General features: G+C 56.1%; 53 protein-coding genes and 3 pseudogenes (2 of these 56 cut by a window edge). 22 read left to right on the forward strand and 34 right to left on the reverse strand.

Features of this window, described 5'->3' with window-relative positions:
• The 6 genes from HB631_RS11855 to HB631_RS11880 form a co-directional block, all read left to right on the forward strand.
• Positions 1 to 863, forward strand: partial view of an ABC transporter substrate-binding protein gene (locus tag HB631_RS11855; RefSeq protein ID WP_213991359.1) — the 3' portion only. 739 nt of this gene lie to the left of the window's left edge; the window shows 863 of its 1,602 coding nt (coding positions 740–1,602); its start codon lies off the left edge, out of view; it ends in the stop codon at positions 861 to 863.
• 130 nt (positions 864 to 993) lie between these two features.
• Positions 994 to 2,268 carry an acyl-CoA dehydrogenase family protein gene (locus tag HB631_RS11860; protein WP_213991360.1) on the forward strand — a complete coding sequence of 425 codons (1,275 nt, stop codon included), beginning with the start codon at positions 994 to 996 and terminating at the stop codon, positions 2,266 to 2,268.
• 45 nt (positions 2,269 to 2,313) lie between these two features.
• Complete coding sequence (locus HB631_RS11865; protein ID WP_213991361.1) at positions 2,314 to 3,672, forward strand: LLM class flavin-dependent oxidoreductase; 1,359 nt, start codon at positions 2,314 to 2,316, stop codon at positions 3,670 to 3,672.
• The gene (locus HB631_RS11870) at positions 3,669 to 5,006 is read left to right on the forward strand and encodes an LLM class flavin-dependent oxidoreductase (RefSeq protein WP_213991362.1); all 1,338 of its coding nucleotides are present in this window, start codon (positions 3,669 to 3,671) and stop codon (positions 5,004 to 5,006) included. Before HB631_RS11865 ends, HB631_RS11870 begins: the two co-directional genes overlap by 4 nt.
• 107 nt (positions 5,007 to 5,113) lie before the next feature.
• Complete coding sequence (locus tag HB631_RS11875; protein ID WP_213991363.1) at positions 5,114 to 6,403, forward strand: acyl-CoA dehydrogenase family protein; 1,290 nt, start codon at positions 5,114 to 5,116, stop codon at positions 6,401 to 6,403.
• Positions 6,404 to 6,414: 11 nt separating this feature from the next.
• Positions 6,415 to 7,245, forward strand: a complete 831-nt coding sequence (locus tag HB631_RS11880) for an SDR family oxidoreductase (protein WP_213991364.1) — start codon at positions 6,415 to 6,417, stop codon at positions 7,243 to 7,245.
• A gap of 68 nt (positions 7,246 to 7,313) precedes the next feature.
• Here HB631_RS11880 and HB631_RS11885 read toward each other — a convergent pair whose 3' ends face one another.
• The 7 genes from HB631_RS11885 to HB631_RS11915 form a co-directional block, all read right to left on the reverse strand.
• On the reverse strand, positions 7,314 to 8,912 hold the full coding sequence (locus HB631_RS11885; protein WP_213991365.1) for a dipeptide ABC transporter ATP-binding protein: 1,599 nt from the start codon (positions 8,910 to 8,912) through the stop codon (positions 7,314 to 7,316).
• Positions 8,899 to 9,792, reverse strand: coding sequence for an ABC transporter permease (locus HB631_RS11890; protein WP_213991366.1), 894 nt, complete (start codon positions 9,790 to 9,792; stop codon positions 8,899 to 8,901). Before HB631_RS11890 ends, HB631_RS11885 begins: the two co-directional genes overlap by 14 nt.
• On the reverse strand, positions 9,789 to 10,775 hold the full coding sequence (locus HB631_RS11895; RefSeq protein ID WP_213991367.1) for an ABC transporter permease: 987 nt from the start codon (positions 10,773 to 10,775) through the stop codon (positions 9,789 to 9,791). The genes HB631_RS11890 and HB631_RS11895 overlap by 4 nt, the downstream gene beginning before the upstream one ends.
• A gap of 157 nt (positions 10,776 to 10,932) precedes the next feature.
• On the reverse strand, positions 10,933 to 11,487 hold the full coding sequence (ssuE, locus tag HB631_RS11900) for an NADPH-dependent FMN reductase (protein ID WP_213991368.1): 555 nt from the start codon (positions 11,485 to 11,487) through the stop codon (positions 10,933 to 10,935).
• A gap of 874 nt (positions 11,488 to 12,361) precedes the next feature.
• Positions 12,362 to 12,652, reverse strand: coding sequence for a hypothetical protein (locus tag HB631_RS11905; RefSeq protein WP_213991369.1), 291 nt, complete (start codon positions 12,650 to 12,652; stop codon positions 12,362 to 12,364).
• 368 nt (positions 12,653 to 13,020) lie between these two features.
• The gene (gene yddG, locus HB631_RS11910) at positions 13,021 to 13,923 is read right to left on the reverse strand and encodes an aromatic amino acid DMT transporter YddG (protein ID WP_213991370.1); all 903 of its coding nucleotides are present in this window, start codon (positions 13,921 to 13,923) and stop codon (positions 13,021 to 13,023) included.
• 203 nt (positions 13,924 to 14,126) lie between these two features.
• Positions 14,127 to 14,549: a DoxX family protein gene (locus HB631_RS11915; RefSeq protein WP_213991371.1), complete on the reverse strand. Its 423-nt coding sequence runs from the start codon at positions 14,547 to 14,549 to the stop codon at positions 14,127 to 14,129.
• Positions 14,550 to 14,703: 154 nt separating this feature from the next.
• Here HB631_RS11915 and prlC point away from each other — a divergent pair, with 154 nt between their 5' ends.
• Entirely contained in the window at positions 14,704 to 16,746 is a 2,043-nt protein-coding gene (prlC, locus tag HB631_RS11920; RefSeq protein WP_213991372.1) for an oligopeptidase A, read from the forward strand.
• Positions 16,747 to 16,845: 99 nt separating this feature from the next.
• On the forward strand, positions 16,846 to 17,613 hold the full coding sequence (gene rsmJ / locus HB631_RS11925) for a 16S rRNA (guanine(1516)-N(2))-methyltransferase RsmJ (RefSeq protein ID WP_213991373.1): 768 nt from the start codon (positions 16,846 to 16,848) through the stop codon (positions 17,611 to 17,613).
• An 80-nt stretch (positions 17,614 to 17,693) separates the two neighbouring features.
• On the opposite strand, the gene uspA is transcribed toward rsmJ, so the two are convergent.
• Positions 17,694 to 18,137 (reverse strand): universal stress protein UspA, encoded by a 444-nt coding sequence (gene uspA / locus HB631_RS11930; protein ID WP_213991374.1) that lies wholly within the window; start codon positions 18,135 to 18,137, stop codon positions 17,694 to 17,696.
• 659 nt (positions 18,138 to 18,796) lie between these two features.
• On the opposite strand from uspA, the gene uspB reads away from it, so the two are divergent.
• Complete coding sequence (gene uspB, locus HB631_RS11935; protein ID WP_213991375.1) at positions 18,797 to 19,132, forward strand: universal stress protein UspB; 336 nt, start codon at positions 18,797 to 18,799, stop codon at positions 19,130 to 19,132.
• Between the two features lie 197 nt (positions 19,133 to 19,329).
• On the opposite strand, the gene pitA is transcribed toward uspB, so the two are convergent.
• The gene (pitA, locus tag HB631_RS11940) at positions 19,330 to 20,835 is read right to left on the reverse strand and encodes an inorganic phosphate transporter PitA (RefSeq protein ID WP_213991376.1); all 1,506 of its coding nucleotides are present in this window, start codon (positions 20,833 to 20,835) and stop codon (positions 19,330 to 19,332) included.
• Positions 20,836 to 21,185: 350 nt separating this feature from the next.
• Here pitA and HB631_RS11945 point away from each other — a divergent pair, with 350 nt between their 5' ends.
• Positions 21,186 to 22,403, forward strand: coding sequence for an aminoacetone oxidase family FAD-binding enzyme (locus HB631_RS11945; RefSeq protein ID WP_213991377.1), 1,218 nt, complete (start codon positions 21,186 to 21,188; stop codon positions 22,401 to 22,403).
• A 200-nt stretch (positions 22,404 to 22,603) separates the two neighbouring features.
• Here HB631_RS11945 and HB631_RS11950 read toward each other — a convergent pair whose 3' ends face one another.
• On the reverse strand, positions 22,604 to 23,722 hold the full coding sequence (locus HB631_RS11950) for an MFS transporter (RefSeq protein WP_213991378.1): 1,119 nt from the start codon (positions 23,720 to 23,722) through the stop codon (positions 22,604 to 22,606).
• Between the two features lie 132 nt (positions 23,723 to 23,854).
• On the opposite strand from HB631_RS11950, the pseudogene HB631_RS27010 reads away from it, so the two are divergent.
• Both HB631_RS27010 and HB631_RS11960 read left to right on the forward strand, forming a co-directional pair.
• Positions 23,855 to 24,091 (forward strand): annotated as a pseudogene (locus HB631_RS27010) (NAD(P)/FAD-dependent oxidoreductase); the annotation flags it as partial.
• Positions 24,092 to 24,595: 504 nt separating this feature from the next.
• Positions 24,596 to 25,027 (forward strand): DUF29 domain-containing protein, encoded by a 432-nt coding sequence (locus tag HB631_RS11960; RefSeq protein WP_213991379.1) that lies wholly within the window; start codon positions 24,596 to 24,598, stop codon positions 25,025 to 25,027.
• Between the two features lie 113 nt (positions 25,028 to 25,140).
• Here the strand turns inward: HB631_RS11960 and HB631_RS11965 are convergent.
• From HB631_RS11965 to HB631_RS11995, 7 genes and pseudogenes are all read right to left on the reverse strand, one after another.
• A pseudogene (locus tag HB631_RS11965) lies at positions 25,141 to 25,305 on the reverse strand (SDR family oxidoreductase); the annotation flags it as partial.
• Positions 25,306 to 25,519: 214 nt separating this feature from the next.
• Positions 25,520 to 25,633, reverse strand: coding sequence for a type II toxin-antitoxin system HicB family antitoxin (locus HB631_RS11970; protein WP_218626992.1), 114 nt, complete (start codon positions 25,631 to 25,633; stop codon positions 25,520 to 25,522).
• A gap of 154 nt (positions 25,634 to 25,787) precedes the next feature.
• Entirely contained in the window at positions 25,788 to 26,012 is a 225-nt protein-coding gene (locus HB631_RS11975) for a SymE family type I addiction module toxin (RefSeq protein WP_213991380.1), read from the reverse strand.
• A 681-nt stretch (positions 26,013 to 26,693) separates the two neighbouring features.
• The gene (locus HB631_RS11980; protein ID WP_213991381.1) at positions 26,694 to 27,866 is read right to left on the reverse strand and encodes an alpha/beta fold hydrolase; all 1,173 of its coding nucleotides are present in this window, start codon (positions 27,864 to 27,866) and stop codon (positions 26,694 to 26,696) included.
• A 167-nt stretch (positions 27,867 to 28,033) separates the two neighbouring features.
• The gene (locus tag HB631_RS11985; RefSeq protein WP_213991382.1) at positions 28,034 to 28,417 is read right to left on the reverse strand and encodes a tautomerase family protein; all 384 of its coding nucleotides are present in this window, start codon (positions 28,415 to 28,417) and stop codon (positions 28,034 to 28,036) included.
• A gap of 31 nt (positions 28,418 to 28,448) precedes the next feature.
• A complete protein-coding gene (locus tag HB631_RS11990; RefSeq protein WP_213991383.1) occupies positions 28,449 to 29,990 on the reverse strand; it encodes an MFS transporter in 1,542 nt (513 codons plus the stop codon).
• Positions 29,991 to 30,170: 180 nt separating this feature from the next.
• Positions 30,171 to 30,554, reverse strand: coding sequence for a helix-turn-helix domain-containing protein (locus HB631_RS11995; protein WP_213991467.1), 384 nt, complete (start codon positions 30,552 to 30,554; stop codon positions 30,171 to 30,173).
• 171 nt (positions 30,555 to 30,725) lie between these two features.
• Here HB631_RS11995 and HB631_RS12000 point away from each other — a divergent pair, with 171 nt between their 5' ends.
• A complete protein-coding gene (locus HB631_RS12000; protein ID WP_213991384.1) occupies positions 30,726 to 31,457 on the forward strand; it encodes a glucose 1-dehydrogenase in 732 nt (243 codons plus the stop codon).
• 123 nt (positions 31,458 to 31,580) lie between these two features.
• Here HB631_RS12000 and HB631_RS12005 read toward each other — a convergent pair whose 3' ends face one another.
• Positions 31,581 to 32,498: a nucleoside hydrolase gene (locus HB631_RS12005; RefSeq protein ID WP_213991385.1), complete on the reverse strand. Its 918-nt coding sequence runs from the start codon at positions 32,496 to 32,498 to the stop codon at positions 31,581 to 31,583.
• A 274-nt stretch (positions 32,499 to 32,772) separates the two neighbouring features.
• Here HB631_RS12005 and HB631_RS12010 point away from each other — a divergent pair, with 274 nt between their 5' ends.
• The gene (locus HB631_RS12010) at positions 32,773 to 33,102 is read left to right on the forward strand and encodes a helix-turn-helix transcriptional regulator (RefSeq protein ID WP_213991386.1); all 330 of its coding nucleotides are present in this window, start codon (positions 32,773 to 32,775) and stop codon (positions 33,100 to 33,102) included.
• A 61-nt stretch (positions 33,103 to 33,163) separates the two neighbouring features.
• Positions 33,164 to 34,444 (forward strand): type II toxin-antitoxin system HipA family toxin, encoded by a 1,281-nt coding sequence (locus HB631_RS12015; RefSeq protein ID WP_213991387.1) that lies wholly within the window; start codon positions 33,164 to 33,166, stop codon positions 34,442 to 34,444.
• A gap of 53 nt (positions 34,445 to 34,497) precedes the next feature.
• Here HB631_RS12015 and dhaM read toward each other — a convergent pair whose 3' ends face one another.
• The 10 genes and pseudogenes from dhaM to aegA form a co-directional block, all read right to left on the reverse strand.
• Positions 34,498 to 35,964 carry a dihydroxyacetone kinase phosphoryl donor subunit DhaM gene (dhaM, locus tag HB631_RS12020; RefSeq protein ID WP_213991388.1) on the reverse strand — a complete coding sequence of 489 codons (1,467 nt, stop codon included), beginning with the start codon at positions 35,962 to 35,964 and terminating at the stop codon, positions 34,498 to 34,500.
• A gap of 72 nt (positions 35,965 to 36,036) precedes the next feature.
• On the reverse strand, positions 36,037 to 36,681 hold the full coding sequence (dhaL, locus tag HB631_RS12025) for a dihydroxyacetone kinase subunit DhaL (protein ID WP_213991389.1): 645 nt from the start codon (positions 36,679 to 36,681) through the stop codon (positions 36,037 to 36,039).
• A gap of 12 nt (positions 36,682 to 36,693) precedes the next feature.
• Complete coding sequence (gene dhaK / locus HB631_RS12030; protein WP_213991390.1) at positions 36,694 to 37,764, reverse strand: dihydroxyacetone kinase subunit DhaK; 1,071 nt, start codon at positions 37,762 to 37,764, stop codon at positions 36,694 to 36,696.
• A gap of 234 nt (positions 37,765 to 37,998) precedes the next feature.
• Complete coding sequence (locus tag HB631_RS12035) at positions 37,999 to 39,711, reverse strand: GNAT family N-acyltransferase (RefSeq protein ID WP_213991391.1); 1,713 nt, start codon at positions 39,709 to 39,711, stop codon at positions 37,999 to 38,001.
• A gap of 223 nt (positions 39,712 to 39,934) precedes the next feature.
• On the reverse strand, positions 39,935 to 41,164 hold the full coding sequence (locus HB631_RS12040; protein ID WP_213991392.1) for a hypothetical protein: 1,230 nt from the start codon (positions 41,162 to 41,164) through the stop codon (positions 39,935 to 39,937).
• A 391-nt stretch (positions 41,165 to 41,555) separates the two neighbouring features.
• A complete protein-coding gene (locus HB631_RS12045) occupies positions 41,556 to 42,734 on the reverse strand; it encodes an MFS transporter (protein WP_213991393.1) in 1,179 nt (392 codons plus the stop codon).
• A gap of 101 nt (positions 42,735 to 42,835) precedes the next feature.
• Complete coding sequence (locus tag HB631_RS12050; RefSeq protein ID WP_213991394.1) at positions 42,836 to 43,765, reverse strand: LysR family transcriptional regulator; 930 nt, start codon at positions 43,763 to 43,765, stop codon at positions 42,836 to 42,838.
• 124 nt (positions 43,766 to 43,889) lie between these two features.
• Complete coding sequence (locus tag HB631_RS12055; protein WP_213991395.1) at positions 43,890 to 45,170, reverse strand: phosphatase PAP2 family protein; 1,281 nt, start codon at positions 45,168 to 45,170, stop codon at positions 43,890 to 43,892.
• 236 nt (positions 45,171 to 45,406) lie between these two features.
• Positions 45,407 to 45,490 (reverse strand): annotated as a pseudogene (locus HB631_RS12060) (electron transport protein HydN); the annotation flags it as partial.
• An 18-nt stretch (positions 45,491 to 45,508) separates the two neighbouring features.
• Positions 45,509 to 47,521 carry a formate-dependent uric acid utilization protein AegA gene (aegA, locus tag HB631_RS12065; RefSeq protein ID WP_213991396.1) on the reverse strand — a complete coding sequence of 671 codons (2,013 nt, stop codon included), beginning with the start codon at positions 47,519 to 47,521 and terminating at the stop codon, positions 45,509 to 45,511.
• Positions 47,522 to 47,897: 376 nt separating this feature from the next.
• Here aegA and HB631_RS27015 point away from each other — a divergent pair, with 376 nt between their 5' ends.
• Together HB631_RS27015 and HB631_RS12070 are read left to right on the forward strand one after the other, a co-directional pair.
• Positions 47,898 to 48,023, forward strand: coding sequence for a hypothetical protein (locus HB631_RS27015; protein WP_255556951.1), 126 nt, complete (start codon positions 47,898 to 47,900; stop codon positions 48,021 to 48,023).
• A 252-nt stretch (positions 48,024 to 48,275) separates the two neighbouring features.
• Complete coding sequence (locus tag HB631_RS12070; RefSeq protein ID WP_255556960.1) at positions 48,276 to 49,499, forward strand: MFS transporter; 1,224 nt, start codon at positions 48,276 to 48,278, stop codon at positions 49,497 to 49,499.
• A 176-nt stretch (positions 49,500 to 49,675) separates the two neighbouring features.
• On the opposite strand, the gene HB631_RS12075 is transcribed toward HB631_RS12070, so the two are convergent.
• The 3 genes from HB631_RS12075 to HB631_RS12085 all read right to left on the reverse strand — a co-directional run bounded on the left by HB631_RS12075 (position 49,676) and on the right by HB631_RS12085 (position 51,528).
• Positions 49,676 to 50,233: a DcrB family lipoprotein gene (locus HB631_RS12075; protein ID WP_213991397.1), complete on the reverse strand. Its 558-nt coding sequence runs from the start codon at positions 50,231 to 50,233 to the stop codon at positions 49,676 to 49,678.
• A 147-nt stretch (positions 50,234 to 50,380) separates the two neighbouring features.
• On the reverse strand, positions 50,381 to 50,815 hold the full coding sequence (locus tag HB631_RS12080) for a GNAT family N-acetyltransferase (RefSeq protein ID WP_213991398.1): 435 nt from the start codon (positions 50,813 to 50,815) through the stop codon (positions 50,381 to 50,383).
• Positions 50,816 to 50,862: 47 nt separating this feature from the next.
• Complete coding sequence (locus tag HB631_RS12085; RefSeq protein WP_213991399.1) at positions 50,863 to 51,528, reverse strand: 7-cyano-7-deazaguanine/7-aminomethyl-7-deazaguanine transporter; 666 nt, start codon at positions 51,526 to 51,528, stop codon at positions 50,863 to 50,865.
• A 766-nt stretch (positions 51,529 to 52,294) separates the two neighbouring features.
• Here HB631_RS12085 and tusA point away from each other — a divergent pair.
• A complete protein-coding gene (tusA, locus tag HB631_RS12090) occupies positions 52,295 to 52,537 on the forward strand; it encodes a sulfurtransferase TusA (protein ID WP_213991400.1) in 243 nt (80 codons plus the stop codon).
• A 2-nt stretch (positions 52,538 to 52,539) separates the two neighbouring features.
• Here the strand turns inward: tusA and HB631_RS12095 are convergent, their stop codons facing one another.
• Positions 52,540 to 53,166: a lysoplasmalogenase gene (locus HB631_RS12095; protein ID WP_213991401.1), complete on the reverse strand. Its 627-nt coding sequence runs from the start codon at positions 53,164 to 53,166 to the stop codon at positions 52,540 to 52,542.
• A gap of 248 nt (positions 53,167 to 53,414) precedes the next feature.
• On the opposite strand from HB631_RS12095, the gene HB631_RS12100 reads away from it, so the two are divergent.
• On the forward strand, positions 53,415 to 53,735 hold the full coding sequence (locus HB631_RS12100; RefSeq protein WP_213991402.1) for a DUF1820 family protein: 321 nt from the start codon (positions 53,415 to 53,417) through the stop codon (positions 53,733 to 53,735).
• 72 nt (positions 53,736 to 53,807) lie between these two features.
• On the opposite strand, the gene HB631_RS12105 is transcribed toward HB631_RS12100, so the two are convergent.
• Positions 53,808 to 54,074 carry a DUF1145 family protein gene (locus HB631_RS12105; RefSeq protein WP_213991403.1) on the reverse strand — a complete coding sequence of 89 codons (267 nt, stop codon included), beginning with the start codon at positions 54,072 to 54,074 and terminating at the stop codon, positions 53,808 to 53,810.
• Positions 54,064 to 54,669, reverse strand: a complete 606-nt coding sequence (gene rsmD / locus HB631_RS12110; RefSeq protein WP_213991404.1) for a 16S rRNA (guanine(966)-N(2))-methyltransferase — start codon at positions 54,667 to 54,669, stop codon at positions 54,064 to 54,066. Before rsmD ends, HB631_RS12105 begins: the two co-directional genes overlap by 11 nt.
• Before the next feature lie 225 nt (positions 54,670 to 54,894).
• Between rsmD and ftsY the strand changes: the two genes are divergently transcribed.
• The 3 genes in view from ftsY to ftsX are tightly spaced (at most 5 nt apart) and all read left to right on the forward strand, a layout consistent with a single transcriptional unit that may run on beyond the window.
• Positions 54,895 to 56,418 (forward strand): signal recognition particle-docking protein FtsY, encoded by a 1,524-nt coding sequence (gene ftsY / locus HB631_RS12115; RefSeq protein ID WP_213991405.1) that lies wholly within the window; start codon positions 54,895 to 54,897, stop codon positions 56,416 to 56,418.
• A gap of 5 nt (positions 56,419 to 56,423) precedes the next feature.
• Positions 56,424 to 57,092 (forward strand): cell division ATP-binding protein FtsE, encoded by a 669-nt coding sequence (ftsE, locus tag HB631_RS12120; protein ID WP_213991406.1) that lies wholly within the window; start codon positions 56,424 to 56,426, stop codon positions 57,090 to 57,092.
• Positions 57,082 to 57,369 carry the start of a permease-like cell division protein FtsX gene (ftsX, locus tag HB631_RS12125; protein ID WP_213991407.1) on the forward strand. The gene runs 693 nt beyond the window's last position, so 288 of the gene's 981 nt are visible here — the first part of the coding sequence; the start codon lies at positions 57,082 to 57,084; its stop codon lies off the right edge, out of view. Before ftsE ends, ftsX begins: the two co-directional genes overlap by 11 nt.

Genomic DNA, 57,369 nt, shown 5'->3' on the forward strand with positions numbered 1-57,369 from the left:
TGTCCTATATCCCTTATGCCGGGGTGCCATTTTCGGATATCGCCCGCCTGAAACAAAATCCGGAGCTTAAATTTGATTCCCGCGGGTATTCTTACGCGGCGCAAACCTATTTTCTCGGCTTTAACCTGCGCTCGGTCCCATTGTCCAATCTGAAGGTCAGGCAGGCCATTGCCCATATCATCGATCGTCAACGGATTATCGATACCGTCTGGTACGGTCAAAGCAAGCCTGAATACAGCGTGGTGCCCCAATCATTAACCCAATTTTTCACGCCGGATATCCCCCGTTACGATTACAGCGTGGATGCGGCCCGTAAGCTACTGGATGACGCCGGTTATCCTGTCAAGGCGGGCGGCAAACGATTCACCCTGCGTCTTTATACCGACCCGAGTTCCAGCCAGTTTCTGCTGGCGGGGGAGTTTCTGCGCCAGGAGTTTAATAAAATCGGCATCGCTATCGACTTTACGCCGCTGGACAACGCCACCTTCCTCAAGAAGGTTTATACCGATTATGACTTCGATATCATTTTCCAAGGCTTCGGGGTGATGCTGGATCCGCAAATGGGATTAACGCGTGTCTTTTATTCCAAAGCCCAATCGCCGGGGGTGCCCTATGCCAATGCTTTCGCTTACGTCAGTCCGGCAACGGACCGGTTGATTGAAGCCTACCAGAATGAAGTGGACCCCAAAAAACGCATTGCGGTGATTGCGGATTTCCAGCGGCAAACCCTCACCGATCTGCCGCTGTTGCCGGTAATGTCGGCGCCCTTTTTCACCGTTTACAACCGCAAATTGCACGGTCTGGATTTCTCGCCGGCGGGAGCGCATTCCGGCTTTCGAGACGCCTGGATAGCGGCAAAATAGATGAAGCGCAACCCTGGTTTGCGACCCCTGGGAAGTCACGCAATTGCCGAAGCGCAGTCGGGATTTTATTTCTTGTATGTCGGGGCCATGGTTCTGCCCGGCAAGGTTCACTGATAATTGGAGCGGCGTTATGTCCTTGAATATTAATCCCCTCAACCCCGCCAAAGCACCGGAGGATCGTAACGGCAGGTTTGAAGAACCGGTGGCCGGCCGGGATAGCCGGGACCCTTTGCTCGCCGCCGCGCGGGATATCGGTATCAGGCTGGCGGTTGACGCCTCGACGCGGGACAAAGAGCGTATTTTGCCCCACGACGAACTGAACTGGGTGTTGCAGGCGGGCATCGCCGCGGCCAGGGTGCCCAAAGCCTACGGTGGTCCTGAACTGAGTTACACCGATCTGGCGCGAATATCCATCCTGCTGGCGAAGGGCGATCCCAACGTCGCCCAGATATTGATCCCGCATTTTACCTCGGTTGAGCGCATTCGCCTCACCGGCACCCCCGATCAGCAGGCACGCTATTTTCACGGGCTGCTGCGGGGGGATTTGATAAGCGGCGCCACCGGGGAGCTGGGAGGCAGATTCGTTTCGGACATGACTACCCGGCTCGTTAATACCCCGCAGGGTTTGCGATTGCGAGGCCAAAAATTCTACAGCACCGGCGGATTGATGGCGGACCGGCTGCGAGTGACGGCGAAGGATGATAGCGGCGATACGGTATCGGTTTTTGTGTCGCGGGGGTGTGCGGGAATAGTGCAGCACGATAATTGGGACGGTATGGGGCAGCGTTTAACCGCCAGCGGCACCACGGAATTCCTTGATGTCGCGGTGGCGGAAGATGAGGTGATGTTCTACAGCGGCGAAGAGCGAAAGAAACGCAATTATCAGCCGGCCGCCACCCAAATGCTGCACTCCACCATTGAAGTGGGTATCGCCCTGGCGGTGCTGGACGACGCGGTGGCCTGGGCGCACCACGGGGCGCGTCCCCGGGCCGACTCCGGCGTGCAGCGTTCGGTGGATGACTGGTTTGTGCAGCATACCGTCGGCAATATCATCGCTCACGCCCATGCGGCCGAAGCGGCGCTGCTGCGCGCCGCGGGGCTGGTGGATACGGCGGTGGCGGCCTGGTACGGCAAGGCGCCGGCGGATGAGTTGGAGCAACGGCTGATTGAAGGCTCCATCGCTGTCGCCGAAGCCAAGATAGTCTGCAACGGCGCCGCACTGCGGGCGGCGGAGCTGATTTATGAGGTGGGCGGCTCATCCGCCACCCTGCGCGAGCATAATTTTGACCGTCATTGGCGCAACGCTCGCACCCATACCACTCACGATCCCATTAATCATCGCTATCGGGTGGTGGGTAATTATTATCTCAATCAGACGCCGCCCCCCATCACCATGTATGACTGATAGCGCTGTAGTCCGGGTCGGATAACCGTTTTGCCATGGGTAAAAATGATGACAGCACAGAAAAAACAAATGCATTTGGGGGCTTTTTTGCAGGATGTCGGCCACCATATCGGGGCCTGGCGCCACCCGGACGCTCCGCTGAACGCCGGCATGAATCTTGAGCATTTCAAGCTGCTGGCGCGGCGGGCCGAAGCCGCCAAGTTCGATATGATTTTCCTCGGCGACCAGATGACCTTTCAATACGAGGAAGACGAGCATATCGGTCGCACCACCCGGACCGTCAATTACGAGCCGCTCACCTTGTTGTCCGCCCTGGCGATGATAACCGAGCGCATCGGGCTGGTGGCGACGGCATCCACCAGCTACAACGAGCCGTTTAACGTGGCGCGCAAATTCGCCTCGCTGGATCATATCAGCGGCGGGCGATCCGGCTGGAATGTGGTCACCTCCTGGACGCTGGGGGAGGCGCTGAATTTCAATCGCGACGAGGTTATGGATCACGGCATGCGCTACCAGCGCGCCCAGGAGTTTGTGGATGTGGTGCAAGGACTGTGGGACAGCTGGGAAGACGACGCGCTGCTCAACGACAAAAAGACCGGGCTTTTTTTCGACCCGGACAAGCTGCATGTATTGGATCACCAGGGCCGGTTTTTTAAGGTGAGGGGGCCATTAAATATTTCCCGCGCTATCCAAGGCCAGCCGGTGCTGGTGCAGGCCGGTTCCTCCTCCGACGGCCAGGATCTGGCGGCCCGCAAAGCCGAGGTGATTTTCACCGCCCAGCGGTCCCTGACGGAGGCGCAGGGATTTTATCGCAACGTCAAGGAGAAGATGCAGGCCTATGGCCGTCGACCTCATCAGTTGAAGATCATGCCGGGGGTGTTTCCCATCGTCGGCGCGTCTCAGGCCCATGCCAGGGAAAAATTCGAGCAGTTGCAAGAGCTGGTGGATCCGAAAATCGGCTGGCCGGTGCTGGCCCGGCATTTGGGCGGCTTTGATTTGTCTTCCTATCCTATCGATGGTCCGGTGCCTGAATTTCCTCTGACCCAGGGCAATCAGAGCCGGCAGCGGCTGTTGGCGGATTTTGCCCGGCGGGAAAACCTGACGATACGTCAATTGTACTGGCATGTCACCGGGACCCGCGGCCATTGGGCGATTTTCGGCACGGCGTCGGAGATTGCCGACCAGCTTGAAGAGCGCTTTACCGGCGGCGGCGCGGACGGCTTCAACATCATGGCCCCCTGGCTGCCGGGGGGATTGCTGGAATTCATCGATCAGGTGGTGCCGGAGCTGCGGCGCCGGGGGTTGTTCCGTACGGAGTACAGCGGGTCGACGCTGCGTGAGCATTTGGGTTTATCCATACCACCGAACCGTTATACCCATCCATCAGCGGAAGTCGCATCATGAGCGGGGCGCAGCGTCAGATGAACCTGGGGGTGTTTGTGGAAACCACCGGCCGGCACTTGGCCGGCTGGCGCCACGAAGCGGTGAATCCCCTGGCCCCCCTTGATGTCGGGCATTACCGGCGGGTGATTGAGATTGCCGAGCGCGGCCTGTTTGATTTGTTTTTCCTGGCGGACGGGCTGGCTATTCGCGATCGTTCAGCCGAACGCCTGGGCCGCGGGCCGAAAGCGCATTTTGAACCCCTGACCCTGCTGTCGGCCCTGAGCATGGTCTCCCGCCATATCGGGCTGGTGGCCACGGCGTCCACCACCTTTAATGAACCCTTTCATCTCGCCCGGAAATTTGCCTCGCTGGATTTTCTCAGCGGCGGGCGGGCCGGTTGGAATATTGTCACCTCTTCAAGCCACGCCGAAGCGGAAAACTTCGGCAACCGCCCATTGCCGCCGGCGGAGGACCGCTACCGGCGTGCCGGCGAGTTTGTGGAGGCGGTGCGCGGGTTATGGGATAGCTGGGATGACGACGCCATCGTCGCCGATCGTGAATCGGGCCTCTATTTTCGCCCCGACGGACTGCATGCCCTTCATCATCACGGTGAGTTTTTCGACATTCGGGGACCGCTGAACATCGCCCGTCCGCCGCAGGGGCACCCGCTGCTGGTACAGGCCGGGTCATCCCCCGCCGGCATCGCGCTGGGGGCCAGGGTCGGGGAGATCATCTATACCGCCCAGACCACCCTGGAGGATGCAAAATCTTTTTATTCGCTGCTTAAGGGATTGGCGCAGAAGGCTGAACGCCGTCCTGATTCGCTGCGCATTCTGCCGGGGCTGTTCCCCATCGTCGGCCGCTCCCGCGACGAGGCGCGGGAAAAATTCGATTATCTGCAATCCCTGATTCATCCCGAGGTGGGATTGGCGCAGCTCGAACATCATCTCGGCGGGGTGGATTTGTCCGGTTATCCCGTTGACGGACCTTTGCCGGAAGACATTTTGCCCGGGGAAGGCAGCGACAGCCGGAGCAGGTTGCTCAGGCATATTGCCCGACGCGATAACCTGAGCATCCGGCAGCTGTATTTGCAGGTGTCCATCGCCCGCGGCCATCCGGTATTAATGGGTACCGCGATGGATATCGCCGATTATATGGCCGCCTGGTTTCAGGAGGGCGGCGCGGACGGGTTTAATATCATGCCCGGCTGGCTGCCCGGCGGCCTGGGGGATTTTGTCGAGCTGGTGGTGCCCGAACTGCAGCGACGGGGGCTGTTTCGCACCGAATACCGGGGTTCCACCACCCGGCAAATCATGGGGCTGGCGCGGCCGGTCAGTCGGTACAGGGCTGCTTAAACCGAATGCCGGGATGCATTAACCGGGAAATTATGGGACTGGTGTGGCCGGTGAGCCGCTGTGGGTGCCTTAAATGAATAATCAGAGTTAACCGAGGGGAATCTGGCGTGTCTGCATATTGTAAAGAAGAAGGCCGGGTGGACCCCGCCGGACCGGGTGCTGAGAAGATAACGGCATTATTGGCGCTGGCGGAGGAGTTCAGGCTGCGTTTTGCCGCCGGGGCGCCGCAGCGCGACCGTCAGCGGCTATTGCCCCATGAAGAGATGCTGGCGCTGCGTCGCAGCGGTCTGTTGGCCATGCGCGTACCGCGAGAGTTCGGCGGCCCGGAGATCGATATGGTGAATTTTTCCCGGATCATAAGAATGCTGGCCGCCGGCGATCCCAATATCGCCCAGGGGATAGCGCCGCATTTCACCAACCTGGAAAAACTTCGCATCTACGGAACGCCGGCTCAGCAGAGACACTACTTTGACCTGGTGCTGGAAGGCTGTTTGATGAGTAATGCCGCCGCCGAAAGGGAAGGCGCTTTTATCGGCGATGTCGCAACGCTGCTTTTCAGGGAGAATGGGGTCTGGCGCCTGCGGGGCAATAAGTATTACAGTACCGGCAGCCTGTTTTCCAGCATTATCCTGGTGACGGCGGCCCATGAAGAGGGGGGCCGGGCGGCGGTTTTTGTCCCGGTGGACCGCCATGGCGTCACGGTGGTGGATGACTGGGACGGCATGGGGCAACGGACCACCTCCAGCGGCACCAGCCAATTCGCCGACGTCGAGATTGCCGAGGAGGAGATTTTGCGTATTCCCGCCTATGGCGATCGCCGTACTCATGAGGGCGGCTTCGCCCAACTGATACACGCCTCCATTGATGCCGGTATCGCCCGGGCTGCGCTGGAGGATGCCTGCGAGTACGGCCGCACATCCGCGCGGGTATTGCGGGAAAGCGGCGTTCGCGGCGCCATAGAGGATCCCTATGTGCTCCATACCGTGGGGGAAATGGCCATCATCACCCACAGCGCGGAAAGCCTGCTGGAACGGGGGGCGGCATTGCTGGAAAACGCGGTTCAGGCCGCCTTCGCCGGCGGGGCCGATGCCGACAGGCTACCGAGTGCCGACGGGCTACCGAGTGCCGGCAGGCTACCGAGTGCCGACAGGCTACTGGGAGAGGCTTCGGTGGCCGTGGCCGAGGCCAAATACGCCACCACCGAGGCGGCTATCAAGGTGAGCGAGATGATATTCCGCATCGGCGGGGCATCGGCCACCTCCGGCCGGCTCAATCTTGACCGGCACTGGCGCAATGCGCGCACGCATACCACCCACGATCCGGTGGCCTATAAGGCGCGGGCGGTGGGTGATTTTTATCTGAACGGCGCACTGCCGCCCATCAACACCAAAATCTAAGGGGTAGGATCATGGAACTCGGTTTAGCGGGAAAAACGGTACTGGTGACCGGCGGCAGTAAAGGCATAGGTTTGGCGGTGGCCCGCGCGTTTGTTCGTGAAGGGGCGCGGGTGGGCATTGTATCCCGCGATGCGGTGAACCTGGAACAGGCGCGCAAGACCCTGGCGGAAGAAGGGGCGGTTATTGCCGTGGCCCAGGCGGATCTGAGTCAAAGCGATCGGGCGGATGCGGCCGTGGCGGCGATTACGCAGCAGTTGGGTTCCATAGATATCCTGGTGAACAGCGCCGGCGCCGCCCGCCGCACTCCGCCGGAATCCCTTGACAGCGCCGCCTGGCATGCCGCCCTGGATGCCAAATATTTCACCTACATCCATACCCAGGACGCGGTGTTAAAACGCTGGGTGGAACAGGCTCGTGCAGCGGGGACGGACCGGGCAGGGGGCGCGCCGACGCGACAGCTCGGCGCCATCGTGAATATCGTCGGTACCGGCGGACGGGTGCCACACCCCTCCCATGTGGCGGGGGGCGCGGCCAATGCGGCGCTGCTGCTCTCCACCCTGGGTCTGGCAAGCCATTATGCGCGTTACGGCATTCGGCTGAACGTGGTGAATCCGGGTTATACGCTGACCGAACGCATGGACCAGACCGTGGCGCAGGAGGCGCTGCGCCTGGGGGTTTCCCGTGAAGAGGCGTTAAACCGGCTCAGCGCCGAATTACCGCTGCGTCGCTTCGGCGAACCGGATGAAATCGCCAATGTCGTACTGTTCCTTGCCAGCGAACGCGCCAGCTATGTGGTGGGGGCCTTGATCTCGGTGGACGGCGGCCAGCATCCCATTATCTAGATCTCGCCGGCGGCCGGTCTCAAGCCGCTCCGCTATACCGGGGCGGCTTTTCCCCGACAGCTGACATTTCACGCCGCCGCCAGAATCAGATTGCGGGTATAGGCATGCACCGGGGCGGCCAGGATTGACATGGCGTCCCCCGCTTCGATGACGTTGCCGTCTTTCATCACGATAATCTGATGTGCCATGGCGGCCACCACCGAGACGTCATGAGTGATGATCAGGTAGCTCAACCCGTGTTCCCGCTGCTGGCGCTGCAGCAGGGTGATGATCTGCCGTTGGATGGTGACATCCAGGGCGCTGGTGGGCTCGTCCAGCACCAGGATATCGGGATTGATAATCAACGCCCGCGCGATGGCGATACGCTGGCGCTGCCCGCCGGAAAACTCATGGGGATAGCGTTGCAGCAGCCCGGGGAACTGCGCTTGGGTCAGCCCCACCTCGGCTAGCATGTCCACGATGCGTTGTTCCCGCGCGCTGACCGACAGCTCGGGATGGTGAAAATGCAGGTTTTCCCCGACGATTTGCGCAATGGACATGCGCGGCGACAGAGAAGAAAAGGGATCCTGGAACACCGCCTGGATTTTGCGGCGCTGGGACTTTCGCCCCTGCTTATGGCCGGCATTGGCCTGCTTCCACGATACTCCCTCCACCAGCAGCGATCCTTCATGACCCATCAATCCCAGCACGGCGGCGGCCAGGGTGCTTTTGCCCGAACCGGATTCGCCGATGACCCCCAGCGTCCGACCGGGTTGCAATATAAAATCGGCATTCTTCACCGCATTAAAACGGTGGCGCCGGAACCAGTTGCTGATGCCCGGCTGGGAAATGGGATAGCTTATTTTCAAGGATTTGCCTTCCAGCCGCGGCAGCGTTCCCGCCGCAACGGCCGGGCTGTCGATATCGCGTTCGGGACGGCTGTTGATTAACCGGCGGGTATAGGGATGCCGGGGCGCCAGGAATAACTGCTCCGTGGGGGCGACTTCAACGATTTTACCCGCCTCCATGACAATCACCCGGTCGGCGAAGCGGCGCACCAGGTGCAGATCGTGGGTGATCAGCAGAATGGACAGACCGTTCTTGCGCTGCAAGGCGGCCAACAGCTCCAGGATTTGCAACCGCAGGGTGACATCCAGCGCCGTGGTGGGCTCATCCGCCAGCAGCAGCCGGGGTTCCCCCGCCAGGGCCATGGCTATCATGGCGCGCTGGCGCTGGCCGCCGGAAAGCTGGTGCGGATAGGCATGGGCACGGCGTTCCGGCTCGGGTATCCCGGTTTCAGCCAGCCTGGCGACGGCGTGGTCCCAGGCCTGCTTCGTATTCAATCCGGATTTCAGCCGGTAGACTTCGGCGATCTGGTCGCCGACGGTATGCAGGGGATTGAGCGCGGTCATGGGATCCTGAAAAATCATGGCGATATCTTTGCCGCTGATGTCGCGTATCTCCCGCTCCCCCAGCGCCAGCAAATCGGTATTATCGAACAGGGCCTTACCCGATACCTCGGCACCGGGAATCAAATGCAGCAGGCTCATGGCGCTGACGCTTTTGCCTGAGCCGGATTCCCCTACCAGGGCCACCTTTTCATGGGGCTTGATGTGAAAAGAAATTCCTTTCACGATCTGCTCGCCGTTAAAACCGATGCGCAGGTCCTGGACATCAAGAAGGTTCATTGGCGTCTCCCCGCCCGGTGATGGTAACAGACGTCTTACGGGCTTTATGCAGCCGCGGATTGAACACATCGTTCAAGCCATTGCCTATCAGCATAAAAGCCATGACGGTGATAAAAATAGCCAGCCCCGGCAGGGCGGTCATATACCAGGCGGTGCGCAGCACCTCGCGCCCCGAGCCCACCATTCCGCCCCAGGTGACGACGCTGGGATCGCCGAGACCGAGAAAGGACAGGGATGCCTCGGATAAAATCACCTGGGCCACCAATACCGACGACGCCACCATCACCGGCGCGATACTGTTCGGCAGCACATGGCGGACGATGATGCGAAAATGGCCCAGCCCGATGGTGGTGGCGGCCCGGACAAACTCCAGTTCCCTTACGCGCAGGGCCTCACCGCGCACCAGTCGCGCGATTTGCGGCCATGAGGTGGTGCCCAGGGCCAGTGAAATGCTGAAGGTGGACGGACCCAAAACCATCACCATGGCAATGGCGAACAGCAAACGCGGCATGGTGAGAAATACTTCGGTAAGCCGCATGAGAATATCGTCAACCCAGGACGCGCCGAAATAGCCGGCGATCACGCCGATAATGACACCCAGCACCACGGACAGCACGGTGGCGAACAGGCCAATCATCAAAGATGTCCGCGCGCCGTACAGCAGGCCGGACAGCATATCCCGGCCCATCATGTCGGTGCCCAACGGGAACCTCGGATCGCTGCCGGGCCAAATCGTCGGACTGCCGACCATATCGCGCGGGTCCCCCGGGAAAAAGAAGGAAGCGGAAATCGCACAGAACAGGATCAGCAGCAGCAATATCAGGCCGCACTGGGTTGAGGTTGAATCCCCCAGGCGCTGGAGAAAACGACGGGATATCATGAACGGCGCCTCCCGATGCGGGGATCCAGGGCGACATACAATAAATCCACCGCCAGGTTCATCAGCACCACCAGCAGGGAGCTGAACAGGAAAATCCCCAATAGCAGATTAAGATCGCGGGAAAAAACCGCATCATAGGCAAGACGGCCGATGCCCGGCCAGCCGAAGACCGTTTCGATAACCACCGAGCCGCTCAGCAGACCGCCGATCTCAAGACCGGTAATAGTAATAATCGGCAACGCCGCATTGCGCATGATATGGCCGAAAATCACCTGCCACTCCCTAAGCCCTTTGGCCCTGGCGGTGCGCACGAAATCCAGGCCGTACACTTCCAGCATCGATGAACGGGTGATCCGGACATACATAGACAAGAAAAACAGGCTCAGGGATAACGCCGGCAGTATCAGATGCCGCCCTACATCCAGCAGATATTGAAAGGGATTGGCATAATCCGCCCCCACGGTGGATAAGCCGCTCACCGGCAGCCAGCGCAGCTGTATGGAAAACAAGACGATAAGCAGCAAACCGATCCAGAACAGCGGCGTGGCGAAGCCAATGGTGGAGAACACGGAAATCAGCCCGTCCAGGGTTGTACCGCGATAACGGGCCGCTATCATGCCCAATATTACCCCCACAACCAGCGCAAATATAATGGCGGTCAGCGAGAGGGTAATGGTGGCGGGCAGCCGGCTGACGATAAGATCGGAAACCGGCATGTTTTCACGGAATGAATAACCCAAATCGAAATGGGCCAGCGAAACAATATAATGGATAAATTGCTGCCATACCGGAATATCAAGTCCATACAGATGGCGCATTTGGGCCATATATTCCGGCGTGGCCCCGCCGGATTCCCCCGCCACCACGTCAATAACGTCGCCGGGCGCCAGCTTCATCAGTACAAATGCCAGTATGACGATGGTGAATGTGGTCGGCAGAATCTGGAACAACCGCCAACCTATATACCCGATTCGGCCATGCATCGCTTATCTCCGCAATGACAAACAAGAAAATTGACTAAAAAAGCAAATAAAGACGTCATAGTCATGACGACGCGCCGGTCAATGCTATTTTGCTATTTTGCTATGAGCTATGAGCTATGAGCTATTTTGCTATGAGCTATGAGCTATGAGCCATGCGCTATGAGGCTGTAATGCCATTAAATTGCGCCTGCCGTTCCATCGCGCGGGAAAAGGTCCCCAATGATTCCATCAGCCGGGCTTCCAGCTCCGGGCTGAGCTGCGGGTCGCGATCGTAATGGGTTATCTGGCTGTCCTCGGCGAAGACGCCGTGCAGGATTTCCTGTGCTTTCAGCGCGTTGAGCACTGGCTTGAGGGCATAGTCCAGCGCCAGCATATGCCCGCTGGAACCGCCGGTTGCCACCGGCAGCACCACTTTGTGTTCAAAGGCACGTTCCGGCAGCAGGTCGAGTAAGGTTTTCAGCGCGCCGGCAAACGACGCTTTATAAATGGGAGTGCTGATGATGATCCCGTCAGCGTACGCCAGCTGTTCGATAAAGACTTTCAGCGCCGGGCTGTCAAAACGGGCATACAGCAAATCTTCGGGGTTAAAGTTGAATAAATTCCATGGCGTGACGTCGATACCTTGCCGCTCCAGCCAACGCTGCGCGATGGTAAGCAATACGGCGGATCTCGAGGGAAAACGCGGGCTACCGGCCAAGGTAATAACATTCATGGCAACTCCTTAACTTCTTTCCAATATGGCCTGTTGACCTGATTTTTTGTCATGATTAAGCCGCTATTTTGTACCGGTTCGGCAGCCTAATTTACATCTGGTTAACCATGTTATGATTTAAATCCTACAAATTAAAATACGTTTTATGGCTGACTATATTCAAAAATGATGGATTGCCGGGGAAGAGCGTTGATGATTAGCGGGATAGCGACATACGTCGGAAGGAGCGGCGCTGGATTATCAGGGTTAACGTACCTATAAGTAAGGCTATGGCTTACAGGCTCAACGCGCAGCGTCGGATTGGCCGAAAAGAGAGAGATTCTTCCTAAGCGAGTAATTATATACCCTAAATAATTCGAGTTGCATGAAGGCGGCGAGGCCCAGGGAAGGGCCGAGTATTGCCAACGTACCTGCAACTTGAAGTATGACGGGTATAGGAATGCTAAAAGTGTGTGGCCAGTGGTAGTTCCCATTTATCGGTGGCCAAAACGGTAAATAGGACAAACTTCAAGCCGAAGGGATTAACGCTGAATGTCTGGACCTTCGGGTGGATCGGTTTGAGTGACAAGCCGTTTTCGTAGAGGAAGATCGACGCCTATTTCTTGTGAGGAAAAAAATAAGCGTATAACTCTTCAAAAAACTTGACCATAAAGCACATGCAGCTAATGGAAACCAGAAAGGACGAAATACGTTTTGGTAAGGAATACCAAGTTTGGTAAGCAATATCTGCACCGCTTAATATTGACGCAGAAAACAATATCGATAAAAAAATCAGCATATATCGAATTATTTTTTTTGTCATAAATAGGCTCTCTGGGCTGATAATATTATATTAACATGGCTTGCTAATATTGGCGGCGTTAATAGCAAATCTTTATCTCTTGTTATTTGGACTATTATCTCCTTGTCCGTTCCCTTTTTCAAAGCACCCTCCAGCAAGGGCGCCGCCGATCAACCCTAATGTTAACCCCGGAACGCCTCCCGCCGATCCCGCGATCATGCCTCCAATAACGCCATTATTGCAACTAATAACCTTATCGCCCAACTTGTTATAATAACCACCAGAATTAGGCGCATTTTTTGAAGCGGTATCAGCATTGCTAGCACCACTATGCTGATTACCACCAAAAGACTTATGATGGTTAACAGTGGATGAGTTATTCATAAAATTCTCCTTGATAATAATGAATATCTAATTTATCCGTTATGCTAATCAACGAACAGACATTACAAATAATGTTTGGTAAAATAAGCCACTTATCATTATCTTCCATGAAGAGGTATCATTGCTCAATGACATTTTTTCAGTTTACTTAATGGCTCGGTTAATCTCAAGGAATTTTCAAAATTCTTTATTACACATAAGTGAGGTATTATATTTGCTGATTATTTATTAAAATATGACTGTTATTAAATTTAATATCACCGCCTAATGGTAATTTTCTTTCTTAATAGGTATACGCGTAACGCGCTTTGCATAAAATACGAACCACATAACCTAGACCCTGTTTTTTACGCTGACGGGAGATGATTTCATCCCCCGCTGGAATTGCGGGTGGCCAGCCAGCATAACAGTGAACCGGCGGTCACCATCAGCACCCCCAGCCAAAACGACAGCAACAGCTGCGTGTTTAACAGCACGCCCGCCAGCAGCGAGGACAATACCGGGGTGAAATAGGACGCGGTGGCCAATAGCATTAAGTTACCGCGCATGATGCCGCGGTTCCACGCCGCATACGCCACCGCCGAGGCGCCGCCGGCCACGGTAAAACGCGCAACGGCGGCAATATCCATATGCATCCCCCGTTCGTGGCTGAAGGCATATTGTATCCACAGGGTAACGGCGGTGAGGATAAAAAACAGCGCGACCCCGTCTTTTCCCTTGGCCCATTTTTTTGTGACATTACAATACGCCGCCCAAATCAGGGCGCCGCAAAAGGCCAGTCCGTAGCTTAAGGGGTTCGAGACGATATTCCGGCCTATTCTCGGCAGCGACCAGCCTCCCTCGCCCCCCATGATCCAGCCGATGCCGTACAGGCATAACAACAGCCCCGGTATCAGCCATTTATTGGCCTTTTCGCCGTTAATCAATACCGCCATCAGAATGGTAAAGCTGGGCCACAGATAATTCACCATGCCGATCTCGATGGCCTGGGCGCGACTATTGGCGTACCCCAAGGCCAGGGAAAGGAAAATCTCATAGCTGGCAAACATGATACCGCCGGCTATCAGGTACTTGCGTGGGAAAGATCGCAGAGAAGGAAAACCCACCAGCAGCAGCAAAAACAGCGAACTGACGCTGTAAATGATAGCGGCCCCACCGATGGGACCCAACGCTTCGCTGACGCCCCTGATTAAACCAATGGTGCTGCTCCAGAGCAGAATGGCCAACAATCCCCACAACGTCGCCTTGTTCTCCGGCGAAAAAACAAACATCTTTAACCCCTTGAATAGGTGCTTTATTTCCCCGGCATCCGCTGAAGGACGATTATTACTTTTCCAGCATCCTGTTGATCTTTTTCGCTTTCCATTTATCGATATGCTTATCGAACACAAATGTTCTCAGCCCACGATTGATGAGCAGGACGCAAGCCGCCGACGGGGGGAACGACACTGAAGCCCCTGTCGACGTGCGGCGATTAACGCCAGCTCGGATTCTTCATAATACTGATGCGGCCGCAGCCCAACAGCGCAATGGCCAGACCGGCGAAGAAATACACCGCCATAATCTCAACGCCCCAGCCGCCGACCTTGTCGATGGTAAAAACGAGGCCCGGATCGGTAATCAACCAAGCGAAGATCATGGTAAAGGCGAAAATCAGCGCCGCGGGACGGACTAAGATCCCCAGGATGAGCAGAATAGGCATGAGGACTTCGCCTATATAGACGCCGTAGCCGACGTATGCCGGCAAGCCGTGATGGATCACCATGGCGATAATGTTGTCAATACCGTGGAAAATTTTATGTATGCCGTGTGGCAGCATCATGCCGCCGAAGGCCAGACGAAGAATGAATTTCCCCAGATCCGGGTGATCCAGCATCCGATTAAAAGCAGCTATCATTATAATTTGTCCATTGGCAAAAAAGATGAAAGGTAATCGTTACATGTGTCACTTTGATATTCAATGACAATTCCCACCGCGGCTGCCATTGATTTTCGCTATAGTGAGCCTCATGTTATTCAGATAGATCTCCAACGATAATCAGGGCCGCCTTATGACTAATCCGTTACTTGCTTCTTTTATCCTTCCGCCTTTTTCCGCCATCAAGCCCGAGCATATCGTCCCGGCGGTAAAATCCGCCCTTGAGGACTGCCGCCGTAGCGTGGAACAAGTCGTCGCGTTGTCGGGCCCCTATAGCTGGGATAACCTGTGCCAGCCGCTGGCCGAGACGGACGATCGCCTGGGCCGCATCTGGTCGCCGGTGGGCCATCTCAATGCGGTTCAAAACAGTCCTGAACTGCGGGAAGCCTATGAACAAAGCCTGCCGCTGCTGTCAGAATACAGCACCTGGGTCGGTCAGCATAAGGGATTGTATGAAGCATATCGCAATCTCCGCGACGGCGATAACTATGCGGATTTGAGCGTGGCGCGCAAGAAAGCCGTGGATAACGCCCTGCGTGATTTCGAGTTATCCGGTATCGGCCTGTCGCCGGAAAAACAGAAACGCTACGGTGAAATCGCCGCCCGGCTCTCGGAGCTGGGGTCGGCGTACAGTAACAACGTGCTGGACGCCACCATGGGCTGGAGCAAGCTCATTACCGACGAATCCGAACTGAGCGGCATGCCGGAAAGCGCGTTGGCCGCCGCCCGCGCCAAGGCCGAGGCCAAAGAGCAGGAGGGGTGGCTGCTGACCCTGGATGTGCCCAGCTATTTGCCGGTGATGACCTATTGCGATAATGGGGCGCTGCGGGAAGAGCTGTATCGCGCCTACAATACCCGCGCTTCCGATCAAGGACCGAATGCCGGTAAATGGGATAACGGTCCGATCATGAGCGAGATCCTGGCGCTGCGCCACGAATTGGGGCAACTGCTGGGATTCGCGAGTTATGCCGAAAAATCCCTGGCCACCAAAATGGCGCACGATCCGCAGCAGGTACTGGATTTTCTTACCGACCTGGCCAAACGCGCCCGGCCGCAGGGAGAGCAGGAGTTGGCGCAGCTGCGCGCGTTTGCCGCCGAGCATCATGGCCAGGATAATTTGCAGCCTTGGGATATCACCTACTACGGCGAGAAGCAAAAGCAGCATCTTTACGCGATCAGCGATGAACAGCTGCGACCCTATTTTCCGGAGCAGCGCGTCGTTAACGGCCTGTTTGAAGTGGTAAACCGGATTTACGGCGTGACCGCCGAAGAACGTACCGATGTGGAGACCTGGCACCCCGAGGTGCGTTTCTTCGATTTGTTCGATAACCAGGGGGAATTGCGCGGCAGCTTCTACCTGGATCTTTATGCCCGAGAAAACAAACGCGGCGGCGCCTGGATGGATGATTGCGTCGGCATGCTGCGCAAGGCCGACGGCAGTCTGCAAAAGCCGGTGGCCTACCTGACCTGTAATTTCAACCGTCCGGTCAGCGGCAAACCGGCACTGTTCACCCACGACGAAGTCACGACTTTGTTCCATGAATTCGGTCACGGTCTGCATCATATGCTGACCCGTATCGATACCCCGGGAGTGGCCGGCATTAACGGCGTGCCTTGGGATGCGGTGGAACTGCCGAGCCAGTTTATGGAAAACTTCTGCTGGCAGCCGGAGGCGCTGGAGTTTATCTCCGGCCATTACGAAACCCACGAGCCCTTGCCAAAAGAGATGCTGGACAAGCTGCTGGCGGCCAAGAATTACCAGGCCGCCCTGTTTATCCTGCGTCAGCTGGAGTTCGGTTTGTTTGATTTCCGGATGCATTACGAGTACAGCGCCGAACAAGGCGCCCGGATTCTGGAAACCCTGGCGCAGGTGAAACAGCAGGTGGCGGTGATGCCGGCGGTGGAGTGGAGCCGTTTCCCCCATGCGTTCAGCCATATTTTCGCCGGCGGATACGCGGCGGGTTATTACAGCTATTTGTGGGCGGATGTGCTCGCGGCGGATGCCTGGTCCCGTTTCGAGGAAGAGGGCATTTTCAACCGCGACACCGGCAAGTCGTTCCTGGACAATATCCTGTCGCGCGGCGGCTCGGAAGAACCCATGGTGTTGTTCACCCGTTTCCGCGGACGCGAGCCGAAGCTGGATGCCATGCTGCACCATTACGGCATTCGGGGATAACGGGTTGCGCGCTATGCCATGCCGCACCATAACGAGTTTCGGGGATAACGTATTGAGCGCTATGCCATGCTATACCATGACGGGTTTCGGTGATAACGAGTGAGCTCTGTTTGCCTGAGCCGTGAAGGCGAAGTGGATGAGCAGCGGCTCATTGCCCTGGCGGAGCGCTGGGGGTTGACGAGCGATCCGTCGGCGGTGATGGAGTTGATGTTAACGCCCCGGCGTCTGGAATTGCGCAAACGGGACGAGCCCAAGCTTGGGGCTATTTTTGTCGATTTCACCAGCGGGATTGCCGCCCATCGCCGCCGTTTCGGCGGCGGTCGTGGCGAGGCGGTGGCCAAAGCGGTGGGCGTCAAGGGTAATCACCTGCCGGAGGTGGTGGATGCCACTGCCGGGCTGGGACGAGATGCGTTTGTCCTGGCTTCGCTGGGGTGTCGCGTGCGGATGTTTGAACGCCATCCGGCGGTGGCCGCGTTGCTGGATGACGGTTTGCAACGGGCCTACGCCGATCCGGAAGTGGGGGAGTGGTTGTCCCAGCGGCTTATCCTGATCCATGGCTCCAGCCTGGAAGGTTTGATGGGTTTGCTGCCCCGTCCGGAGGTGGTTTACCTCGATCCGATGTTTCCGCACCGGCCGAACAGCGCCCTGGTTAAAAAAGAGATGCGCGTATTTCAGTCGCTGGTGGGCAGCGATCAAGACGCAGATCGGCTGCTGGCCCCGGCGCGTGCGCTGGCGACCCGGCGAGTGGTGGTAAAACGGCCCGATTACGCGCCGCCGCTGGCGGGCATTGCGGCCCAAGCCCATATCACCACCAAAAACCATCGATTTGATTTATATACGCCCGCCGAATCCGGGTCGGCTTTTTAGACGCGGCGTTCTGTCTCGATCGGGCATTACATCATCTATCTGCGTACTCCGCCATTCGGGCGGAGTGCGTTAACTCCCGACTACTCTTCGTAAACTTCTTCGTCGTTAAGCGGGACGATCAGCATATCCACATGTACGGTATTGATCAGCTGTCGCGCCGAAGACATCAGCTTACTCCAGAAATCCTGATGGTGACCGCATAACACCAAGTCCACGTCGTACTTGTTGATGGCATCCACCAGCACCTGGGCGAGATCGCCGCTGCCGCTCAGTACCTCGGTAATGGGATAACCGGCGTTTTGCGACAGCTGGGTCATGGCGTGCTGGGTTTCTTCGGAGATGCGTTTTTGCATATCACCCAGATTGACGTCAATCAGGCCGGTATAAAGATCGGAATAATTGACATCGACATGGATCAGCGAAACCTTGGCATTGTATGGTCTGGCCATCGACACGGCTTTTTCCACCAAAACGTTACTTTCCGGTGAAAGGTCAACGGCGATAAGAATGTGTTTATAAGACATAATCAGACTCCTTGCAAAATGTCACTCGTTAACTCGTCGCGGGTCACTCGTTTGGCCTGCCTGTGACAGAATGAGTTTACCACCCCGCGGCACCGGAGAAGTGATGCCGGGATCACGTCGAACCGAATAATATCAGCTGGTTGGCACAAACAGCCGTCGCTGAGGGTACGGCACCGGCCAAGAAATATCAGCATTAATATATGTTGCTGAATGTTAATGGTTTGAATATCAATGTACTCGTTCTAGTATAGTCTTTTATGGGAGCCGGGTCGCATCCTTGGCATCCTACCGGCGTTGGCAAAAAAATGTGCAAATATGCATAAATTATGTCGCTTCGGTTGCTTTCTTTTGACAAACCTTTTCTACACTCAATATTGTATACCCTAAATAATTCGAGTTGCGGGAAGGCGGCGACGCAGCGAATCCCTAGGAGCTTACTCAGGTAAGTGACTAGGGTGAGCGAGGAAAGCCAACGTACCTGCAACTTGAAGTATGACGGGTATAGAACCTCATAATACTGTTAGCACGTTGATCTAATCTCAGACATATCAAATTTGGGGTGGGCTTGTTCAGCTCTGTGGTAAGTTATTAAGGGGCGTAACCGCTGAGAGCCCGCGGGTCGGGGATTCAGTGTGGATTTGCGTCGCCGGGGAGGGGGTATGATCAACACCGTTGCGCTTTTTTGGGCTTTATGTGTCGTCTGCGTCGTCAATATGGCGCGCTATTACTCTTCATTACGGGCGTTATTAGTCGTACTTCGCGGTTGTGATCCGCTGCTTTATCAATATGTGGACGGCAGCGGGTTTTTTACCGCTCACGGTCAACCCAGCAAGCAGTTGAGATTGGTTCGTTATATCTATGCGCAGCGCTATATTGATCATCACGATCAGGAATTTATACGCCGTTGCGAACGGGTACGGCGACAGTTTATGCTCACCAGCGCGCTGTGTGGGTTGATTATTGTCAGCCTGATTTCCCTGGCTATCTGGCATTAAGAGAAAGCGCAAGGCGACCCCCAGGTTGCCCGAGTTTATTAACAAAGTGCCCGGTCGGGACAGGCCGCTAGATCGTAAACACGCCGTAAACACATCCCTGTGGGCTCGATCCGCGCCGTCCCTGGCGCGGACGGTTTACTCTTCTAGCAACCTGTCCCGCCTAATTATCTCCCGAGTATGTTTGTCGGCATTCTTTGCTAAATACATTTCAGCGCCAGCCAGTAAAGCGATCCTGACAACACTATCGCCACCGGCAGGGTAAGTACCCAGGCTAGCAGGATATTCTGCACGGTCTTGCTTTGTACGCCGCCGCCGTCCACCAGCATGGTGCCCGCCACCGCCGAGGACAACACATGGGTGGTGGAAACCGGCATGCCGGTATAACTGGCGACGCCGATGGAGACCGCGGCGGTGACCTGTGCCGAGAGTCCCTGCGCATAGGTCATGCCCTTTTTGCCGATTTTTTCACCGATGGTGGTGGCAACACGCTGCCAGCCGATCATCGTGCCTATTGACAGCGCCAGCGCGACGGCAACGATAATCCAGATCGGGGCATATTCAACGGTGGCCAGCAGGTCCTTGCGCAAATTGCCCAGGAAGCGTTTATCTTCACTGGAGGTTAACGGTAGTTTGACCAGTTTATCCGTCGTATCGGCGATGCACATCAGCAGGCGCCTGACGTGTGAACGCTCGCCCGGGCTGAGATGATCGTAGCTTTGCAGATTTTCCAATAGCGCCATGGTGCGGTCTATGGCGATGAGCGCCCGGGTGCCGTCGCAGTGAAATACCGTGGTGGCGGGCAGGGCTGAAGGAATATCCGGCGCCGGAATAACCTGTGTATCGGTATCGGCGATTTGCGGCAGGGTTGCCGCATGCAGATGATAAAACTGCTGCAGGTTACCCACGGCATCCCTGGTGCGGGCGATATCATAGCCGGTGGCACTCATATTCACCATAAATCCCGCCGGGGCGACACCCATTAACACCAGCATTATCAGGCCGATACCTTTCTGTCCGTCATTGGCGCCATGGGCGAAGCTCACGCCCGCCGCGGAGAGGATAAGCGCCGTTCGGGTCCAGAATGGCGGTTTGCGCTTGCCGTCTTTCTTTTCCCGTTCTGCCGGGGTCAGGTGGATACGGCGGCGTTTCGGGGTGCCGCTCCAATAGCGGCGCAAAACGAAAACCAGCGCCCCCGCCAGCACCAGCCCCACGATGGGAGAAATGATAAGGGACAGGAAAATTTCAATCAGCTTGGGGATATTCAGCGCCGCCACCACCGAGGTATGGGTGAGCAGCGCGTTGGTCAGGCCGATACCGATAATGGCGCCAATCAACGTATGGGAGCTGGAGGCCGGCAAACCGAAATACCAGGTGCCCAGGTTCCAGATGATGGCCGCCAGCAGCATGGAGAACATCATCGCCAGTCCGTGGGTGGAACTGACGTTCAATAAAAGATCCACCGGCAGGAGATGAACTATGGCGTACGCCACGCTCAAACCCCCTAACAGCACCCCGAGAAAATTGAATATCCCGGACATTCCCACCGCCAGCTGAGAGCGAAGGGCGCGGGCATAGATGACGGTTGCCACCGCATTGGCTGTATCATGAAACCCATTGATAGCTTCATATATTAATACAAATATTAACGCGATAACCAACATAAGACCGGTATGAAATTCCAGGCCGGTAAAAAGATGCAGCATAAAGGTTACGCCATTTATTGGACATGAACGGGGCGCATTATCTGCGACAACGGGGGCGCTGGAAAAGCAAAATATGACCTTTTTATGACATTTTATTGACGCTGTCCTTACGGTTTCTTTGGTTTGTCAGCGATATCAATAGGTTAATTCTGTTTTCCCAGGCGTTTTTTAGCGCGACTGGCGTCTGCCGCCGGGGATGGCTACAATCAGGGGCCCCGGCAAACGCGCCAGACAGGCGATACCCTTGAAAAACAGGGCCAGGGTACACTTAAGTCAAGTGAGTACGATGAGAGTAAGAATAAGTTAGGCTTGTATAAATTGAGTGGGTATAAATTGATTGAGTGAGCACAGTGGAACAATTTGACGCCATCATCATCGGCGCCGGAGCCGCGGGTTTGTTTTGCGCCGCCCAGGCCGGCCAGCGGGGCCTCAGGGTATTGCTCCTGGACAACGGCAAAAAGCCGGGCCGCAAGATCCTGATGTCCGGCGGCGGCCGCTGCAACTTCACCAACCTGCACGTGGAACCCGCCGCTTTTCTCTCGCAAAATCCCCACTTTTGCAAATCGGCGCTATCGCGCTACAGCCAGTGGGATTTCATCGAGCTGGTACGGCATCACCGCATCGCCTTCCATGAAAAAACCCTCGGCCAGCTGTTTTGCGACGATTCGGCCCAGCAGATCGTAACCATGCTGCTGGATGAGTGCCGGCGCGGCGGGGTGACCCTCAGGATGCGCAGCGAGGTGGCGGCGCTGGAAAAGCGTGAAGTAGAAAAGCGCGGAGCAGAAAAGCCCAGTGAACAGTTCCACGTGCTCCTCCCCGCCGGCGAGGTCACGGCGCCGTCGCTGGTGGTGGCCACCGGCGGCCTCTCCATGCCCGGACTCGGCGCCACGCCGTTCGGCTACCGCCTTGCCGAACAGTTCGGTATTTCGGTGGTGCCCACCCGCGCCGCGCTGGTGCCTTTTACCCTGCATAAACCGCTGCTGGAATCCTTGGGCACCCTGGCCGGCGTCGCCTTGCCTTCCCAGGTGGAGGCCGCCGACGGCATGTCCTTTCGTGAGAATCTGCTCTTCACCCATCGGGGCCTCTCCGGCCCGGCGATGCTGCAAATTTCCAGCTACTGGCAAAATGGCGAATTCCTCACACTCAACCTAATGCCGGAGCGCGATCTGGAGGCGTTTATCGCCGATGAGCGACGGGATCACCCCAACCAAACGCTGAAAAATACCCTGGCAAAGGTACTGCCGCGCCGGTTTGTGGAGTGCTGGCATACTCTGCTGAACATCCCGGAATGCACCTTGACGCAGCTCAGCCGCCGCCAGCAAAACGACTGGGTGATGTCTTTGCGGCAGTGGCGCGTACAGCCCAACGGCACCGAGGGCTATCGCACCGCCGAAGTCACCCAGGGGGGCGTGGACACCCGCCGGCTGTCCTCAAAAACCATGGAAAGCCAGCAGGTGCCGGGATTGTATTTTATCGGCGAGGTGGTGGACGTCACCGGCTGGCTGGGAGGCTATAACTTCCAATGGGCCTGGAGCTCGGCCTGGGCGTGTGCGCAGGCGCTGGCATGAATGTCGTAAACTGAGGTAATTAAACGTTTGGCCCGAGCATGTGCAGGGATTGAGTGAGCCGTCATAACAAAAACGCATTACCGGCAGGGCAGGTTGAATTATCAAAATTTAGTAAAATTTATTTGAAAGAATTTACACTGTTTTAAATGCGGTAAATATCGCCCTCCGTAGGAAAATGGGGGTTCCACAGCAGTCCGTGATCATTCAGCCAACGCCTCTGCCACCTCTGTACGCGGATTGGGTAGTTTTTTCACTAACCAGTATAAAAACAGCGGCTGCATCAAGGTAAGCAGTACCGACAGACCTGCCAGTTCTGCAAACCTGTCCAGTTGCCCATCAACTTCAGTCAATATCATTGAAGATACCACCGCCGCCATTCCGCTAAACACATGCTGATTGACACTCTGTAAAGACATAAAGGCCGCGCGCTCCCAAGGTTGCGGCACCTGGGAATTCACCGCTGCCGCGGCAATAGTGCGCGTTGCGGTTAACGACATAAATAAGGTAAAAATAAGCAGCGGCGGCAACCATGGTGTATGCATAAAACCATCCCACAGCAGGAATATCACCAGCACAGCGATGGCCAGAGTGATCCGCAGCGCGCCAAGCCTATCAATTAACTGTCCTCCCCATTGCAGCACTATCAGGCTGGCAACCCCGCCTACCGCATAATATAGGCTCATCGCGTCTCGCGGCACTCCACGGTTAAACTGTAGCCACGAGGCTAGATGGGGAACGATTAAAAACGTACTGAAAATAGCGATACCCATCGCCATAAAAGCGTTTATCACAAGCCGGTTACCGAGCATAGCCAATAACGACACTTCACCTGCATTTTGATTCTCGGCAGTCTCAAGATGCGCCGTCATATTCGGTAGTAGCAGCCATGCCGTGACCAGCGTTATGGCGCCTAAGGCACTGACCACCATAAAAGGCGCACCCCAGCCATACAGCAGGGATAGCTTCAAACCGAAGGGAACGCCCGCGATAGCCGCGACGGAAAATGCGCCCATCACCATCGCCATCGCTCGCCCGCGATGATAGACAGGCACCCGATCGGTGACTATCGCCAGCGCAATTGACGTTGCCGGCCCGGCGAAAAGTCCCGCCAGGGTTCGGGCGGTAAATAGGCTCTTCATGTCCCATGCGTAAGCACAAAATAGCGTCGCCAATGACAGCCCCAATAAGGTGATAATCACGACATGTTTTCGATCGAAGCGGTCAATGAACTTGGCAAAAAACAGTGAAGAGAGCGCGGCAGCTAGGGTATAGGCGCCCCCCCAAATAGCCGATCCAAGTGGGTGGAATGGACAGATCACGCGCCAGGTCGGGACCTAACGGCATAATCATCATAAAATCGAGGGCATTGACCAGTTGAATCAGTGCAGCCAGTAAAATCGTTTTAATGGCTAACGGAGACATTGTATTTGTCATGGGAACTCAGTTGTTAAATGAATAGATTATCTCCTGTTAGACTTAAATTAACTCAAAACCAGGGTAGTCGGCAGATTGCAAATTGTTACCCAGGCGGCCTGGATACCCGCAGCCTCTCTTCCAAAACCATGGAAAGCCAGCAGGTGCCGGGATTGTATTTTATCGGCGAGGTGGTGGACGTCACCGGCTGGCTGGGAGGCTATAACTTCCAATGGGCCTGGAGCTCGGCCTGGGCCTGCGGGCGGGCGCTGGCGTTGTCAAACGCTAAGGTTGCTTTACAACGTGTAAGGTTGTTTATCCGTATTTTTGGAACCGTTAAGGAACTATTTAGGCCGCCTACGCCATTATACAATCTCACTCCTATTCCTTTGCTGTGAGCTTAGAGTGGAGAGTGAGTGAGTAGTACCGGTCGGACTTTCGGGTCCGACCATCCCTCAGACGGAGGATGGGTGGTCGGTTTTTAGTTCAGGATCCTGCAACTCCTACTTACCGTGGAACTCCCAAATCACAACCCCGATTAATAGGTGATGAACCGCCGATGGATTCTGGCGACGAGTTCCCGTTTCGCGGCAATGGTTGTGGTCTCTCCCGACATGCGATATATGCGGTCACCTAAGCGGAAGACGCTTGATGCGAAAGCAACTGGTTCAACGAAGTGCCGATAAAGATCAAACCTATTGTGCCGGTTTTGACTGGCGCGTTTTTCTCTGACAAACTCAGGACATCAGCAGAATAACCTGAAATTCAGGGGAGTAACTATGACAACCCGTTATGAAAGTGATTTTTATGGCTGGACTCAGGAACAGGCAGGTTTGTTGCGTTCAGGTCGTCTTGCCGAGCTGGACACCAAAAATTTGCTGGAGGAAATTGAGTCGATGGGAGCGAGTGCGGAAAATGAGCTTGAGTCTCGTCTCGAAGTTTTGTTCATCCATCTGCTGAAATGGCAATTCCAGGCGGAAAGACAAGGACGGAGCTGGAGACTGACCATTGAAGAACAGCGCCGCAAGATTGAGCGCCGCTTGAAAAAAAGCCCCAGCCTGAAACAACATCTTTCAGAAATTATAGAAGATGCCTACGGCGATGCGGTGATAAGCGCGGAGCGCGAAACCAATATTAAGCGCACCGTTTTTCCGTCATCCTGCCCGTGGTCTTTTGAGCAATTTATGAATCCGGAGTTTTATCCGGAATGATCTCCGGGTAACGTTAACTTTTGCTGTGTTGCATCATCATTATTTTATTAACAACAGCACGGGTTTTGACTGGCGCTTCTATAGAAGTTTTTTTGCATTGATCAGGATATGAGCTATTTTCCGCCTACGAGATCAATAAAACCCGCGGTGACATAAGAAGCTTCATCAGATGACAACCACGCTATCGCCTGGGCGACCTCCTTAGGCTGGCCGCCACGTTTCATTGGTAGATTATCCTTTAAGCGATAAACTCGTGTTGCCTCGCCGCCATCAGCGTGCCTTCCTGCGCGATATCTGCCAGTACAACGATGGTGTGTCCGCCAATATGACGGATTATATCGATAACCTCTTGTGCACAGGCCTTACGCGTGTGTTAGCCAATACAGATCTTGTGTCCCTTGATTGCTAAGCTTAATGCTGTAGCGCGACCGATGCCGGTGACTAAAGTCATTTTATTTTTCATGCATTACTAATCAAGTAAATAATTCAATTTCAAACAATCTCGATGGCATCATTCACAACATTACCACCAGAAAAACATCCAGGAATATCGGGCACTCGAACACCGAGGGATGATTCGCTTTTATCGATAGCGACTGGATCCAATATTCAAACCTCCAAAAGAAATGGCTTAAAGCTCGGACTGCTTTTTTATACTTTTTAGAGCGGGTAACGGTATGTCTTTTTGCGGATGTTTTACCGTTACCAACCATATTCCAATAAATGATTAACCAAAATTCTTATTTACTTATCTATTTCGTTATACAAGTAGCTCAGTGTCAATAATAAGCTGCCCGTTTTTTATCGTCACGGTCACCTGCTTTCCGGTGGTAAAACCGCACTGATGCAGCCAACGGCCTTTCAGATTTATGGCGGGCCGGGCGTTGGGCATGCCGCCATTTGGAACATAGCCTACAGTATAATAACGGGTTTCAACTTTTGCTTGGGATGTGCGGGGTTTTGACTTAATATGCTTTTTAGCCATGGTAACTACTCTCTTATCTCTTAGTTGCTGATGGTGAGCGGCGGTGGGGCGCGTCAACGCCTTATCGTCGCGTTTGTATTTATTAATATATAACTGACATCAATTATAAGCGGGCATAGTATCAAAATGCTTTACGGCTATAAGTAATAACAAAAAGTAAGCGTTAATAAGATCAGTTAATCAGTAAGTTTCATACTGGATACTTTATCAGTGGAAAGATGAAAAATCCACCTAAAAGAGAAAAATAAATAACCAAGTGAAGTAATGATTTCTATTTTTAATATTAATATGGTGGTAATTTTTTTATTGGAATACCTTATCGTTAATAAAAACGTTGCCAATAAATATACAGATTTTGGCGATTCGCTTTAATGCGTTGCTGATACATCAATCAATATTGTGCCATCATTTACGCATGTCGCTTAATTAAAGAAGTCCTGCAATGAAAGGCGTTGACGAAATTCCCCGGCTCGCTTCCCCCATGCCATTTGGGCACAAATGCGCGCGTGCCATGAATGCTTCCCCCCGCAGAATAGCCTCGAATAACCAACGCCTGCTATAAAAAAATCCAGCCTCACTCAATCTGCAAATTTGTCCCGTAGCCTAACGCTTGAAGGGACGATCCCACGCCGTCCCTGCCACTCAACGGTTACAAGATTGCGATACAGTCCGGCATAATGGCTAGTTGCCTGCCTGGGACGGCTTATCGCCAAGCCACTGCATAAACTCGGCGACATGCGGTGCCCAAAGATCGGGGCGCGTCATAGTGAGGTGACCGGGGGATGTGGGCGTGCCCGCTTGAACGATATAACGGCCCTGTTTAAGCTTCGGTACAAGATGTTCGAGCACCTGCAGGCTGTCCGGATTAAACTCGTCGTCGGAAAAATTGAGCGCGAAAAGCTTGGTTTTGATGTTGGCTAGGCCGGGCTCAGGATCATAGCTGAATGACGACTTAAGAGAATAAAGAATGTCGTTGGCGTCAACGTGCCCGGCCGCGGTGCGGTTAGCCGCCAGGAAGGTGTCCGCCGCCGGCCCGTCGGGAATGGTTCTTTGCAGGTTCGGCGCGCTGTCAATCATCATCCGCAGCACGTTGTAGCCCAGGACCCAACTGCGGGGAGTGTGTTTGTACTCTCCGTTCATCCACTGCGGATCGGTGCGGATTCCGTCGATCACCATGCGCCGCCACAGCAGGTTGCGGCCTGAAACCTTGATCGGCAGCGAAACCACCGGCATCACGCCGTCCATCATGTCGGGATAGGCCTCCGCCCACTGCCAGGCGTTCATTCCACCCATGGACATGCCGAGAATGGCATGGAGATGCCTGATCCCCAGCGTCTCTGTCACCAGCTTGTGCTGGAGATCAACCATATCGCCATAATCGTAATTGGGGAATTTTGCCTTCAATCCGTCGCTCGGCTGGCTGGATTGACCATGGCCCACGCTGTCGGTAAAGATGAGATAGTAGCGGTTCGCGTCGAGGGGACGGCCCGAATCGAACAGCGCTTTGGTAAAGGTGGGACTCAAAAGCGCGCGGCTGTCGGCACCGGTCCAATGCAACACAAGGACCGCATTGTCGATGTCGCCCCTGGCGTTCCGATGCGGCTTGCCCAGGGTTGCATAATGGATCTTCAGTCTCTTGAGCGTCTCGCCATCGCGGAAGGTGTAGTTGTCGAACCACGCGTCCCCCTGCACGGCGGCCCGGTTGATCTGCCGATCCCAGGGTGAAGCCGGCGCGTTGCTGTCGGCAGGCTTTAGCGAATTTGACTGGGCAAGTGCCGGACTTGCCAACAGGGTTCCGGCAAGAAGGAGGCCGAGCAGTACGCTGATTTTGGTGCGTATCCGTTTATACTGCATGAAAAGTTCCTTGTGTAGTTGGGGCTGACGGAGGTCTCATTGCCAAAAAGGGGTGCCTAATGCCGCTAAAATCGTACATTAAAGCCAAAATAGGGCCTTAATGTACGAAAATACGGACATTATAAAGGATGGCGCTTGATAAGCGGAATGCGCCGTTGCCGAGGATCTCAGTCGGCATACTGGGCTATACCGTTGCCAAACGACCAGTTCTCCTTTTTCACCTCCACCAGATTGATAAAGACGTCGCCGGGAGAGATGCCGAGCTGTTGATGCAACTCATCGGCGATAGTCTGGTAGAGCCGCTTTTTCTGATCGAGGGTTCGGCCTTCGTTCAGGGTTATCTGGATCATCACCAGCCGGTCGGTTCGCGTGATACCGAGGTATTTCGCGTCATACACCAAATGTTCACGGTCATGTTCATTCAGAACCTGGAAGTTATCATTCTCAGGTACTGAAATGGCGGTTCGCATGGCCTCGTAAACGATATGGCCGATTTTCCCTATGTAGCCGCTGTCTTGATTCTTCATGGTATCAATACGTACGATAGGCATCGTTTATGCTCCTGTTGCCGAGGGTTTTTCATTAAAGACGCTGCGAGGAGCGTCCCAAAAGTATGAATGTCGCTAACGCGGATACGGCGGCGATAATCGCCGCGCAGGCCATCAGCAGGCTGAAACCGAAAATGAATCCCTGATGGGCGGTCTGTAGCCAAAGGGTCATGCCGCCGGACGGGATTTTATCTGCCAGCCATGACTGTATCTGGCCGGCGGCGACGTGATGAACGGCGTCCCGCAGGTCAACGGTTTCAGCCAGGGGAAGGTGTAAACGCTGTACGGCAAAAAAGCGGCTGATTCCCGCCGTTAATACAGCGCCGAGCCCGGTCAGGCCGATAAGCAACCCGACAAACCTGAAGGTGGATGCCAGCCCCGACGCCATCCCGGCGCGTTCCAACGGCACCACCTGCATGGAAACCCTGGCGGTTTCACCGTTAAGCAGGCCGGCGCCCATGCCTAATATAAACATGCCTATGGCGACGAAGAGATAACTGCCTGTCGCCGCCCAGGCAATAACGGCATTACCTGCCGCCGCCAGCAGCAGTCCGATAACCAATATCCCACGGCCGGAAAATGTTTGCGAAAGACGCCCGGCAAACCAGGGGCCGGTCAACAGGGGGATACTGAAAGGCAGCAAAGCCAGTCCGGTTTTGCCCGGATTGGAAAAAAATGTTCCTTGCAGGAAAACCGGCAGATAGGTGGTCATGACGTAACAGGTGGACGCAAAGGCAAGCATCGCGATACTGGAACCGATAAATGCCGGGTTGCGAAACAGCTGCAAATCCACCATCGGCCGTTTCTGAAGGCGTTCCGCATAAATGAAAACAATAAATAACAGGGCGCCGGCGAGAAAAAGCATCTTAACGGAAAAGAGGTTGAATCCTTGATTGCCGCCGTCAATCAATGCGGTGGCGAAGCAGGCCAATGCCGCGGCAAAGAGTATCGCCCCGCTGATATCAAGGCGGGCATGGAGCAGATCCCGTGACTCATTCACCGATCGCGCTGCCAGGATAAACAGCGCAACGCCGATCGGCGCATTGATCAAAAAAGCCCATTGCCATCCCAACCCGGCGGTGATGACGCCACCTACTATCGGCCCCGCCGTGGCCGCCACGCCGATGACCACGCCCCACACCGCAAATGCCTTGGCCCTTTCGCTACCCTGAAATTCCTTTCCCAGGACGGCGAGAGCCGAGCTGAGCTGCATCGCAGCCCCGATGCCCTGCAAAGCCCGGCCGATATTGAGCTGCATAATGGATTGCGACAAACCGCAGAAAACCGACGCTAAAGTGAAAATCGCCAGTCCCCACAGCAGGCATTTTTTCCTGCCGAAGCGGTCGGCTATGGCGCCGGCGGGCATCAGGCACGCGACAAAGGCCAGGATATAGGCGCTGATAACCCATTCAACGCCGCTGAAAGCGCTGTGCAGGTACCCGGCGATAGAGGGAAGAGACACCGCAACGATATTGGCGTCAAGCATGATCATAAACGAGACGCCGGACGTCGTCACCAGGACTTCGTAACGTCGCTGCCTCTCTGACGGAGCCGCAATAATGTTGGTTAAGGACATGCTCATCTCTGTGGTTGAATCACTAAAATAGATTATTATTATAATCTATTTTAAGCAACACAAAATTCGCTTCAAGAGACGAGCCGATGGCCATTGCCTGTGTGAACGGATAGACGGTCAAAGGCATTGGTGGCCATGTCAACCCGGGTCGGCGTTCTTTATTTTTGTCTTTGCCATTATCTATTCCGCAAGCTCCACCGCCCTGCGTCTGTCATAGTCCAACTGGGCCCGTTCGATATCGGATTGATGATTAGTCGCCCAGCCATACAGGGCGGTAAAAGGTTCCTGCAATGAGTGCCCCAACGGGGTAAGAGAGTATTCCACCGCTATGGGGGACGAGGTGATCACCCTGCGAGAGACCAGCCCGTTTCTTTCAAGACGGCGGAGCGCTTCGGTCAGCGCTTTGTGGGTGATTCCATCCAGACGCCGTTTGATGGCGTTGAAACGCGCGGGTTCCGTGCAGAGGACGGTGAGGATCAATACCGACCACTTATTGGCGATCTGATCAAGTATCGGCCTGGTGGTCAAGGCTTCCACCAGTACGCGGTCTTCAGTTTTAGGCATGGCATCTTTCCGTACGCGGTCTTCAATTTTCGGCATGGCCTCTTCCCGTATTTGGTCTTCAATTTTCGTCATGGCGGTTACCTTGTCTATATCTGGGCTACTTCAGGTGCGTAATTGACATTAGATATACGTCGTATATCTTGATGTCAACCTAAAAGATGAGGAGTGACCATGTCGAGATTAAGCGGAAAGATTGCGGTTATCACCGGCGGCAACAGCGGAATCGGCCTGGCCGTGGCGCAACGGTTTGTGCGCGAAGGGGCGTATGTCTTTATTACCGGGCGCCGGCAGGCGGAACTGGACAGCGCGTTGGCATTGTTGGGAGACAACGCCCAAGCGGTGCGGGGGGATCTTACTTCAGATGCGGATATAACGCGGCTGTACCAAACGGTGAAAGACAAAAAGGGCAAACTGGACATACTGGTGGTGAACTCGGGAACATCGGAATACGCCACCTTGGACGACATCACGGCGACGCATTTCGATAAGACGTTCAATCTGAATGCCCGCGCCTCGCTGTTTACCGTGCAAGGCGCCGTGCCGTTGATGTCTGATGGCGGCGCCGTGGTACTGATGGGATCCATCGCGGGATTTATCGGTACGGAGGGATACGGCGTCTATGGCGCCTCGAAGGCGGTGATGCGATCCTATTCCCGCACCTGGGCCAAGGAACTCTCCGGCCGCGGTATTCGCGTGAACACCCTCAGCCCGGGCCCAATTGACACGCCGATGTTTGACGGCGCATCCGATGAACTGAGAAAAACGGTAGCGGAACTGATACCGCTGGGTCGTCTCGGCCGCCCGGAAGAGGTGGCGTCGGCGGCGCTTTTTCTCGCCTCGGACGAAAGCAGCTTTATTACCGGCGCGGAACTCTGCATCGACGGCGGCCTGGCGCAGGTCTGAACGTCTTATTCTACCCATGGATCTAGAGTGGAGGTGCTTTAAGTCAGCCGGACTTTCATCCATGGGTCAAGGCTGGATGTGCGTTTGGTTAGTCGGTCTTTCAGCCACAGAATGTGAGTTTCGTTAAAAGCGCTTTAGCCGCTCGGCCAACAGCGCCAGGAAGCGCGGATTATCCACCTGGGTCATCACCTGTATATTAGGCGGGGCGTCGCCGGGGTGGCCCGTGGGGAGGGTCACTACGGTCTGGCCGCGCAATCCATCGTCTTGACAGTTAACCCGCACCTGTCCCGAGACACCGTCAAACAGCGACGGATCGATAAGCCAGGCAATCACGCAGGGATCGTGCAGGCAGTGATCGCCGGTGCCGTATCGTTGGATCATGGCGCTGATTGTCGCCGGCAGCGGGCCGGCCAGTCGCAGGGCGTCGAGAAAGGGTCCGTTGGTTTTAGCCTGGTGGGTGACATCCAGTCCGAACATCACCTGGGGTATGCCGGCGCTCAGGACAATCCGGGCAGCCCAGGGATCGAAAAAGAGATTAAATTCCGCCACCGGCGAGACATTGCCCGGACAAAACGCCGCGCCGCCCATAAAGACGATATTTTTGATTTTCGGCACGATGTCGGGCTGTTTAACGATAGCCAGGGCGATATTGGTCATCGGCCCGATGGGACAAAGAGTGATTTCCCCCGGCGCCTCGGTAACGGCCTGGATGATAAAATCCACCCCGTGTCGGCTTTGCAGCGGCACGGTCGGTTCGGCCAGAGGCACATCCCCTAAGCCGTCGCCGCCATGTATCGGGGCGGACCGGCCCCGGGCTTCAATCATCGGCCTGCCGCAGCCGGCATACACCGGGATATCGTCGCGGGCGGCCAGCGTGCATATCCGCCGGGCATTGTATTGTGTCTGCTTAAGCGGCCTGTTGCCCGCCACGGTGGTAATGCCCGCCACTTCAATCTCCGCCGGCGAGGCCAATGCCAGCAGAATCGCCACGGCGTCATCCACCCCCGGATCGCAATCCAGAATAATTTTATGAGTTGCCATTACTGTGCTCCGGTTGCGGTGCGCAACGCTGCTGAGACTTCAAAATATCGCCGCCGGCAACTTCAGGCAACGGATTTTAACCGGTAGGATACCCGCCGCGGAGATATCATTCATTTGAATAAGAGACTTGTATACATCCTTTATAGGCATTAAATAATATTAAAAGATGTATTTAAAACTATAAAATGGTGTATATACAAGGCGACATTTTTGTTATTATAATAGTCTTATTTAAAGCTCTTAATGCGATTTATAGTTTATTGGAGATGCATTTATGGCTCTTATGCTTTATACCGAGTCAGAGATACTGCCTGAACTGGGCCATCGCCTTCGTGAGTACCGTCTACGCCGTAACATGCTCCAGGCAGAATTGTCCGCCAGGAGTGGCGTTTCCGCCTCGGCGCTTAAGAAGTTGGAGAGTAAGGGGCAGGGCACGCTTGAGAATTTTATAAAAGTTGTCTTTGCCTTGCGGTTGGAAAACGAAGTTAAATCGCTGTTTTTGCCGCAGCCCGTGACTATTGCCCAGATTGAAGCACTGAAAGCTCCAATACGACAGCGGGCCAGGCGGACATCGCGTCCGCTCAGTAAGCCGGCCGGCGGCTGACTGTTCTTGGTTAACTGTTCTTGGTTAACTGTTCTTGGCTCACATAGTGGAGACAGAGAAAATGGCAATTCAACCCTTTCGGTACGGACAACTGAGCCAGCTACAGGTCATCTACAGTGGTTGGGGGGAGCAATGGGTGCTGGGTCAGTTGGCGGAAAGTGCAATAAGTGGCCGTTATCTCTTTGAGTACAGTCGTGAAGCGCTCGAACGCGGCATTGAGTTTTCACCTCTGCAATTACCGCTTTCTACTGATACTTGGGCAAATTTCGAGCACTTTCAGCATTGGCTGCCGGGCTTCATATCGGATTCTCTCCCGGATGGGTGGGGCTGGCTGTTGATGGACAGGTTCCTGCGCCTTAATAATGTTGATCCCAATCGTGTCTCAGTCCTTGACCGTCTCGCGCTGCTAGGGGATAACACGATGGGGGCTCTGACATACCGGCCGGCGGCACACTTTGCAAGCGCGCAGAGTGATAAGTATGATATTCGAGGTCTGACCGGACTGGCCCAGCAGATCCGTCAGGAACTTAGCGGCGGGGGCTCGGAGGCATTGCGCGAGCTGTTCCTGTTAGGTGGCTCACCGCAGGGTGCAAGGCCCAAAGCTCAGATTGAATATCAACCGGCCACCCACCGGTTGGCAACGACAGTATTCACGGGAAGTGAATCTTGGTTGGTAAAATTCCCTGCTGCGCAGGAGAGTCCTTGGGTTTGCGCGCTTGAGGAAGTATACGCCCGGCTGGCGCGAATGGCGGGCGTGGATTTCCCCGAGAGCCGCTATTTTCGTCTTGGCGATGACCTGTCGGCATTTGGAGTAAAACGGTTCGATCGCCGGCAGGGCATAAAGGTGCCGGTACTGAGTATGGCCGGCGCCCTGCATGCGGATTTTCGGCTACCCAGTATGGACTACACGGATATCCTTAGGGCGACAAGTCTTATCACACGCTCTGTGGTGGAAAAAGAAATCCAGGCTCGTCGCATGGTGTTCAACGTCCTACTGCACAACCGGGACGACCATGTGAAGAACTTTTCCTTCGTTTTGAATGGAAACAGCGAGTGGGTCGTATCTCCCGCCTATGATTTGACTTTTTCGAACGGCCCCGGCGGACAGCATCAGACATCAGTCGACGGGCTTGGAGCAGATATCACTCGCACGGCACTGCTGACCGTCGCCGGTAAAGCCGATATCAGACCGGCCAGGATGAATGGCATTATTGAGGAAGTGGCTGATATTGCAACCGGATTCGCCCGCATCGCCAGTGAAATGACGCAAGATATCCCCCTGGGAGAATTGAAGCGGATTTCAGATTGCATTAAGCATAATTTGTCCTTCCTCAAGCGTTAAAATCACTCGGTGTGCAGTGATCCTGGCCTTGATTAGGATCATGGCGGCGAATTTCAGGATATCCGCAAAATTCCCCGCGCCGAGTCCAGGGTGACAGTCTGGCCGTCATGCACCCGGTCCATAAGGCCGGTTATGCCTACCAATATGGGAATACCCATCGCCCGGGCCAGGATAGCGGTATGGGACAGGGGATGTCCTCCCGCCAGGGCGATGCCCGCCACCTTGACTCGGTCCAGCGACGCCAGCCGGGAGGGAAATATCTCGTCGGCAATCAAGATATATTCCTCGCTCGGTGGCGGCAGCGGCGGCGGCGTCTTGTCAATCAGCGCCAGTACCGCGGCCCGCATGTCGCGGACATCCAGCTCCCGCACCCGTAAATACTCATCCTGCAGGCTGGCGTAATCAGCCGCCATAACCGCGGTTTCTTGTTCCCAGGCGGCGGACGCGCTGCCGAACCGCGGGATTTTTTCCGCTACCGCGGCCCGTAATCCCTCGTCCGCCAGCAGCATGGCCTGTGCTTCGAAAATGCCGGCAAAGCGCGGGCCGAGACGAAGGCTGATGGCAGCAGCGAGTTGTTCCAGCTGCCGCTGCGCTTGGTCAATCGCCTCGGCAAAACGCCGCTGCTCCTGCTCAACCGTATCGCCGGTCATGGCGGGACTTTGCTGTACTTGTTTAATAGGAGAGACGGTAAGACGCCAGGCAGGAGCGGTGACGGGGGTCTCCGCCACCGTTGTGCCTTGCAGCATGTCACCCTCTTGCGTTGGGATAGTCTCGCCAAAGCCGGTCCGTGCCTCGTGGAGAAATGCCGCCAGCGCCGCCTCGGCCTGTTCGCCCTCGGCGTAAAGCACTATCTCGTCACCCTGGCGCACCTGTAGGGAGGCTACCTGGTTAATACGGGTGGCATCGGCGAACCGCCCGGCTTTTTCCAGCGTCAGTCGGGCGGCGAACGGCGACAGCACCGACACCAGCCGGGCGGCCGGTCGGGCGTGCAAACCGTGCGGATTCTCTATGCGCCAGACGGCGCGGCGCGCGCCATCCCCCGGCGGTGTTACCGCCATCCCTTCGGCGGGCGCTGTTCCACTCGGCGGCGCTTCTTTTTCGGCGGGGGCGGTTTCCCCCAATTGGGCCCGTTTGGCGGCCAGCGCTTCCATGGCGTCGGTTATTACCTGGTCAAGGCCGGCGCCGTTCGAGGCGGCCACCGCGGCCGCCAGCGTCCCTTCCACCAGCGGCGCGGCACAAAGCCTGACCTGCCGCGCCATATCCGGATCCAGCAATTCCAGGGCCGTTTCGGCGCTGAGCAGCGCGCTGCCCAGATCCATCAAAACCACCACGCCGGAGGGGTCGAACACCTCTTCGATGGCCATCATGATCTTGACCGCGTCGGTCCCGATGGGGTGTGCTTCGTCGTCCACGCCGGCCGCCGTGACGAGCCGGCAACCGCCCTGCATCATTTGCCCCGCCAGTTCCGCCACCCCTTCCGCCAGTTTGGCGCTGTGGGAAACCACCACAAGATTAACCATAGCTTGCCCCATTACACCTGCCGCGCCGCTTCCATCATGCCTTCAGCGCCTCCGCCGCCAGATTAACCCTGACTAGCCCCGTTCCCCTTGATGCGCCGCCGCTGCCAGTGCCTCCACCATCAGCATCACCGATGTGGCGCCGGGGTCCTGATGACCGATGCTGCGTTCACCCAGATAGCTGGCGCGCCCTTTACGCGCCTGCATGGCGACCGTTCCCTCTACCCCCTGGCGAGCCTGCGCCAAAGCCCGATCCAACGCCGCGGGGAGGGTGTCACCTTCATCCTGTGCCTGTTTCAGCGCCGCAACCACCGGCCACCATGCGTCGCACATGGTCTTATCACCCGGTTCCGCCTTACCGCGCGTCACCACGCCGTCCACGCCGTCCTTTAGCATGAGGTACAGTTCCGGCAGCTCGAGGCTCTCAAGGGCGGCGGTACTCTGCGCGGCGCGAATAAAAAAGGAACCGAACAGCGGGCCGCTGGCCCCGCCGACGCTGGAGAGCAGGACCATGCCGGTATTTTTCAGGATGAAGCCAATATCTTTATCGGCGAAAGTGGGCAGTTTTTCCACCACCTTGCTGAATCCGCGATGCATGTTAAGACCGTGATCGCCATCGCCAATTTCGGTATCCAGATTGGTGAGGAAATCCCGCTGCTGCTGGAACACCTCGCCGCAACGCTGCAGCCAATCCACAATCTGCTGTTTGGTTAATGCCATTTCTGTCTCCCGTTAGCAATGCCAGCGCAGGGCGGGGGTGTTAACCGGTGCGTCCCAGAGCGCGAGGGTTTCCTCATCGGCCCGCATCAGCGTGATGGAAACCCCGTACATATCCAGCGACGTACACCAGGATCCCACCAGGCTGCGGGCAATTTCAATGCCGGCCTCGGCGCAACATTCGCCGAGACGGCGATAGACGTCGTAAAGTTCGGAAAGCGGCGTCGCTCCCAGGTTGTTCACCACGGCGATGACCCGGTCGCCTCGTTGCAGCGCCTGTTTATCCTGGATCTCATCCTGCCAGTCTCCCAGTTCGCGATCCCAGCGGCGGAGGGTGCGCTGATAATCACCGTTTTCAATCAGTGTAGCGAACATCTGATCAACCGTGTCATTCAGGTTGTGAAAGGTACGCCGCTCAATGCCCGGTTCGCCGTGGATGCCGACGCCGAACTCCATTTCGTTTTCCGCCAGGATGAACGATGGCCGGCCCGCGGCCGGCACGGTACAGGCGCCAAGGGCCACGCCCAGGGAAAAACCGTCGTTATTGAGACGGTACCCCAGGGCCTGCAATTGATCGAGGTTATCTCCCCGCGCCGACGCCGCTCCCAGCAGTTTTTCCAGCACCACGGTGTTGGCGACGCCGCGCCGGCCGGCGGTGTACAGGCTGTCTTTTACCGCCACATCGTCGTCCACCAGTACGGTGGCCACCGGAACGCCGGCATCGTGCAGCAGCTCGGCGGCGGTTTCGAAGTTCATCACATCACCGGTGTAGTTCTTGATAAGCAGCAGTACGCCGTGACCGCCGTCCAGCGCCATGGCGCATTCGAACATTTGATCCGGCGTCGGCGAGGTAAAGACTTCGCCCGGGCAGGCGCCGTCCAACATTCCTTCGCCGATGTAGCCGGCATGCATGGGTTCGTGGCCGCTGCCGCCGCCGGAAAGCAGCGCCACCTTGCCGGTGACAGGCGCATCGACGCGGGTAACATACACCGGGTCCCGGTGCAGGATAAGCGAGGGATGAGCCGCCACCAGGCCGGCCAGCTGACCGGCCAGAAGGTCATCCACGCCGTTAATGAATTTTTTCATAGTGCGTTCCTTAGGAAATGAGAGGGTCTTCCGGCATAGATGCCGATGGGAAGCAGCGCCTCCGGTTGCCTATATGAGACGGCAGCGTATCGGATAATCTTCAACATGTGCCTTCTCCTATTCAGAATAGGCGGTTTATGTTCAGAGGCTGACGGGCGAATAAAAGGAACAAATTAACTGCGGAAAATCATTGAATTGTAGGAGGGGTTGCGAGCTATTTCTGAGGGGGGCGTCTCATATCGGAACATCCCTATGTATGCCGATATAGCGTTCATAACGGGCGGGCTTCAGCTGGTGCAAATCCACCAGCACCAGGCCGTCGATGCAATCGTTGAAGGCCGGATCGGAACCGAAATCGATAAACTGCACGCCGCCGGCTGCGCACAGTTCGGAATATTGTTTATACAAAGGAGGTATGCTGCAGCCGAAATTGACAAACAGGCGCTTAAGCCGATGGAGGTCTTCCTGATAATTATCGCCGGTGAACTGGGCCAATACTTCGGGTAGCGAAGCGGGGTACGGCTGGCGCGACGTCGCCAGCGGCAGCGAGGGAGCGAAATAGAGCCGGTAGAAGGCAATCAGCAGGTCCCGCGCCGCCACCGGCATGCCGCCGGAAATGGACACAGGACCAAACAGGTAGCGGTACTGCGGGTACTTGGCCAGATACGCGCCGATACCGATCCAGAGAGAGTCCAGACTGCGTTTTCCCCAATAGGCCGGCTGAATAAAACTCCGCCCCAGCTCAATACCCTGCGCCAAAATGTCGTCCATCTGGTGGCCGTAATGAAACAGGCTATGAGTATAGATACCGTTGATGCCTTTAAGCCGGTATTGCTCCGCGGTGGGGATAAAACGGTATGCTCCGACGATTTCCAGACCCTGGGCATCCCATAGGATCAGATGATAATAGTCATCGTCATAACCGTCGAGGTCCCGACGGCGGCCGCTGCCTTCCCCCACCGCGCGAAAGGCAATCTCCCGCAAACGTCCCAATTCGCGCAGTATGGGGACGTGGTCCTCTCCGTTGCGCCGGTACAGATAAATGATTTTACCGTCCGGTAAATGACCCAGGATTTCACTGCCCTCAAGGGCGCGTTTGAGTACGGCGCGGTCCTCCGCCCGCGCGATGGCGGATTCGCTGCGGAAAAAGCCTTCTTTACCCTGCCCCAGCCGGTAAACATGGCGGCGAAAACGCTCGGCGAGATCTTTGGCCTGAGTGTGACCGTCATGCCAGCTGGCGAAGGGGATGCGCGCGCCCACTCTCAACCGCAGCCGGTTTCCGCCCTGCAAGAACATTTCCCGCACCAGCAGCAGCATGGACAATGGTCGATATATCAGGGAACAGGCATAAAACAGCGCGCTGTTACGTCCGCCGATATGCACCGGTACGATGCAGGCGCGGTTTTTTGCCGCCAGGCGAATAAAGCCGGTGTGCCAGTGGCCGTCGCGAATGCCTTTGCCACCGAAGCGGGAGACTTCGCCGGCGGGAAAGAGTATCAGGACCCCTTGCTTTTCAAGATGCTGTTGCATCATAGCCACCTGGTCGCGGCTGGTGCGGTTGCCCATGTTATCCACCGGGATCATCAGACTGCCCAGGGCATCCACACAGGACAGCACTCGGTTTGCCACCACCTTGACATCCGTCCTCACGGAGGAGACGGCATGCAGCAGCGCCAGTCCGTCCAGTATGCCGAGTGGGTGATTGGCCACCAGTACCACCGGACCGTAGCTGGGGATTTGTTCCAGATCCCGCTCGGACAGCTCGCAGCGCAGGTTGAAATGCTCCAGCATCTGCTTCACCATGTCCATGCCCTTCAGGTGCCGGTAATCCTCCGCCAATTGCCGGAAATATTTTTCGCGGAATAAATAACGCAGAAGATTACGTTTCCAGGGAGCGGTTTTATGCTGCGGATCAAGATCCTGCAGCACCATATCCATACTAAACATGGGATTATCTCCGGGTAAGTTGTATTGAACATAATCCGGACAGATGACAATTAAATGGCAGGTAAATGATGATAAGGAGAACGATGCCCGCTTCCTACTATCGACTCGCGTCATGGAGGTATTATTCGCGGCAACCGAGACTAATATAAAACCCTACTTAATTAAAAAAATGTTCTCTATGGGTAGGGAGAAAGAGTTTATTTATTTTATTCATTGTCGTCATTCAAACAAGATTTTTCGCCGGGCCAGAGTTAAAGCAATCTGATGCGAGTGGGGAGGATGAGAATCGGCTCTGACTATGCTTTATCATTTCTTTCGAATAATGGTAATTGACACGAATTTCCTGACCCATTGAAATGTCTTGTGTGGCAAACAACGCGATGACATTGACTCTTCGCCCACCCCTCAAGCTGGCCTTGAATTTCGCGTGTTCCACATTGTAGCCTGTTTCAGCCTGGCCAACGGGCGTGCCGAACTGATCATAGGCAAAAAGCGTATTGATTTTCGACAGTATGCCGTCACTGTCCAGGTAGGTTATCGGCTGTCCTTTGAGGGAGATATCGACAATATAATCATGGTCGAACAGTTCGGCATCCCCCATTTCCAGCGGTGAAACCAGGACACCGGAATAAATTCCTAAACAGGTTTCCTTAGTGATAGGCTTGGCGGCCATGACCCCCCATTGGCCGATAAGGCGGGATGCCTGCGGCGGGACATCGGCCTCGGTTAATCTGCGGCAGTGCAAAAAATGAAACAGCCGCTCCCGGTCGGCGCCGAACAATTCCAACGAGATAAAGGACAATACCGCTTCTGCACGATAATGTTTTCCTGAATCGGCGTTGGCGGAAAGATTGGCAATTTTCCGTATCTCCACGATCTTTCCAGCGGTATCCCGATACGGGGGTAAACCATTGTCCTGGGGATGATACTCGCGATTGCGAATGACCATGATTTCGCGCAGTCGACATTTAATCGCCGTTTCCAATAAGCCTTTCATGGCCTGTCGGGAATAATAATGCATGGCGGCGCGCTCCTCTTTGCCGGCCTGTTCTTCCGATTTACCGCTGCGGATATCCACCATGCGGGTAATGTATCTTTTGGCGATGTCCGACACATCCTTGATGGGGAGTGAGGTGAGGTTAGCGCCGAGCGGGGCCAGGGTGGCCTGATCTTTGCCGGTGATCAAGCGCCTGTTCAGGGCGCGCATACTTTCCAGGCCGTAAAGAACAGACTTGCTGGGATGCGGCACGTTCAAACCCCTGGCGGTGACGGATAACAATGTACTGTGGGCTGCCTGCTGCCATTGCCGCCAGAGCGGACGGCAATGGCAGCAGCAATTTTGCGCGGCGCGCAAGCGTTGCCGTAATAACATTATTTTGTCGGGCGGTTCGTTACGCAGGGGAGAGAAAGAGATCAGATAACCTTCGATATCGGGGTAGGCGATAGCGTCCATAATAGTCCTTCCTTTTTTGGCAACCATTTTTAAGTATTGTTGGATGGGTCACTGACTGCTCAGCGGATGGTTAATTTTCCGATTGATTATCACCACAAGGCAAAGAGTATAGAGTCGGGGAAGTATGGACAAGCGCCTGCAGGAAAAGTGATATTGCCGGGCAGATTTCCGGCCTGGTACGGTTACTCTTTGACGGAGCGCTCCGTGGCGAAATAACATAATGCCGGCGCGGGATCAGATTATGCCCGCCAGGCTGCCGATGGAGGCCATGAGCGCCCGATAATGTAGACCGGGCTTAAATGGGAATAATAATTCCCGTATAAAAAAGGGGCGATTTCAAAGACGAAAGCTCCCCTGTTCAAATTCATCAGTAAAGTAATAACCATGAAATCTATTTTTTCGGCATGACGGCCGCCGCCGCCAGGAGCGTCAGCAGGATGGCGAGATAACCCACGCCTTGCCACCCCGCCCGTTCCCAGGCCAGCATCGCGCCCATGGAACCTAGGGTGCCGCCGAGGAACATGCCTCCCATAAACAGGGTATTCACCCGGCCTTTGGCCTCTTCACGTAAACCGTAGATGACGTGCTGGTTGGCCACCAGCGCGCTCTGCACGCCGAGATCCAGCAGTATCACACCCACCGTTAAGCCGGTCAGGGATGTCCAGCCCACAAACACCAGCCATGCCGCCAGAACCAACCCCACCCCGCACATGATCACCCGGCGACCGCCAAGCTTATCCGACAGCCTGCCGGCGGCGGGGGCGGCGAACACGCCGGCCGCGCCCACCACACCGAATAAACCGGCATAACCGGCGCCAAGATGAAAGGCGGGCTGGGCTAGATATAGCGCCAGAACGGTCCAAAAAGCGCTGAACGCGGCGAACAGCGCCCCCTGGGTCAGGGTTGCCTGCCGCAGGCGGGGCTCTTCACGCCACAGATGGACCAGGGAAGCCATCAGCGCGCCGTAACCCAGGGCGGTTTGCGCCTGGGTTTTCGGCAGCATCCGGGCCATAAGCCAGGCGCCGAGCAGCGACAGGGGAACCCCCAGCAAAAACATCGCCCGCCAGCCGGCATAGGCGGCTACCAGGCCCGCCAACGTTCTGCTCAGCAAAATGCCGCACAGTAAACCGCTCATCACGCTGCCTACCACGGCGCCGCGACGGGCGGGCTCCGCCATGGATGCCGCCAACGGCACAATTTGCTGCGCCGCCGTGGCGCCGATGCCGAGCACCAGCGACGCCGCCAGCAGCACCCAGGCCGTGGGGGCGAAAGCCGCCAGCAGCGACGCCAGTGCCAGGATTAAAAACTGGGCCACAATCAATTTGCGTCTTTCCAGCAAATCACCCAGCGGCACCAGCAGCAATAACCCCGCCGCGTAACCCAGCTGGGTGACGGTGGGGATGAGACCGGTGGCGAACCGGCCGGGGAAACTGGCGGAAATCACCACCAGCATCGGCTGGTTGTAATAGATATTGGCCACCGCGATACCGCAGGCCGCCGCCATGGCAAATATCAGCAGGGCGCCGAGGGCGCCGGTTTTGTCATTGGGCATTAAGGTTGCAATTGACATCGTCTCTCTATCCATTCAATGGCCGACCCCGGTCGGCGTTCAATGACGGCAAGAATACGGGATGTCCCGGCGTAAGAGTAGACCGAGAAAAACGATAGTATTTATTCTGCTCGGGAATAATTAGGGTCCGCCAGGGACGACGCCCCTCCCGGGACCACTTCGGCAAGGTAGGCGACAAACGCCCTGGCTTTGGCGCTGGCCATGCGGCCTGTGGGAAATACCCCCCACAGATCCATCGTGGGCAGATGCCAGTCGTTGAGCACCGGCACCACCTGTCCGGCGGCGAGTTCGGGGGCGAACATCCATTCCGATGCCATGGCGAGTCCCAGGCCCGCCAGCACCAGCGTGCGGATGCCTTCCGCCGCGGAAACCCGCACCCGGCCCCGTCCATTGACGATGCGCTCTTCCTCCTGGCGGCGGAAGACCCATTTGGAGCCCCCGCCGCCTCGCTGGGTATAGACTACCGCCTGATGAGCCGATAAATCTTCCGGTATCCGAGGTTCGCCGGCACGGGCGAAATAGTCCGGGGTACCTAAAATCAGCAAACGACAGGTGGCCAGCCTGCGGGCTATCAGGCTTGAATCACGCAGGTCCCCCAGCCGCAGCGCCACATCGATGCCTTCGGAAATCAGATCGACATGGCGATCGTCCAGTACCACATCGACATTCAGCTCGGGATTGCGGGCCAGAAAGGGGCCCAATTGGGGCAGGATATGCAGGCGGGCGAAGGTGACCGGCGCACAAATGCGTAACCGACCGGTTAATCCGGAGCCTGAACCGCGGGCAGCCGACTCGGCTTCATTGATATCGTCCATGGCGCGTTTGGCGCGCTGATAATACTCTTCGCCGGCCTCGGTGGGGGTGAGGCCGCGGGTTGACCGAATCAACAGCCTGACGCCGAGCCGCTCTTCCAACTGGGCGATGGTTTTGGACACCGCCGGCTGGCCGAGATTCAAGCGCCGGGACGCCGCCGTAAACGAGCCGGTCTCCACCACGCAAATGAACATTTCCATCGCCGCCAGCCGATCCATGGTATTCCCCCCGGGAATGAATAAATCACTCCCGGCAGTCTACCTTTCCGCCGGGGGAAGCGGAAGGGGAATGTCATTCCACCCTTTTTTACGTGCGGTGAACGAAACAATGCGGCCATCGCGTTTAACGGGCATGTCCCATCAGCGCCGCATCATGCAGGTCCAGGCGTTGCCAGAAATTCTGCTCCCCTTCGCCGGCGGACAGCGGGTAGCCGTTCGGTATGGCGGTTTTGACCAACAGAGCCCGGCGCTGCGCGGCCGAGAGGTTCGGCAACGGTCCTTCCAACAACACTTCGGCACCGTCGGGTACCTTGACGGCTCTGGCCGGCGCGGCGTTATCTTTCGGCAAACCATAGGTCATGGTGTAGCGATAGAACGGGGTCATACCGCTGCCCAGATAGGGGTCGGCCTGGCCCTGGCTCTTGGCGCATTCAGCCAAAGAAACGCCGCACTCTTTTTCCAACGCGCCGCGCAGCTGCTGTTTGGCTTCTTCGAACAGGGCGCGGTAGCGGGCGTCATTAAGAAAATGGGCGACATTACGTTCCGCCACCATGCGGGAGCCGATAATATCCAGCGGATAATGTACCCCGAGCACGATACGGGAGTAGCCGTAACGGGCGCCGCGATCCACCAGCGGCAGGAACCGTTCCGGGATCATTTCCCCCATCAGCAGGGCATCTGTATAGCCGGTGTTGGTGTGGCCGCTGGGAAAGGCGCCCTGGACGGCGGTGTAGGGATGGTTGTCCTGCACCACCATGTCATCCGGCACCAGGTGGATTTCATTGCCGGGCCTTAAGAAGGGGCGGGGGTAGTTGAAATGATCTTTGGCCGCGCCGGTGCTGATTTCCGTGGTTTTGATCAACGCGGCGGCCTTGCTTATCTCGCCGTTCTGATAGGCGGCAAGGAAGGCCTTACCGAGGCGGGGACCGAGGGCATCGGTGATGAAAAACAGGTAGTTCTGTCCTTCCGCGTCCACCAGCGCCTGTTGCCGCTGTCCCTTGGTGGCGTCCTGGTTGATTTGGGTGACTATCGCCAGGCTTCGCTTTTGTACTTCCGGCGTTAACTGCGAAAAATCAGACAATATGGCGATGCCGACCTGTTGATTCTGTTTGACGTCAAAATCATAGCCGGATTGGGCCAGCCACTTTGTATCCGCTTGTTTGGCGGTTTGCTTGGCTTTATCCAGCTGCGGGCGGGTCAGGGTTGCCGCGTCCCCTTGCAGGGATTTGCGCAATGCATCTTGCACGTGTTGATCCAGCTCGAGGTAATCAACGTTCAGGCTGTAGAACGAGGTGGTGTCCACAATAGCGCTGATCTGGGCCGGAGCCTCCGCGTTCGGTCGCGCCCAGGCCGTGGAAATGAGCATCGCGGTGGTCGCGATGACGAAAGAATAGGTATGCCGCATGTCGAGTCCTTTTAGCTAAATGGGACAAAAGAGGGAAAACGTCACAACATCATTAAGCTAGGCTGCGTTTATGACAGTTTAATGTCAAAAGACACGACCCATAGATGCGCTCTGCTTTTAACTCGCTCGGCACTGTATTTGGCACTCTCTTTGGTACTCTGCTCGGTACTGTATTTAGCGCTCTGCCCGTCACCTTATTCGGCGCCATCCTCGACACTATGCTTGGCATCATAGCCGGCACTATGCGCCTGCGAACAGGCGATTTCGCAGGTGCGGCAGCCGATGCATTGGCTGCTGTCTGCGATAACAAATTTATTCATGTTCCGCTCCCGGCGCGGCTATAAATCCTTCAGATAGCAACCTATGCTTTCCGCCGCTTTGCGCCCTTCCGCGATGGCGGTGACGATCAGGTCCGCACCGCGCACGATATCGCCGCCGGCAAATATTTTGGGGTTGCTGGTTTGCAGGGGATAACCCGCCACCACCGGTGCTACCACCCGTCCCTGTTTATCCAGCACCACATTATGATCCGCCAGCCAGGCCATGCGGTGCGGACGGAAACCGAACGCCAGAATCACCGCATCGGCGGTAATCGTCTCCTCGGATCCGGCGATGGGCACCGCCCGCCTGCGACCCGCCTCATCCGGCTCGCCCATGGCGGTATGGATCATGGTGACGCCGGTCACCTGGCCTTGGTCATTCACCTCAAAACGCAGGGGCTGGAGGTTAAACATGAATTCCGCCCCTTCCTCCCGGGCATTTTTCACCTCCTTCTTCGAGCCCGGCATGTTTTTTTCATCGCGGCGATAGGCGCAGACAACCCGGTCGGCGCCCTGGCGAAGCGACGTGCGCACGCAGTCCATGGCGGTATCGCCGCCCCCCAGCACCAGCACGGTTTTGTTTTCCATACTGATAAAGGTGTGTTCATCGGTATCGGGATAGCCCATCAAATGACGGGTGTTGGCAATCAGGAAGGGCAGGGCGTCCAGCACGCCGGCGGCGTCTTCATTGTCCAGGCCGGAACCCATGGAAAGGTAGGTCCCTACCCCCAGGAACAGCGCGTCGTACTGTTCCAGTAATTGTTCCATGGTGATGTCCCGGCCGATTTCAGTATTGAGCCGGAATTCCACCCCCATGGCGCTGAAAATTTCCCGCCGGCGTATCATCACGTCTTTATCCAGCTTAAAGGCCGGAATGCCGAAGGTCAGCAAGCCGCCGATTTCGGGGTAGCGGTCAAACACCACCGGCTGGATGCCGTTGCGTACCAGTATATCGGCGCAGCCCAATCCGGCGGGACCGGCGCCGATCACCGCCACTCGTTTGCCGGTGGCTTTGACCTGGGACATATCCGGCCGCCAGCCGGCGGCGAACGCCGTTTCGGTGATATAGCGCTCGATATGGCCGATGGTGACCGCACCCTGGCGTTCATTAAGGGTGCAGGACTGCTCGCACAGGCGATCCTGCGGGCAGACCCGGCCGCAGACTTCCGGCAGGCTACTGGTGCGGTGGCTGAGCTCAACCGCTTCGATGATGCGTCCTTGCCCGGCCAGCTTGATCCACTGCGGAATGGCGTTGTGCAACGGACAGGTCCATTGGCAGATGGTTTTTTCGCCGCAATTCAGGCAGCGCTCAGCCTGCTCGCCTATCTGTGCCTCGGTAAACGGCCGGTAAATCTCATCGAAGGTGGTTTTTCGCTGTTCAAGGGGAATTTTGGCCGCTTCCAGCCGCGGGGGACGCGGCAAATCGAGCAGATTCATCACCGGCTGCAGATCGCGGGCATTAAACGACGGCGGTACATCGGTACGGCGGGCCGTAGTGAACAGATGGCTGGCGGGATCCTTGAGCGCGGCGGCCAGGCGTTTTTGCTGCTGGCGTTCGTTGAGCTGGTGTTCATCCATGATGTGCAGTGCCTGGGTCGGACAGGCGCGAACACAGGCCGGATCGTACTTTTCCCCGGCGCATAAATCGCATTTTTGCGCTTCGGTTCTTTGGTAGGCCTCCGCCAGGCGCCGGCTGGCGGGCTGCACGGTTTCGGTAACCACGGTTATCATGCCGAAGGGGCAGGCAATGACACAGCTTTTGCAACCGATACAAAGTTCCTGCCGCACCTGAATGGAATCATGACTGCGGATAATGGCGTCGTTGGGACAGACGCTGGCGCAGGGGGCGTCTTCGCAATGGTGGCACGACACGGCAAAACTGGCGCCGGCCCCTTTAATCACTTTCAATCGTGGCGTGAAATATTCGCGCTTATCGGGAAATCGGCCGCCATGATGGCTGACGACACAGGCCACTTCGCAACTGCGGCAACCGATACAGGTTTCTGATTCTGCGACGACAAATCTGTTCATAATCTCTTTCCTGCGGCGGACATGGCCCCCGCCGCACGTATAATTGGAGATTTCCACCCGTCATCGGGTGAAAAGGTGACGAAATAACCTTACCTTTATAATGGTTACTCTTTCGCGAGCGCAATCCCTTTTTTACAAGAAAGGCGAGTTGTGGCGCCGCTTTGTGCAGGCAGTGGGAAACCACAACCCCCATTAGGGTAAATGCCCAATTTCTTCGCCGCCGCGTAAAACACGATGCGTTCCGGCAAAAAACCTGCGCTCCCGCAAAAGGAAGACTTAAGGTCTTGAGACTGCCGCTGCTGTTTTTTTACCCCGGGAAAGTTTCGCGACTATTCTTTTCTGATAACCAGCAAAACCTTTTAAACAGGAGACATGTATGAGTCACTCACCCATTGCCCCTGAACGGGCCAAAAATGGCCGGCTTAACCCGCTACAGCAGGTGCCGGGGGTGCGCAGTGCACTTTGGCAGGCTGCGGCGCAGCTGAAAAAACATCTGTTCTAGTATTTATCCAGGCTCAATACGGTCGCAGGGAGAGGCGGGCATTCTCACTTTGGTCTGCATAAGCCCGGCAGAGCTCGTTAAGCGCCAAGCATGAAACCCGCAGCATAGTGCAGCACATAAAGTGCGCTTTTGGGCAAATGCCCGGTGATTTTGGCATCCCCACGATGAATTGATCGCCACCCTTCGCTATAGTTATTAACTGTTTATTCTTTGGGCGGCTTTCGTTTAGGCCGCTCCTTTTGTATGAGTATGATGATGGCCATGCGTGGTACCTCTTCCCAGCCGGCCGCCAGCGGATGGCGTCTCAACCTGAAAATAATGTCCATCGTTGTCTTTAATTTCGTTAATTATCTTACGATTGGGCTGCCCCTGGCGGTGTTACCCGGTTATGTGCATACCCATATGGGTTACAGCGCCTTTTGGGCCGGATTGGTCATCAGCCTGCAATATCTCGCCACGTTGTTAAGTCGTCCCTGGGCTGGCCGGTATGCCGACCGGGTCGGGCCAAAACGCATCGTGGTACTGGGATTGTGCGGCTGTCTGTTAAGCGGCGTGGGTTATCTGCTGTCGCTGGTCATGGATTCCTGGCCGATAGCGGCCCTGCTTTTGCTGTGCGCCGGGCGCGTTATTCTCGGTATCGGGCAGAGTTTCGTCGGGACCGGCGCCACCTTGTGGGGTGTGGGCGTGGTGGGGTCTTTGCATATCGGCCGGGTGATCTCCTGGAACGGCGTGGCCACATACGGCGCACTGGCGGTGGGTGCGCCGCTTGGGGTGTGGCTGCACGCCGTTGGCGGTCTGGGATTACTGTCGGCCACGATCATTCTGGCGGCTGGGCTGGCCATCGCGGCGGCCATACCCCGTCCCGGGGTGAAAACCGCTTCTGGCAAACAAATCCCGTTCAAGGCGGTGGTAGGCATTATCTGGCGTTACGGCCTGGTTTTGGCCTTCGCCTCCTGCGGTTTCGGCGTGATAGCGACCTTTATCACCCTGTTTTATGCCGACAAGGGTTGGAACGGGGCGGCTTTTGCCCTGACGCTGTTCAGCGTGGCGTTTGTCGGTACCCGTTTGTTTTTTCCCAATAGCATCAATCGCTTTGGCGGCCTGCGGGTCTCCATGGGCTGCTTTAGCGTGGAGGCGCTGGGCCTGGTGCTGGTGTGGCAATCCTCCGTGCCCTGGCTGGCTGGCGTTGGGGCGTTGCTCACCGGGGCGGGGTTCTCCCTGGTATTCCCCGCATTGGGGGTGGTGGCGATGAAGGAGGTGCCTCCGCAAAATCAGGGCAGCGCGCTGGCCACCTTCACGGCGTTTATGGATTTATCCTTGGGGGTTGTAGGGCCCTTGGCCGGGCTGCTGATGACCCATGCCGGCGTCTCGTCGATTTATCTCGCCGCCGCCGTATTGGTGATTATTGCCTTGATGATGACCCTCTCGATCCAGCGCAGCGTACTGCGCCATCGGGCATCCGGTCAGGAGATCTGAAAGGGCCTGGCTTAAGTACTGCCTGATACGGTGCCTGCCGGGACGTTGAAGTGTCGATACAAATTCACGGGGCTCGTTGCTGGAAATAGCCTGTGAGTTAACGCCGGCGACGTGAAATTCATCACCCGTGTTACGGCCCCCGGTGCCGGGAGCCTTTGTCGCCGAGGGCGGAGCGGTTATTTTATCGTAATGGTATTAAGAATGGTTTGGGCGTCGCTTTGCGCTTTTTGCTGATTGCCGGCGGGCAGCGTCACTTGCATGGTCAGCAGATGATCGTCGACCTTACCGAAAACCACCGAAGAATATGCCGGCTTGCCGCCGCTGGAAACGATACTGTCCAACTGTTGTAACGGCGCTCCATTAACGGTAATGGCTTTGTTGGTCACCACCTGCAGGTCCGGGTCGCGGGCGCGCTGCTGCTCTTCCATACGCTGAGCCAATACCTCGAGGCTTTCGGGGGTATTGTCGCCAAGGATCACGATAACCGCTTTATGGCCGGATTCATCGGCGTAAACATGCATATTGTTGGCCTGAGTGCCCACTTTACCGCTTTGATCGGTAATATCAGACGGTAAGGCAAAGGCTAGCTTGCCTCCCAGCAGGTTCACCTTGTTGGTGGTCTGGGTCTGGGCGGCGCTACTGCCGACGGTGGTGTTTTGATCGTTTTTATTGTCACAAGCCGCCAGACCAATAACCAGCATGCCGATACCCACATACTTCGCTACATTCCGCATATATTTCCTCGATGACTCCATTTTCTTAGCCGGTACGTCGGCATTTAATCTGATCGCCGATATACCCGTCATACTTCAAGTTGCAGGCGCGTTGCCGTCTTACTGCAAATCGAATTATTTAGGGTATAAAAAGTCGTTAACATAACGTTAAAGGCTTTTTGCCAGCCATATCAAATTTTCCTCTTCATCATCCTGCGCGTCCACGCGCGTCAGCCGATAATGATTTGTTATAAGAAACAATAGCATCCCTTGAAAGCGGTTGCGTGTTTTCACGATAATATTACTATATCCCCTCACCCCGGCCCACTCTTCCTGTGCCGTCCATAGCGCGCTGGCAAAACCCCGGCGGCGATACTGGGGTAATACGCCCCCCAGCCAGCCGCGAAACTGCATGGAATCCAGCGCATAACCGGTGACAAAACCCGCGGGACGTCCGGCCGCTTCAGCCATCAGCAAATGGTGCGGCTTATTTTGCAGCCGCATTTCGATTTCCAGCAGGCTGTGCCGGGTATCGAACTCGGGTAACTGAGCATAGAGCAGATGAATCTCTTTCGCGCTGGCGGGGCGCAATAAGACAGTCATGGCAATCTCCCGAAAACGAATACGCCAAGAATAGCTTACTCCGGACGTTAACTCAGTTGGAGAAATCCGGTTTCCGGCTGTTGTCCCAATTTTTTAAGCAATATATTGAGCAACACCCCGTACATCGGCAAAAAGAAAAGCAAACTTATCAGTAGTTTGAAAGTATAGTCTACAGACGCTATTTCCACCCAATGGGTTGCCATAAATGGGTCGGAGCTTTGATAAAAAGCGATAAAAAAGAACGCCAGCGTGTCGCTAAGATTGCCGAACACCGTGGACACCGCCGGCGCCACCCACCAGCGGCGGCCTTGACGCAGGCGGTTAAATACATGGACATCAAGGATTTGGCCCAGGGCGTAAGCCATAAAACTGGCACAGGCGATGCGCGCCACAAACAGGTTAAATTCGCCAAGGGCGCCAAACCCCTGACATTGTCCCTGAAAGAACAGCGACGAGACGCCATAGGATACAAATAATGCCGGAACCATGACCGCCAATATTATGCGGCGGGCCAGCGGCGCGCCAAAAATCCGCACCGTCAGGTCGGTGGCCAGAAAGATAAACGGAAAGGTAAAGGCGCCCCAGGTGGTATGCAAACCGAAGAGAGTCACCGGCAATTGCACCAGGTAGTTACTCGAAGTAATGATAATGATATGAAATAAGGCAAGCCAGAACAGCGCAAGCAGGCGCTGGCGGCGGGTAAAATCAAACATAGTGTGGCCTTTTTTAGCTATGGGGTGAGGGAACCCAGAACAACGAACGCGCCTTTTTTGTTACGCGGCGCGCATCCTATCCGGTTATGCTGCTGAAACAACCGCAGAGTTTATCATCAGTCCTGGGGAAACTTGCAGCGAAAATTTGACGGGGTACACTATTTCATCCGCCGGGGAATCACCGTTCGCTCTGGCTATGATGGCCCGCCAGCAGTAAGACCGGGACCTGAAGCTTGCACAAGACGTGTTAAAGGGAGAGCGTGACGATGGGGTCGAAGCGGGCGTGGTTTTTCCGCCCGCCCTAGCGCCCCATGGCACGGTAGGCCCGCGATCACCAAGACTTGAACCGTGCGTGTTAAAGGGAGAGCGTGACGATGGGGTCGAAGCGGGCGTGGTTTTTCCGCCCGCCCGAGCGCCCCATGGCACGGTAGGCCCGCGATCACCAAGACTTGAACCGTGCGTGTTAAAGGGAGAGCGTGCCGATGGGGTCGATGCGGGCGTGGTTTTTCCGCCCGCCGGAGTAGCCCCATGGCACGGTAGGCCCGCGATCACCAAGACTTGAACCGTGCGTGTTAAAGGGAGAGCGTGCCGATGGGGTCGAAGCGGGCGTGGTTTTTCCGCCCGCCGGAGTGCCCCATGGCACGGTAGGCCCGCTATCACCTATGCTTGAACCGAGCCTGCTAAAGGGGGGGGACCGTGCCGATCGGGCGGGAACGTCCCGGTAATTCGTTCATTTTAATCAGAAACCGTATGCGGAAAAATCTTTATGTCTGATCCTTTTGCCCAAGCCGATCGCACCCTCGATGCCCAAGGGCTGCGATGCCCCGAACCTGTCATGCTGGTGCGTAAAACCGTACGCGGCATGGAGACCGGTCAAACCCTGCTGATCATTGCCGACGATCCGGCCACCACCCGCGACATCCCCGGTTTTTGCCGATATATGGAACATACCCTGGTGGCGCAGATGATCGATCGCCCGCCCTATCGTTACCTGCTGCGCAAAGGGTAAAATCAGACATACAACGAACGCACGATTAAGAAGTGGCCGGCAAAATAACCGGCTGCAATGACCGCCCTGGCCGCCCCGAACGGATAACGGAAATGGCTGACAAGCCATACCACGGTTGCCAGCAGAAGCAGCGTGGTGCCGGCCAGCAGGGAAAAGCCATGATCGTCTCCACGGGCGAAATACTGCTCTCCCGCCACCCAAACCATCAGTAAAGTCATGCCGATATAGGTGCAGACCGGCCAGCGCAGCTCTTCCAGACGCGACCATATCACCGCGATCAACACCGCCCCAACGATAAGCAATGCCGCCGGCAACGGCCAAAAAACGGTAAAGGTCATCTGGCTGGCGAAACCGACGGTATAGAGCAGGTGCGACAAGAAGTAAGCGCCGATGACATACATCATCCGTTCTCTCGGCAAGAGCAGCAAAGTATCGGCCACCATGGTCGCTATTAAACCAAGAATAATCAGATAACCGGTGGCGGTGATCACCGGCGCTTGGCAAGCCAAGGCCAACAGCAGCAACAGGGTGACCGGCCTGAATAACCAGCGCTGCCAAACCGGGCCGCGATAGGCGGCGTCCACAAAAAGCCAGCCCGACAGCACAACCGCGATAAATGACCAGAGCATTTTTTATCCTTATTTATTTGTAGTGCTAATAATCCAGGAAATAACTTTTCGAACAATAATTTCTCTATCAATAACTACCGGAACAGCTGGAATTACGGTGCCGATCGTCGCACCAGGGTAGGGATCGGTATATGTTTAAACAAGATTAAGCAAGGAAGATGCTTCGTGACGGCGCTTCATGCTATGTTAGCGCCAGATTTTTTATATGCAAAATGCATTAACCCAGAATCAAGGGAGATAGCCGGGTTATGAGCAGCGAACAACCCTTATATCGGATTCAATTTATCAATAATGGTAAAAACTATCAGCTTTTTGTACGTGAGCTGAGCCAGAGCGCCATGTTCGGTTTTATTGAAATCGGCGATTTTGTTTTCTATAGCCACAGCACCGTGCTGGTGGACCCGTCCGAGGAGAAGTTGAAAAACGAATTCGAAGGCGTCACCCGCAGCTACATCCCGCTCCATGCCGTGATTCGCATTGATGTGGTGACCGAAAAGGGCAGCGCGCGGATTTCCGAACTGGGTGATAATGTTACGGTATTGCCCTATTTCCCCGGCAAAAAACCCTAGGGTATAAAACGCCTGGCGCTAAAATCCCTGAATGCAAACAGAGTTGCACTCAAGAAGCTCTGAGTGTAGTCCTTAGCGCTGCCGCAATTTTTTTTGCCAGGCCAGCATCTCGAATATACCGAAGAAAAACATCCTGATTTGAAAGACGAGCGTGAATTTAGGCTCGTTTTTCGTCAGCGAGATTTTGAGCAGCAACAATTGCAACACGTGCATCAGCACCATGAAAATCAGGGCGACGTCAAAGAAATATTTTAACGGCCTGGGGAAGGGTTGAATCACATTCAAAATCAAAAAGCACCAGACCAGCACCATCAGTAAACGGCCGAGATTAATCCACATCGTTTTGCTCCTGTGGTATGCCTTGACGGACAAATAGCCGGTATGCCACCTGGCCGGCGGCTTTTTCACGATGCAGGAGCCAGTTGGCGGGGGTAGCCGGCGGACCGTTCTCCGTCTCGGTTTCGATATAAATCCAGGCGTCCGGCGACAACCAATGATGTTGCTCCAGTAATTGCACCGTCCGATCGATAAGCCCCTGGCGAAATGGCGGGTCGAGGAAAACCACATCATAGGGTTCACCCGGCCGCGCCAGCCAGCGCAGGCTGTCGGTTACCACCACCTGTCCGTTGTCGGCCCGCAGCAGCCGCAAATTTTTATCCAGCTGCGCCGCCACGTCCCGATCCTGTTCCAGCAGCGTGGCGGCGGCGGCGTGGCGGGATAAAGCCTCCAGACCCAATGCGCCGCTGCCGGCGAAACAATCCAGGCAACGGGCGTCTTGAACCTTCGGCGCCAGCCAATTAAACAAGGTCTCCCGAACCCGGTCGGTGGTGGGACGCAGGCCGGGGCTATCGGGCACCGGCAATTTACGTCCGCGCCATTGACCGCCGATCAGGCGTATTTGCCCGGCGGGACGGGAGGGGAGATTTTTCGCCATATGCGCCTTGTGATTACTCAAACGGTTAAAAGACCGTATCGGGGCCGATGGCCGGTTATTCTACCGGGCCGATGGCCCGGGGGGAATGTTAATTCGTCACAGTTCGCCAATGGAGGTGAAATCCACGCCTTACATGTTGAGGCGCGGCGAAAAGTGATAAACTATCAGGTTTATCAGTCACGTTATTCATCCGCCATGATTATCAGGCGAGGAGTGTAGTCGCAAATGGCAAAAGATAAAAAGCGCGGTTTCCTGTCCTGGTTAGGCATTAAGCGCCCGGATGACCAACAGGAAAACAACCGGCAGACGCCAGGGGAAGCTGATGCCCGGGACGTTGAACAAAAGGCGGCTCCCGTTGCGAAGCAGGCTACGCCCGCCGCCGATGAATCCGATGCCGTGCGCACCGCCCGGGATATTGTCGACGTCACGGAGCGGGTGGCGCAGGAGCAGGGCACCCTCCCGACGGCGACCAATGAATCCGACGCCGTGCGCGCCGCCCGGGATATTGTCGACGTCACGGAGCGGGTGGCACAGGAGCAGGGCGCCGATACCAACCGCGCAGCCGGACCGGCGCCGGGGTCAGATTTACCTCTATCGCCCCTCCCCGTGCCGAAAGATGCCCGCGGCCCGGATCATGTCCCGGCCCCGAAAGAGGATAGTCCCCGCCATCGCGATGAGGCCGGACTGACTCTGGCGGAGGATGTGCGTCCCGAGCAGGGGGATCTCCTGCCGGAAGCGGCGGAACCGGTTCCGGCGGGCCCGTGGGAAACGGATCCTTTAGGCGCGGTGACGGCTGAACCGCTGGCCACCGAGCAGGCGCGCCCGAGCCGCGAAGGTTTTTTCTCCCGGCTCAAACGCGGCCTGCTTAAAACCAAACAAAATCTCGGATCCGGATTTATCGGATTGTTTCGCGGTAAAAAAATAGACGATGATTTGTTTGAAGAGCTTGAAGAACAGTTACTGATTGCCGACGTGGGTGTGGAAACCACTCGTAAGATCATCGCCAGCCTGGTTGAACATGCCGACCGCAGCCATCTCAAGGACGCGGACGCGCTGTATGGCAAGCTCAAGGAAGAGATGGCCGCTATACTGTCCAAGGTCAGCCAGCCTTTGCAGGTGGGCGGCAAAACGCCGTTCGTCATTCTGATGGTGGGGGTCAACGGCGTGGGCAAAACCACCACCATCGGCAAATTGGCGCGCCAGTACCAGGCGGAAGGCAAAACCGTGATGCTGGCGGCAGGCGACACCTTTCGGGCGGCGGCGGTGGAACAGCTGCAAATTTGGGGGCAGCGCAATCGCATTCCGGTGGTGGCGCAGCATACCGGCGCCGATTCCGCGTCGGTGATTTTCGATGCCATTCAGGCGGCCAAAGCCCGCGGCGTCGATGTCCTGATTGCCGATACCGCCGGTCGATTACAGAACAAAAGCCATTTGATGGATGAGCTGAAAAAGATTGTGCGCGTCATGAAAAAGCTGGACGCGGACGCCCCTCACGAGGTTATGCTGACCCTTGACGCCAGCACCGGCCAGAACGCCGTCAGCCAGGCGAGACTGTTCAATGAAACGGTGCCGTTGACCGGAATTACGCTGACGAAACTGGACGGTACCGCCAAGGGCGGGGTGATCTTTGCCGTGGCCGATAGGTTCGGCATTCCGATTCGTTATATCGGTGTCGGAGAAGGCATCGAAGATTTGCGGCCCTTTAACGCCGATGATTTTATTGAGGCACTTTTTGCCCGAGAGGATTAACTAGGATGATTCGCTTTGAACACGTCAGCAAAGCCTATCTTGGCGGACGGCAGGCACTGCAAGGTGTCGATTTCCACCTCCGTCCGGCCGAGATGGCCTTCTTGACGGGCCATTCGGGAGCGGGTAAGAGTACCCTGCTCAAACTGATATGCGGTATTGAACGGCCCAGCGCGGGTCATATCTTCTTCGATGGTCACGATATCAGCCGCTTGAGAAACGGCGAGGTGCCTTTCTTGCGTCGCCAGATCGGCATGATCTTCCAGGATCATCATTTGCTGGTGGATCGCACCATTTACGACAACGTGGCAATGCCGTTGATTATCTCAGGGGCGAGCACCGAGGATATCAGGCGCCGGGTGTCCGCGGCGCTGGATAAGGTCGGTCTGTTGGATAAAGCGCGTAACTATCCCATCCAATTGTCCGGCGGCGAGCAGCAGCGGGTCGGCATTGCCCGCGCCGTGGTGAACAAGCCCGCGGTTTTGCTGGCGGATGAGCCCACCGGCAACCTTGACGACGCGCTGTCGGAGGATATTTTGCGGCTGTTCGAAGAATTCAATCGGGTCGGCGTGACGGTGCTGATGGCTACCCACGATCTGGCGCTGATAGCTCGGCGGCATTATCGTATCATGTCGCTGAATCAGGGAAGAATGAACGGGGGCGTTGATGGCGAATAGACTTAACCGGCCGCAGACCGCGAGCGGCGCCAAAGCGGCCAAGAGCAAGGCTTTGCGGGGCGGCTGGCGTGAACAGTGGGCTTACGCCTGGAGTAACGCCTTGGGCGATATGCGGCGCCAGCCATTAGCGACTCTTTTAACCATTACCGTTATTGCCATTTCGTTGACGTTGCCCAGCGTATGTTATCTGGTATGGAAAAACGTCAGCCAGGCGGCGGAACAGTGGTATCCGACGCCGCAGCTGACCGTTTATCTGGATAAAACCCTGGATGACGAT

The organism is Sodalis sp. dw_96, assembly GCF_018449575.1.
In the GTDB taxonomy this organism is placed as follows: domain Bacteria; phylum Pseudomonadota; class Gammaproteobacteria; order Enterobacterales; family Enterobacteriaceae; genus Acerihabitans.

Bases quoted from the DNA above. Each gene is read 5' to 3' on its own strand.
- HB631_RS11860 (WP_213991360.1), top strand. From the start codon at position 994: ATGTCCTTGAATATTAATCCCCTCAACCCCGCCAAAGCACCGGAGGAT.
- HB631_RS11865 (WP_213991361.1), top strand. From the start codon at position 2,314: ATGATGACAGCACAGAAAAAACAAATGCATTTGGGGGCTTTTTTGCAG.
- HB631_RS11870 (WP_213991362.1), top strand. From the start codon at position 3,669: ATGAGCGGGGCGCAGCGTCAGATGAACCTGGGGGTGTTTGTGGAAACC.
- HB631_RS11880 (WP_213991364.1), top strand. From the start codon at position 6,415: ATGGAACTCGGTTTAGCGGGAAAAACGGTACTGGTGACCGGCGGCAGT.
- HB631_RS11885 (WP_213991365.1), bottom strand. From the start codon at position 8,912: ATGAACCTTCTTGATGTCCAGGACCTGCGCATCGGTTTTAACGGCGAG.
- HB631_RS11890 (WP_213991366.1), bottom strand. From the start codon at position 9,792: ATGATATCCCGTCGTTTTCTCCAGCGCCTGGGGGATTCAACCTCAACC.
- HB631_RS11895 (WP_213991367.1), bottom strand. From the start codon at position 10,775: ATGCATGGCCGAATCGGGTATATAGGTTGGCGGTTGTTCCAGATTCTG.
- ssuE (WP_213991368.1), bottom strand. From the start codon at position 11,487: ATGAATGTTATTACCTTGGCCGGTAGCCCGCGTTTTCCCTCGAGATCC.
- HB631_RS11905 (WP_213991369.1), bottom strand. From the start codon at position 12,652: ATGAATAACTCATCCACTGTTAACCATCATAAGTCTTTTGGTGGTAAT.
- yddG (WP_213991370.1), bottom strand. From the start codon at position 13,923: ATGTTTGTTTTTTCGCCGGAGAACAAGGCGACGTTGTGGGGATTGTTG.
- HB631_RS11915 (WP_213991371.1), bottom strand. From the start codon at position 14,549: ATGATAGCTGCTTTTAATCGGATGCTGGATCACCCGGATCTGGGGAAA.
- prlC (WP_213991372.1), top strand. From the start codon at position 14,704: ATGACTAATCCGTTACTTGCTTCTTTTATCCTTCCGCCTTTTTCCGCC.
- uspA (WP_213991374.1), bottom strand. From the start codon at position 18,137: ATGTCTTATAAACACATTCTTATCGCCGTTGACCTTTCACCGGAAAGT.
- uspB (WP_213991375.1), top strand. From the start codon at position 18,797: ATGATCAACACCGTTGCGCTTTTTTGGGCTTTATGTGTCGTCTGCGTC.
- pitA (WP_213991376.1), bottom strand. From the start codon at position 20,835: ATGCTGCATCTTTTTACCGGCCTGGAATTTCATACCGGTCTTATGTTG.
- HB631_RS11960 (WP_213991379.1), top strand. From the start codon at position 24,596: ATGACAACCCGTTATGAAAGTGATTTTTATGGCTGGACTCAGGAACAG.
- HB631_RS11975 (WP_213991380.1), bottom strand. From the start codon at position 26,012: ATGGCTAAAAAGCATATTAAGTCAAAACCCCGCACATCCCAAGCAAAA.
- HB631_RS11980 (WP_213991381.1), bottom strand. From the start codon at position 27,866: ATGCAGTATAAACGGATACGCACCAAAATCAGCGTACTGCTCGGCCTC.
- HB631_RS11985 (WP_213991382.1), bottom strand. From the start codon at position 28,417: ATGCCTATCGTACGTATTGATACCATGAAGAATCAAGACAGCGGCTAC.
- HB631_RS11990 (WP_213991383.1), bottom strand. From the start codon at position 29,990: ATGTCCTTAACCAACATTATTGCGGCTCCGTCAGAGAGGCAGCGACGT.
- HB631_RS11995 (WP_213991467.1), bottom strand. From the start codon at position 30,554: ATGCCTAAAACTGAAGACCGCGTACTGGTGGAAGCCTTGACCACCAGG.
- HB631_RS12000 (WP_213991384.1), top strand. From the start codon at position 30,726: ATGTCGAGATTAAGCGGAAAGATTGCGGTTATCACCGGCGGCAACAGC.
- HB631_RS12005 (WP_213991385.1), bottom strand. From the start codon at position 32,498: ATGGCAACTCATAAAATTATTCTGGATTGCGATCCGGGGGTGGATGAC.
- HB631_RS12010 (WP_213991386.1), top strand. From the start codon at position 32,773: ATGGCTCTTATGCTTTATACCGAGTCAGAGATACTGCCTGAACTGGGC.
- HB631_RS12015 (WP_213991387.1), top strand. From the start codon at position 33,164: ATGGCAATTCAACCCTTTCGGTACGGACAACTGAGCCAGCTACAGGTC.
- dhaM (WP_213991388.1), bottom strand. From the start codon at position 35,964: ATGGTTAATCTTGTGGTGGTTTCCCACAGCGCCAAACTGGCGGAAGGG.
- dhaL (WP_213991389.1), bottom strand. From the start codon at position 36,681: ATGGCATTAACCAAACAGCAGATTGTGGATTGGCTGCAGCGTTGCGGC.
- dhaK (WP_213991390.1), bottom strand. From the start codon at position 37,764: ATGAAAAAATTCATTAACGGCGTGGATGACCTTCTGGCCGGTCAGCTG.
- HB631_RS12035 (WP_213991391.1), bottom strand. From the start codon at position 39,711: ATGTTTAGTATGGATATGGTGCTGCAGGATCTTGATCCGCAGCATAAA.
- HB631_RS12040 (WP_213991392.1), bottom strand. From the start codon at position 41,164: ATGGACGCTATCGCCTACCCCGATATCGAAGGTTATCTGATCTCTTTC.
- HB631_RS12045 (WP_213991393.1), bottom strand. From the start codon at position 42,734: ATGTCAATTGCAACCTTAATGCCCAATGACAAAACCGGCGCCCTCGGC.
- HB631_RS12050 (WP_213991394.1), bottom strand. From the start codon at position 43,765: ATGGATCGGCTGGCGGCGATGGAAATGTTCATTTGCGTGGTGGAGACC.
- HB631_RS12055 (WP_213991395.1), bottom strand. From the start codon at position 45,170: ATGCGGCATACCTATTCTTTCGTCATCGCGACCACCGCGATGCTCATT.
- aegA (WP_213991396.1), bottom strand. From the start codon at position 47,521: ATGAACAGATTTGTCGTCGCAGAATCAGAAACCTGTATCGGTTGCCGC.
- HB631_RS27015 (WP_255556951.1), top strand. From the start codon at position 47,898: ATGAGTCACTCACCCATTGCCCCTGAACGGGCCAAAAATGGCCGGCTT.
- HB631_RS12070 (WP_255556960.1), top strand. From the start codon at position 48,276: ATGATGGCCATGCGTGGTACCTCTTCCCAGCCGGCCGCCAGCGGATGG.
- HB631_RS12075 (WP_213991397.1), bottom strand. From the start codon at position 50,233: ATGCGGAATGTAGCGAAGTATGTGGGTATCGGCATGCTGGTTATTGGT.
- HB631_RS12080 (WP_213991398.1), bottom strand. From the start codon at position 50,815: ATGACTGTCTTATTGCGCCCCGCCAGCGCGAAAGAGATTCATCTGCTC.
- HB631_RS12085 (WP_213991399.1), bottom strand. From the start codon at position 51,528: ATGTTTGATTTTACCCGCCGCCAGCGCCTGCTTGCGCTGTTCTGGCTT.
- tusA (WP_213991400.1), top strand. From the start codon at position 52,295: ATGTCTGATCCTTTTGCCCAAGCCGATCGCACCCTCGATGCCCAAGGG.
- HB631_RS12095 (WP_213991401.1), bottom strand. From the start codon at position 53,166: ATGCTCTGGTCATTTATCGCGGTTGTGCTGTCGGGCTGGCTTTTTGTG.
- HB631_RS12100 (WP_213991402.1), top strand. From the start codon at position 53,415: ATGAGCAGCGAACAACCCTTATATCGGATTCAATTTATCAATAATGGT.
- HB631_RS12105 (WP_213991403.1), bottom strand. From the start codon at position 54,074: ATGTGGATTAATCTCGGCCGTTTACTGATGGTGCTGGTCTGGTGCTTT.
- rsmD (WP_213991404.1), bottom strand. From the start codon at position 54,669: ATGGCGAAAAATCTCCCCTCCCGTCCCGCCGGGCAAATACGCCTGATC.
- ftsY (WP_213991405.1), top strand. From the start codon at position 54,895: ATGGCAAAAGATAAAAAGCGCGGTTTCCTGTCCTGGTTAGGCATTAAG.
- ftsE (WP_213991406.1), top strand. From the start codon at position 56,424: ATGATTCGCTTTGAACACGTCAGCAAAGCCTATCTTGGCGGACGGCAG.